At 41.8% G+C, this 57,671-nt stretch carries 50 protein-coding genes (2 of these 50 cut by a window edge); 28 read left to right on the top strand and 22 right to left on the bottom strand.

Features of this window, described 5'->3' with window-relative positions; all coding sequences use genetic code 11:
* Positions 1–168 carry the final stretch of a class I SAM-dependent methyltransferase gene (locus CLV32_RS16045; RefSeq protein ID WP_133557365.1) on the top strand. 474 nt of this gene lie to the left of the window's left edge, so 168 of the gene's 642 nt are visible here — the last part of the coding sequence; its start codon lies beyond the left edge, outside the window; its stop codon occupies positions 166–168.
* Positions 169–254: 86 nt separating this feature from the next.
* A complete protein-coding gene (locus CLV32_RS16040) occupies positions 255–656 on the top strand; it encodes a rhodanese-like domain-containing protein (RefSeq protein ID WP_133557363.1) in 402 nt (133 codons plus the stop codon).
* 32 nt (positions 657–688) lie between these two features.
* On the opposite strand, the gene CLV32_RS16035 is transcribed toward CLV32_RS16040, so the two are convergent.
* Positions 689–1,585, bottom strand: coding sequence for a helix-turn-helix domain-containing protein (locus CLV32_RS16035; protein WP_133557361.1), 897 nt, complete (start codon positions 1,583–1,585; stop codon positions 689–691).
* 62 nt (positions 1,586–1,647) lie between these two features.
* Entirely contained in the window at positions 1,648–2,580 is a 933-nt protein-coding gene (locus CLV32_RS16030) for an aldo/keto reductase (protein WP_243732335.1), read from the bottom strand.
* 307 nt (positions 2,581–2,887) lie between these two features.
* Between CLV32_RS16030 and CLV32_RS16025 the strand changes: the two genes are divergently transcribed.
* A complete protein-coding gene (locus tag CLV32_RS16025; protein ID WP_133557357.1) occupies positions 2,888–3,757 on the top strand; it encodes an ABC transporter ATP-binding protein in 870 nt (289 codons plus the stop codon).
* A 1-nt stretch (position 3,758) separates the two neighbouring features.
* Complete coding sequence (locus tag CLV32_RS16020; RefSeq protein WP_133557355.1) at positions 3,759–5,336, top strand: hypothetical protein; 1,578 nt, start codon at positions 3,759–3,761, stop codon at positions 5,334–5,336.
* 46 nt (positions 5,337–5,382) lie between these two features.
* On the opposite strand, the gene CLV32_RS16015 is transcribed toward CLV32_RS16020, so the two are convergent.
* Positions 5,383–5,808: a DUF2846 domain-containing protein gene (locus CLV32_RS16015; RefSeq protein ID WP_133557353.1), complete on the bottom strand. Its 426-nt coding sequence runs from the start codon at positions 5,806–5,808 to the stop codon at positions 5,383–5,385.
* A 190-nt stretch (positions 5,809–5,998) separates the two neighbouring features.
* Here CLV32_RS16015 and CLV32_RS16010 point away from each other — a divergent pair, with 190 nt between their 5' ends.
* Complete coding sequence (locus CLV32_RS16010; protein WP_208111030.1) at positions 5,999–8,197, top strand: B12-binding domain-containing radical SAM protein; 2,199 nt, start codon at positions 5,999–6,001, stop codon at positions 8,195–8,197.
* 5 nt (positions 8,198–8,202) lie between these two features.
* Here CLV32_RS16010 and CLV32_RS16005 read toward each other — a convergent pair whose 3' ends face one another.
* Both CLV32_RS16005 and CLV32_RS16000 read right to left on the bottom strand, forming a co-directional pair.
* Complete coding sequence (locus tag CLV32_RS16005; RefSeq protein ID WP_133557351.1) at positions 8,203–9,018, bottom strand: helix-turn-helix domain-containing protein; 816 nt, start codon at positions 9,016–9,018, stop codon at positions 8,203–8,205.
* A gap of 41 nt (positions 9,019–9,059) precedes the next feature.
* Positions 9,060–10,031: an aldo/keto reductase gene (locus tag CLV32_RS16000; protein ID WP_133557349.1), complete on the bottom strand. Its 972-nt coding sequence runs from the start codon at positions 10,029–10,031 to the stop codon at positions 9,060–9,062.
* A gap of 161 nt (positions 10,032–10,192) precedes the next feature.
* Between CLV32_RS16000 and CLV32_RS15995 the strand changes: the two genes are divergently transcribed.
* The 3 genes from CLV32_RS15995 to CLV32_RS15985 are packed head-to-tail and all read left to right on the top strand — an operon-like array spanning position 10,193 to position 14,687.
* Complete coding sequence (locus CLV32_RS15995; protein WP_133557347.1) at positions 10,193–10,747, top strand: hypothetical protein; 555 nt, start codon at positions 10,193–10,195, stop codon at positions 10,745–10,747.
* 31 nt (positions 10,748–10,778) lie between these two features.
* Complete coding sequence (locus tag CLV32_RS15990; protein ID WP_133557345.1) at positions 10,779–12,518, top strand: S41 family peptidase; 1,740 nt, start codon at positions 10,779–10,781, stop codon at positions 12,516–12,518.
* 24 nt (positions 12,519–12,542) lie between these two features.
* Entirely contained in the window at positions 12,543–14,687 is a 2,145-nt protein-coding gene (locus CLV32_RS15985; RefSeq protein ID WP_166641956.1) for an ATP-binding protein, read from the top strand.
* Here CLV32_RS15985 and CLV32_RS15980 read toward each other — a convergent pair.
* Together CLV32_RS15980 and CLV32_RS15975 are read right to left on the bottom strand one after the other, a co-directional pair.
* On the bottom strand, positions 14,684–15,460 hold the full coding sequence (locus CLV32_RS15980) for an SDR family NAD(P)-dependent oxidoreductase (RefSeq protein WP_133557341.1): 777 nt from the start codon (positions 15,458–15,460) through the stop codon (positions 14,684–14,686). The genes CLV32_RS15985 and CLV32_RS15980 overlap by 4 nt on opposite strands.
* A 1-nt stretch (position 15,461) precedes the next feature.
* Entirely contained in the window at positions 15,462–17,273 is a 1,812-nt protein-coding gene (locus CLV32_RS15975; protein WP_133557339.1) for a glycoside hydrolase family 15 protein, read from the bottom strand.
* 110 nt (positions 17,274–17,383) lie between these two features.
* Here CLV32_RS15975 and CLV32_RS15970 point away from each other — a divergent pair, with 110 nt between their 5' ends.
* Positions 17,384–17,863, top strand: a complete 480-nt coding sequence (locus CLV32_RS15970) for an ankyrin repeat domain-containing protein (RefSeq protein WP_133557337.1) — start codon at positions 17,384–17,386, stop codon at positions 17,861–17,863.
* Positions 17,864–18,344: 481 nt separating this feature from the next.
* On the opposite strand, the gene CLV32_RS15965 is transcribed toward CLV32_RS15970, so the two are convergent.
* Both CLV32_RS15965 and CLV32_RS15960 read right to left on the bottom strand, forming a co-directional pair.
* Positions 18,345–20,534: a catalase gene (locus tag CLV32_RS15965; RefSeq protein WP_133557335.1), complete on the bottom strand. Its 2,190-nt coding sequence runs from the start codon at positions 20,532–20,534 to the stop codon at positions 18,345–18,347.
* A gap of 12 nt (positions 20,535–20,546) precedes the next feature.
* Positions 20,547–21,098 carry a YciE/YciF ferroxidase family protein gene (locus CLV32_RS15960; RefSeq protein ID WP_133557333.1) on the bottom strand — a complete coding sequence of 184 codons (552 nt, stop codon included), beginning with the start codon at positions 21,096–21,098 and terminating at the stop codon, positions 20,547–20,549.
* A 169-nt stretch (positions 21,099–21,267) separates the two neighbouring features.
* On the opposite strand from CLV32_RS15960, the gene CLV32_RS15955 reads away from it, so the two are divergent.
* The 9 genes from CLV32_RS15955 (at position 21,268) to CLV32_RS15915 (ending at position 33,383) form a co-directional block, all read left to right on the top strand.
* Positions 21,268–22,263 (top strand): phosphotransferase, encoded by a 996-nt coding sequence (locus CLV32_RS15955; protein WP_133557331.1) that lies wholly within the window; start codon positions 21,268–21,270, stop codon positions 22,261–22,263.
* 118 nt (positions 22,264–22,381) lie between these two features.
* A complete protein-coding gene (locus CLV32_RS15950; protein ID WP_133557329.1) occupies positions 22,382–24,757 on the top strand; it encodes an ABC transporter permease in 2,376 nt (791 codons plus the stop codon).
* A gap of 144 nt (positions 24,758–24,901) precedes the next feature.
* Positions 24,902–26,146, top strand: a complete 1,245-nt coding sequence (locus CLV32_RS15945; RefSeq protein ID WP_133557327.1) for an efflux RND transporter periplasmic adaptor subunit — start codon at positions 24,902–24,904, stop codon at positions 26,144–26,146.
* 4 nt (positions 26,147–26,150) lie between these two features.
* Positions 26,151–27,614 carry a TolC family protein gene (locus CLV32_RS15940; protein WP_208111029.1) on the top strand — a complete coding sequence of 488 codons (1,464 nt, stop codon included), beginning with the start codon at positions 26,151–26,153 and terminating at the stop codon, positions 27,612–27,614.
* A gap of 21 nt (positions 27,615–27,635) precedes the next feature.
* Positions 27,636–28,301, top strand: a complete 666-nt coding sequence (locus CLV32_RS15935; RefSeq protein ID WP_133557325.1) for an ABC transporter ATP-binding protein — start codon at positions 27,636–27,638, stop codon at positions 28,299–28,301.
* 3 nt (positions 28,302–28,304) lie between these two features.
* The gene (locus CLV32_RS15930) at positions 28,305–29,537 is read left to right on the top strand and encodes an ABC transporter permease (RefSeq protein ID WP_133557323.1); all 1,233 of its coding nucleotides are present in this window, start codon (positions 28,305–28,307) and stop codon (positions 29,535–29,537) included.
* A 28-nt stretch (positions 29,538–29,565) separates the two neighbouring features.
* The gene (locus CLV32_RS15925; protein ID WP_133557321.1) at positions 29,566–30,750 is read left to right on the top strand and encodes an ABC transporter permease; all 1,185 of its coding nucleotides are present in this window, start codon (positions 29,566–29,568) and stop codon (positions 30,748–30,750) included.
* 13 nt (positions 30,751–30,763) lie between these two features.
* Positions 30,764–32,137, top strand: a complete 1,374-nt coding sequence (locus tag CLV32_RS15920) for a sigma-54-dependent transcriptional regulator (RefSeq protein ID WP_133557319.1) — start codon at positions 30,764–30,766, stop codon at positions 32,135–32,137.
* On the top strand, positions 32,121–33,383 hold the full coding sequence (locus CLV32_RS15915) for a sensor histidine kinase (protein ID WP_133557317.1): 1,263 nt from the start codon (positions 32,121–32,123) through the stop codon (positions 33,381–33,383). Before CLV32_RS15920 ends, CLV32_RS15915 begins: the two co-directional genes overlap by 17 nt.
* A 3-nt stretch (positions 33,384–33,386) precedes the next feature.
* Here the strand turns inward: CLV32_RS15915 and CLV32_RS15910 are convergent, their stop codons facing one another.
* On the bottom strand, positions 33,387–35,945 hold the full coding sequence (locus CLV32_RS15910) for a DUF5686 and carboxypeptidase-like regulatory domain-containing protein (protein WP_133557315.1): 2,559 nt from the start codon (positions 35,943–35,945) through the stop codon (positions 33,387–33,389).
* Between the two features lie 331 nt (positions 35,946–36,276).
* On the opposite strand from CLV32_RS15910, the gene CLV32_RS15905 reads away from it, so the two are divergent.
* From CLV32_RS15905 to CLV32_RS15890, 4 genes are all read left to right on the top strand, one after another.
* Positions 36,277–37,818, top strand: a complete 1,542-nt coding sequence (locus CLV32_RS15905; RefSeq protein ID WP_243732334.1) for a malate:quinone oxidoreductase — start codon at positions 36,277–36,279, stop codon at positions 37,816–37,818.
* Positions 37,819–37,888: 70 nt separating this feature from the next.
* On the top strand, positions 37,889–40,315 hold the full coding sequence (locus CLV32_RS15900) for an AsmA family protein (RefSeq protein WP_133557311.1): 2,427 nt from the start codon (positions 37,889–37,891) through the stop codon (positions 40,313–40,315).
* 155 nt (positions 40,316–40,470) lie between these two features.
* On the top strand, positions 40,471–40,785 hold the full coding sequence (locus tag CLV32_RS15895; protein WP_133557309.1) for an RNA recognition motif domain-containing protein: 315 nt from the start codon (positions 40,471–40,473) through the stop codon (positions 40,783–40,785).
* 94 nt (positions 40,786–40,879) lie between these two features.
* Positions 40,880–41,575, top strand: a complete 696-nt coding sequence (locus CLV32_RS15890; protein ID WP_133557307.1) for a lysoplasmalogenase — start codon at positions 40,880–40,882, stop codon at positions 41,573–41,575.
* Here the strand turns inward: CLV32_RS15890 and CLV32_RS15885 are convergent.
* A complete protein-coding gene (locus CLV32_RS15885) occupies positions 41,572–41,976 on the bottom strand; it encodes a hypothetical protein (RefSeq protein ID WP_133557305.1) in 405 nt (134 codons plus the stop codon). The genes CLV32_RS15890 and CLV32_RS15885 overlap by 4 nt on opposite strands.
* Before the next feature lie 57 nt (positions 41,977–42,033).
* Positions 42,034–44,622, bottom strand: coding sequence for a type I DNA topoisomerase (gene topA, locus CLV32_RS15880; protein WP_133557303.1), 2,589 nt, complete (start codon positions 44,620–44,622; stop codon positions 42,034–42,036).
* Positions 44,623–44,835: 213 nt separating this feature from the next.
* Here topA and CLV32_RS15875 point away from each other — a divergent pair, with 213 nt between their 5' ends.
* Positions 44,836–45,351 (top strand): glutathione peroxidase, encoded by a 516-nt coding sequence (locus CLV32_RS15875; protein ID WP_133558052.1) that lies wholly within the window; start codon positions 44,836–44,838, stop codon positions 45,349–45,351.
* A 69-nt stretch (positions 45,352–45,420) separates the two neighbouring features.
* On the opposite strand, the gene mnmA is transcribed toward CLV32_RS15875, so the two are convergent.
* Entirely contained in the window at positions 45,421–46,512 is a 1,092-nt protein-coding gene (gene mnmA, locus CLV32_RS15870; RefSeq protein WP_133557301.1) for a tRNA 2-thiouridine(34) synthase MnmA, read from the bottom strand.
* Between the two features lie 47 nt (positions 46,513–46,559).
* On the bottom strand, positions 46,560–47,114 hold the full coding sequence (locus CLV32_RS15865) for an Lrp/AsnC family transcriptional regulator (protein WP_133557299.1): 555 nt from the start codon (positions 47,112–47,114) through the stop codon (positions 46,560–46,562).
* A gap of 326 nt (positions 47,115–47,440) precedes the next feature.
* Here CLV32_RS15865 and CLV32_RS15860 point away from each other — a divergent pair, with 326 nt between their 5' ends.
* On the top strand, positions 47,441–48,307 hold the full coding sequence (locus CLV32_RS15860) for a sigma-70 family RNA polymerase sigma factor (RefSeq protein WP_133557297.1): 867 nt from the start codon (positions 47,441–47,443) through the stop codon (positions 48,305–48,307).
* On the opposite strand, the gene CLV32_RS15855 is transcribed toward CLV32_RS15860, so the two are convergent.
* Complete coding sequence (locus tag CLV32_RS15855) at positions 48,304–48,621, bottom strand: hypothetical protein (RefSeq protein WP_133557296.1); 318 nt, start codon at positions 48,619–48,621, stop codon at positions 48,304–48,306. The genes CLV32_RS15860 and CLV32_RS15855 overlap by 4 nt on opposite strands.
* Positions 48,622–48,752: 131 nt before the next feature.
* On the opposite strand from CLV32_RS15855, the gene CLV32_RS15850 reads away from it, so the two are divergent.
* On the top strand, positions 48,753–49,562 hold the full coding sequence (locus CLV32_RS15850) for a mechanosensitive ion channel family protein (protein WP_133557294.1): 810 nt from the start codon (positions 48,753–48,755) through the stop codon (positions 49,560–49,562).
* Here CLV32_RS15850 and CLV32_RS15845 read toward each other — a convergent pair.
* From CLV32_RS15845 to ribD, 5 genes are read right to left on the bottom strand one after another with little or no spacing between them, the layout of a single operon-like run.
* Complete coding sequence (locus CLV32_RS15845; protein ID WP_133557292.1) at positions 49,559–50,755, bottom strand: multidrug effflux MFS transporter; 1,197 nt, start codon at positions 50,753–50,755, stop codon at positions 49,559–49,561. The two genes, CLV32_RS15850 and CLV32_RS15845, sit on opposite strands and share 4 nt — an antisense overlap.
* Positions 50,756–50,761: 6 nt before the next feature.
* Positions 50,762–51,625 (bottom strand): nucleoside phosphorylase, encoded by an 864-nt coding sequence (locus tag CLV32_RS15840; protein WP_133557290.1) that lies wholly within the window; start codon positions 51,623–51,625, stop codon positions 50,762–50,764.
* Positions 51,626–51,670: 45 nt separating this feature from the next.
* Positions 51,671–52,285, bottom strand: coding sequence for an IMPACT family protein (locus CLV32_RS15835; protein ID WP_133557288.1), 615 nt, complete (start codon positions 52,283–52,285; stop codon positions 51,671–51,673).
* Between the two features lie 3 nt (positions 52,286–52,288).
* Positions 52,289–53,137, bottom strand: coding sequence for an EamA family transporter (locus CLV32_RS15830; RefSeq protein WP_133557286.1), 849 nt, complete (start codon positions 53,135–53,137; stop codon positions 52,289–52,291).
* Positions 53,137–54,189 carry a bifunctional diaminohydroxyphosphoribosylaminopyrimidine deaminase/5-amino-6-(5-phosphoribosylamino)uracil reductase RibD gene (gene ribD / locus CLV32_RS15825; RefSeq protein ID WP_133557284.1) on the bottom strand — a complete coding sequence of 351 codons (1,053 nt, stop codon included), beginning with the start codon at positions 54,187–54,189 and terminating at the stop codon, positions 53,137–53,139. The genes CLV32_RS15830 and ribD overlap by 1 nt, the downstream gene beginning before the upstream one ends.
* Positions 54,190–54,228: 39 nt before the next feature.
* Here ribD and prmC point away from each other — a divergent pair, with 39 nt between their 5' ends.
* Entirely contained in the window at positions 54,229–55,080 is an 852-nt protein-coding gene (gene prmC / locus CLV32_RS15820; protein ID WP_133557282.1) for a peptide chain release factor N(5)-glutamine methyltransferase, read from the top strand.
* Here prmC and xerD read toward each other — a convergent pair.
* On the bottom strand, positions 55,077–55,976 hold the full coding sequence (gene xerD / locus CLV32_RS15815; protein ID WP_133557280.1) for a site-specific tyrosine recombinase XerD: 900 nt from the start codon (positions 55,974–55,976) through the stop codon (positions 55,077–55,079). The two genes, prmC and xerD, sit on opposite strands and share 4 nt — an antisense overlap.
* Before the next feature lie 42 nt (positions 55,977–56,018).
* Between xerD and aroQ the strand changes: the two genes are divergently transcribed.
* Positions 56,019–56,444, top strand: coding sequence for a type II 3-dehydroquinate dehydratase (gene aroQ, locus CLV32_RS15810; protein ID WP_133557278.1), 426 nt, complete (start codon positions 56,019–56,021; stop codon positions 56,442–56,444).
* Here the strand turns inward: aroQ and CLV32_RS15805 are convergent.
* Entirely contained in the window at positions 56,441–57,463 is a 1,023-nt protein-coding gene (locus tag CLV32_RS15805; RefSeq protein WP_133557276.1) for a glycosyltransferase family 2 protein, read from the bottom strand. The genes aroQ and CLV32_RS15805 overlap by 4 nt on opposite strands.
* A 135-nt stretch (positions 57,464–57,598) precedes the next feature.
* On the opposite strand from CLV32_RS15805, the gene CLV32_RS15800 reads away from it, so the two are divergent.
* On the top strand, positions 57,599–57,671 hold the beginning of the coding sequence (locus CLV32_RS15800) for a WbqC family protein (protein ID WP_133557274.1). The gene runs 536 nt beyond the window's last position; the window shows 73 of its 609 coding nt (coding positions 1–73); its start codon is at positions 57,599–57,601; its stop codon lies beyond the right edge, outside the window.

Raw genomic sequence — 57,671 nt, 5'->3', positions numbered from 1 at the left:
GGACCAAAGGAATTAGCAATGTTGTTTTCAATTGATGAGTTAAAAGTTGACTTTAAAGATTTTGAAATACTGCTTTTAGAAGAACGACACATTATTTTAAATGAAGGACAATATCATAATGGAGATGCATCAGTAGTAAGATTTGTAGGAAAAAAAAGATCTGTTTAAGTCCGTCTACAATTGGCGTCATCTTTCTTATCTTTTCACTATATCCAATTAAAGCAATAACTTTATTTAAGAAATTGTGTAATGCCATGAACGAACAGATAAAATATTACGAAAACAAGCTGGCTTTTGAAATGGATGCCTCGGATCTATTCGATGCTTTGAAGAATGGTGAAAATATTATTCCGATCGATGCAAGAAAAGACTTTGGTTTCCTCGCAGAGCATATCCCTAATGCAATCAATATTCCCCATCCCGAGATGAACAAAGAAAGCACGAAACATCTCGACAAACAAACCTTATATGTAACATACTGCGATGGAATTGGCTGCAATGCTTCTACAAAAGGAGCACTCAATATGGCAAGATTGGGCTTTAAAGTTAAAGAATTGATTGGTGGCATTGAATGGTGGAAATTTGATGGATACGCAACCGAAGGTGACAAGGCTTCCAATGCGACTGAGAAAAAAGGCATTGAATGCGCCTGCTGAATAAATCTATAGGTTAAGTAAACAGATTTTATTTAATTAAATGCTTGTCTAAATTCCAGCGGCGACATATTAGTTTTCTTCCTGAACAAACTACTAAAAGATTGAGCATGTTCAAACCCGAGTTCATAAGCAATTTCGCTTACCGTCAAATCTGTGGTCGATAACTTTTCTTTTGCCTTATCAATCATTTTTCCATGAATGTGCTGTTGGGTGCTTTGACCAGTATGAATCCGAAGTAAGTCGCTCAAATAGTTTGGAGAGAGATTCATTGATTCTGCAATATGCTGAACAGTCAGCAATCCTCGTTGGACAGATCCATTTTCATTAAAATATTGATCAACTAATGCCTCAAATTTCGCCAGTAAGTGATAGTTGTTGTTTTTACGCGTAATGAACTGCCGCTCGTAAAAACGATTAGAATAGTTAAGCAGTAGCTCAATTTGTGATAAAATTATTTCCTGGGTATGTCTGTCAATATGAACACATTCCTTATCAATTTTATTTAAAATTGAAATCAGGTCATCCTCTTCTTCCGCCGAAAGGTGCAAAGCCTCGTTGACAGCGTAAGAGAAAAATCCATAATTGCCAATTGAATTTATCAAAGGATGTTTAAGCAGAAAATCGGGATGGAAGATCAGTAAATATCCAGATCCGCATTCCATAGTCTCCAGATCCAGGTATTGAACCTGATTTGGTGCCGTAAAACTTAAAACCCCTTTGTCATAGTCATAGTGCTGTTGACCGTATTTGATTTTACCTTTTGCTTCCCTTTTCAGCGCGACGCAGTAAAAACGATTTACAAATCCTTTCCAAACCTCGTCTTCAAGGAAAACACTCTCGGCCAGATTAATCACACTCACCAAAGGATGCTTTGGTGCTGGTAATGACAAAAGCCGGTGAAATTCTGAAACAGACTTAATTGAATTCATGATACGAATGTAACTATAAGTATATAATAAGGCGGTATTTTTTCATGCCGCCTTATCAGTAATTAATCAATAAGTCCCATGCTAAACTCGTCATAGGCGTCGCCTGTATCAGTCCCCAAGGGAATAATATTTTCTAATTTTGCGAGATCCGGATCGCTCAGCGCGATGGATGCAGCCGCAATATTTTGCTCCAGGTATTTTACGCGCTTGGTGCCTGGGATAGGGAGAATCCCTTTGCTGATAATCCAGGCTAATGCCAATTGAGAAGCGCTCACCTGCTTTTCTGCCGCCATAACTTCGATAGCCTTGACCAGTTCGATATTCTTATAGAAATGTTCTTCCTGAAAACGTGGAATCGCACGCCTGAAGTCATTTTCAGGCAGATCATCTATGCTGCGTATTTGGCCTGATAAAAAACCACGCCCTAATGGTGAATAAGCAACAAACCCAATCCCAAGCTCCTGTAAAGTTGCCAAGACTCCACGTTCTTCCACAGAACGTTCAAATAAAGAATATTCGCTTTGTACTGCCGTAACTGGATGGACAGCATGGGCTCTTCTGACAGTTTCTGAAGATACTTCCGATAACCCTACGTAACCAACTTTTCCTTCTTTTACCAGTTCAGCCATAGCTTCAACGGTTTCTTCAATGGGGGTAGATTTATCTAGTCTGTGCATATAGTACAGATCAATATAGTCGGTCTTAAGATTCTTTAAAGAGCGTTCTAATGCTTTTTTTACATATTCTTTTTTACCATTGATCGCCCATGTTACTTTGTTGTTATCATCAATTTCCCAGCCGAATTTAGTTGCAATAATGTAGTTCTTTCTGTTGCCTCCAATGGCTTTTGCTATCAGTTGCTCGTTTTTAAACGGACCGTACAGATCTGCCGTGTCCAAAAAGTTACCGCCTAATGCTAACGATCGATGTATCGTTGCAATTGCCTCCTGTTCGTCAGCCGGACCATACATATGCCCATCTTCGAAACCGGTCATTCCCATGCAACCTAAACCAATTATCGGGACTGTCAGTCCCGCATTTCCTAGTGCTATTTTCTTAATTTCCATTTTATTGATATTAACAAATCAAAGATCATGAAGATAGTAGAGGGGGGTGTATGCAAATCCACGATTAGTGTATGCAAAACAAGGATATTATAGGCCTTTGAAAGCGGGAATATGGCATGATCACCATGAGCTGCGTTAGGCAAGGCCGCTTTTCAATAACATCCGGATAAATAATACGCTCAAATGCTGTAACATATTTTCTGTCAAGCTCGTCATACCGCCATACAACTTAAACATGGCGCTTACAATTACGAACCTCTCAAAAAAATACAACGCGAAGACTGCGCTCAGCAACTATTCGATTGAAATTGACAAAGGCGTGTTAGGATTGCTAGGGCCAAACGGCGCAGGTAAATCTACGCTGATGAAGATTGTCGCTACCATCAGTAAGCCATCAGAAGGTACACTTCTTCTGGATGGCGTTAACATCGTCCAGAATCCAGATGCTGTTCGAAAAGTTCTTGGTTATTTGCCCCAGGATTTCGGTGTCTATCCAAACCTCAATGCCTACGAATTTTTAACCTACATAGCAGCCATGAAAGGTATTGGCGGCAAGGAATTAAAACAACGTATCGATATGTTGTTGGAAGGAGTGAACCTGAGTGCAGATGCGAAGAGGCCTATAGGAACCTACTCTGGAGGTATGAAACAGCGTATAGGGATCGCCCAAGCCTTACTTAACGATCCGAAAGTGCTAATTTTCGACGAACCAACGGTGGGGCTAGATCCCGAAGAACGCATGCGATTTAGACAACTTATCGCCGATCTCGCGCAGGACTCCATAATCATCCTTTCCTCGCATATCGTATCAGATATTGAGACCATTGCCGATCAAGTTGCCATTATGCAGGATGGGAAGCTCTTAACGCATGCGCCACAACACGATATTATTAAACAGGCGGAAGGCCGCATATTCGAAGTAATGCTAGGTAATGCTGATTTGAACTCCTTTAAAACCCAATACGAAGTTATCGATACCACACGGCTATCCGATAAGATCAGAGTACGCTATATCAGTACACCCGATCGCATTTTCAAAGCTTCAACTTCGGTAACAGCTACTCTAGAAGATGCCTATCTGTTCCTAACCCGCAAAAGCAGCTAAAATGCAGTATTTTTTTAATATCGTTAAAGCAGATTACATGCAACGAACGCGGAGCTACTCTTTCTTGATCACCCTTGGTGTTACCGTTTTTATGGCCTATTCTTTTGTACCGGCAGACACAGCTAACTACACCACCCTAAGCGCTTCAGGATATAAGGGCGTCAACAACTCAGCATGGGTAGGGTTTGTCTCGGGAATCATGACAACAGTGATGCTGAGTTTTTACGGTTTTCTGCTGGTAAACAGTGGTATAAAGAAGGACGTTGATACCGAAGTAGGACTAATCATCGCGACATCGCCAATTTCCAACTTCAAATACCTGCTCGCTAAGCTGCTTAGCAATTACCTTGTTTTACTTACTATCGCAGGTATCACTTTCCTGGTAAGCATTGGAGTATTCTTTATGCGTGGAAAAGGGTATCCATTTATCCCGACTGATTTCATATTCCCGTATCTGTTTTTTGCAGTGCCTGCACTATTTGTTGTAGCTGCATTGGCTGTAGTAGGCGAAGTATTTCTTGGTAAACGCAATATTTTGCAATTCATCATCTACTTTTTTCTTTGTGGTATTTGTATGGGCTTGATTAATAAGAAAGGCGATCACAATCTCTACGGAGTATTTGACCCCTTTGGCTTAAGTTTGATGACGAAAAGTGTGACACAGTATATCAACATGCATCATCACGAAAATATCCAGGGAATCTCATTTGGCTTTATCTTCAGTGGTCACAGGACATTTAAATATTTTGAGTGGCCAGGACTAAACTGGTCTGCCATATTTCTATTCAGCCGTTTATTTTGGGTAGGTCTGGGAATCGCACTGGTATATATATCGTCACTTTTTTTTCATCGGTTCGACTTTACCGAAACAATAACTAAAAGGAAGAAAAAAAAGGTAACGATCTCTGAGATAGGCCAGGCGACAAATAAATCAGCAGAGTTCAATTTATCGGCTTTACCGATGCTTTCGTTTGACTATGGTATTTTACCGTTTATAAAAACAGAGCTCTTACTGTTGATCAGACAAGGTAAAAGAGGGATGTGGTTGCTGAATGCCGCGATATGGGTAGCTATGTGTGCTGTTCCTCTCAACATCGCTTATGGTTATCTGCTGCCTATCCTTTTATTTCTGCAGGTAACACGTTTCTCAGAATTGGTAACCAAAGAGAAAACAAACAGGATTCATTATTTCGCTTATGCGTCATACAAGCCGGTGTTACGTATGTTACCAGCACAGATATTGGCTGCCATGATTTTGGCAATAACTTTATCTTTGCCCATCATAATCCGCTGCGCGATAAATTCAAATATCTATTCTATATTGAGCATCGTAAATGGTATATCTCTGATCGTTCTTGTTGCCGTGATGCTCGGCATATTGACTGGCGGAAAGAAACTTTTTGAGGTCTTATTTTTTCTTTTGACGTATTCTGTGTTGAACAGATTGCCAATATCGGATTACCTCGGCAGCTTCGCCCATAATACTAACATAACCTTAGTACTGAGTATATTTTCAATCAATATAGCTTTAATTGTGCTTAGCCTGCTTGCAAGAAGTTACCAAACCAGACATCTATAAGGCAACTGAGCGTCTGTGTTAACCAGACGCTCAGTTTTAATTGATTTTATTCCTTAGCCAGGCAATCGGTTTTTTGTTTACTCTTAGCCAGAGCAGGATCAGCTGAATTTTTTGTGATCTCCTGACAAGTGATTTTATTCGCATAACCAGCCTGAGTGCTTACCACACTCACATAGTTGATCTTTCCCTCAACAACGGTTACTTTTAAAGGTGTTGATTTCTTTCCGTTTGATATACCCCCACTGGAAACACTGATCGTATGTTCTCCAGGACTTAAGTCGTGTACAGAAAAAGATTTATTCTTTTGCTTACATACTAATTGCCCATCGATATAAAATGAATAATTAACAGCAGACCCGGTAAATCCCGTCGCACGGATTAAGTAAACCTGCCCACTTGTAGATTGCGAAAATGCAGAAAAAGAGCTGAATAGGCAGAATGCTAGTAGCGAGAATAATTTGATTGATTTCATTTTTTTAGATGATTAAGTTCGTTAAACATGAGTTTGCGATTCTATAATGTTAGCACCAGTATATCGCCCCTTAAAATTAGTGATATTCTCAATAACCTGCTAAAAAAATTATTTTATAACTCATTGTCGCCAATCTGCAATTAATCCACTTTATAAATTATTTTGGATATTTTTGTGTCGAAATACTACCATGTTGAAGACAGACCTGTTCCTCGTTACCCCACCGTTTACCCAGCTGAATACCCCGTATCCGGCAACTGCCTATATTAAAGGTTTTTTAAATACTAAAAACATATCGTCAACACAGGCAGATTTAGGTATAGAGGTTATCCTGGCGCTGTTTTCCAGGAAAGGACTGACTGATCTTTTTTCCTATGCCGACTTAAGCAAACAAGCGAAAAGCCAGAATGCTAAGCGGATCCTTGCTTTAAAAGATGAATACATCAAAACAATTGATGCAGTTATCACATTTTTACAAGGCAAAAGCCCAACGCTGGCTTTGCAGATTTGTCAGGGCGACTACCTGCCTGAAGCTTCACGGTTCAGTCAGCTGGAAGAACTTGACTGGGCATTCGGGTCTATGGGGACACAAGATAAGGGAAAGCATTTAGCAACACTCTATCTTGAAGATATCTCCGATTTTATCATTGAATGTGTAGACCCAAATTTTGGTTTCAGTCGCTATGCGGAACGACTAGGCAGAAGTGCCAATTCATTTGACGAACTTTACAATGCTTTAAATCAGGACTATACCTATATGGACAAACTCCTGATTGATATTCTGGAACAGAAAATTGCGGCTATTCAACCTAAATTATTTCTGATTTCTGTTCCATTCCCAGGAAATCTGTATGCTGCATTCAGGTCTGCACAATATGTCAAACAACGATATCCGGAGATCAAAACGTCTATGGGCGGTGGCTTTCCGAATACCGAATTGCGGTCACTCTCAGATAAGCGGGTATTTGAGTTCTTCGATTACATTTCTTTAGACGACGGCGAATTGCCTGTCGAGCTGATCTACAATGCTATCGTAAATAAGTCGCCCTTTAATCTTTATAAGCGAACTTTCATGTTAGAAAACGGTGAAGTAACATTTAGAAACGACGCGCTAAGAAATGATTATAAGCAGTCCGATGTCGGCACACCCGATTATAGCGATTTGATATTGGACCAGTATATTTCTGTAATCGAGATTGTAAATCCAATGCATCGTATGTGGAGCGATGGACGCTGGAATAAACTGACCATGGCGCATGGTTGCTACTGGGGAAAATGTACGTTCTGCGATATTTCTTTGGATTACATCAAGGTTTACGAACCCGTTGCTGCGAAAATGATCGTCGACAGGATGGAACATTTAATACTACAAACCGGCCAGAACGGCTTTCATTTCGTTGATGAAGCAGCACCGCCAGCACTGATGCGTGAGGTCGCCTTGGAAATTTTACGAAGACAGATCTCTGTAAGCTGGTGGACGAATGTCCGCTTCGAAAAAAGTTTTACCAGAGATTTGTGTATCCTGCTTAAATCATCTGGATGTATAGCAATTTCCGGCGGCCTTGAGGTAGCATCAGATCGGTTATTGAAGCTAATTGACAAAGGTGTTTCTGTTGAGCAAGTTGCACGAGTAACGCGGAATTTTACCGAAGCAGGCATTCTGGTACATGCTTACCTGATGTATGGCTACCCAACGCAAACCATCCAGGAAACCGTAGACAGCCTGGAAATGGTAAGACAACTGTTTGAAGCAGGTGTCCTGCAGTCGGGATTCTGGCATCAATTTGCCATGACCGCACATAGTCCCGTTGGTCTTTACCCGGAGAAATTTGGTGTAGTTAAAGACACAGATGACATTGGTACTTTCGCCAACAACGATATCAATTACACGGATAAAACGGGAATCGATCACGGTAAGTTCAGTTTCGGGTTAAAAAAGTCGCTTTATAATTTTATGCATGGTATCTGTCTGGATTACAAATTACAGGATTGGTTCGATTTCAAAATTCCAAGAGTGATGGTGCCTTCAGACTTCATTGAAAAAGCGCTAAAAGAGGAAAGTATGTTCAATACCAAACCAACAGCGAAAGTTGTTTGGTTAGGAGGGAAGCCTGAGCTTGAAACCTTTACCAAACACAAGAAAGGTCACACTTTTGAAGTGACGACGCTTACTTTTCATGATAAGAAAGAAACGTTTTCAATTCAGACCAATCAGGCAGAAGGAGCGTGGTTATTCGATATCTTGCAACGGATAGGGGTTGCCAATACTCAGGTGCATACTTTTCAGGAAATAAAAATTGATTTCGAAGCAACAATGGAGCACTTTGAATTATTCTGGTATTCTAAACCCATTAATACCCTCAGAGACTTTGGACTCTTAATTTTATAACGTTATTAGCCGGCTAGTCGCTCTGTAGGTGGATTCCCGAATCTTTTCTTAAAAGAATGCGAGAAATGAGCCAGGCTTTCAAATCCTAAGTCCAGATAAATAGTAGATGGTTTTTTATGCTTTGTCTCGATTAGGTGCTTAGCCTCAAGCAGTCTCTTTTCCTGAAGCCAGTGGCGCGGTGCCATATCAAATATTTTTTGAAAGTCCCGTTTAAATCCCGCAAGGCTTCTTCCCGTCAGTTGCGCAAATTTTTGCAGCGGCACATTATAATGAAAATTGCTAATCATAAATTTCTCCAGGTCGATTTTATGAGGCTCAGAAAAATCAAAGAGAAACTCTTGAAGGTTAGGAACTGTATGCAAAAGCAACTGTACAGCCTCCTTAACTTTCAAGATACCAATAGCTTCAGTTATCTTTTCATCAGGATGACGAACATAAGGAAGTATAGATTGGAAGAATGCCGACAAATAGTCGTTTACAGGAATTACAATATTAGGCGGACCTATATATTTTTTATCAAGTTCTATCCGCCCTTCTAATGCGATTTGCCTCAATAAATCCTCTTTCAAACAAATAATGATCGTTTGATAATCTTCGCCGTTCAAGGGCATTTTAGTAAGTTCCCCCAATTGATTTTTTCGAATCAGTAGCATACCACCTTTATCCATGGAAAACTTTTCAGTAGCCGTTTGCATGGTAAAACGTCCAGAGACCTGTAATACCAGCGTAGTGTGTTCCATAAATGCAACCTTGTCTTTCCTTACAGAAGAAAGATAGGCATTAAAGATGATGCCGGGAAGAACTACAGTAGGATTCACCATGATACAAATATATAAAAAGACGGGGCTTTACGCCCCGCCCGTTAACGCTGCAGATAAGTGCTACCGAGTATTTGACCCTGTGCAAAAGTGCTATTTAATAATTCCATTTCCTTCTCATCAAACTGAATCCCCACTGCCTGGATATTTTCCGGCAAACGGGATCTCCGACTCATGCTAACCAATGGCATAATATGCCCACCTTGTGCATTAACCCAAGCGATGGCCAATTGTGTGGGAGAATAACCTTTTTCTTTTGCAAGGCTTTTAAGCACATCAACTTTCTCTAAGTTCTTAATTAAGTTGTCCCCTTGAAAGCGAGAGAAATGTCCATGGTAGTCATCGGCAGCAAGTGGCGAATGCATTTCTCCGGTTAATAATCCTTCAGCGGTATTGGCAAAAGCCACAACACCAATGCCTAATTCTTTTGCAGTTGGAAGAAGATCTTGTTCAATTTGCCTGTCGGCCAACGAATAACCAATTTCCAGTGCCGTTACTGGGTAGATGCTATTTGCTTTTCGCAACTGGTCTGCTGTTATCTCCGAAACACCCAGATAGCGTACCTTCCCCTCAGCGATCAAATCTGCTACTGTGCCAATAATATCCTCCATAGGTACACTATCGTCTATACGGCAAGGCTGATAGAGATCAATAGTTTCGATACCAAGGCGGACTAAAGAATAGTTGATGAAATTTCGGATAGCTATTGGTCGGAGGTCAAGTCCGAGCCACTGTCCCTTATCGAAGATTGCTCCGAACTTAACACTAATAAATGCATCATCTCTTCGACCCTTAATAGCATTCCCAACAAGGAGCTCATTATGGCCAGCACCGTAGAAATCACCAGTATTCAAAAAATTGATGCCGCTATCCAGTGCAGCCCGAATGGTGGCGATACTTTCTGTTTCGTCATTTACAGGACCTCCCCATACAGATGACATGCGCATGCAACCTAATCCAAGCTTTGATACCAAAGGACCATTATGTCCGAGGTTGATTTTAATATTATTTTCCATGATCAATTCTATTTTGTTAAAAATCAAAGATGGCCTGTTTTATTGATTTAGTTTTTCGCGCACGGCTCAATTTACTTGTCTCTACGGCTCAGGGTATATTACAATATAATATCCGCCAACCCTGTATTGCTGGCACATATGTTGCCTGTTACTTAACTATTATGAGCCTGATAAAATTCGAAGAAGTACTCAATGACCTGGTAGATTATTTTTTAATTGGTGACCCTTATTTATTAATGGACTTCAAAAGAAAACATCAATTACCAGATGACCTCATTACAGAGTTCACCACAACAGACGAAGGAGACCGTGTTGTGGAAGAGGGTGTGATGATACCTTTAACCGGCATTAGCAATTACCCCTATACAGTCTATTTCAATTTAAATGGGAACAGCCCAGAGTTATTGAAAGCAGAAAATCAACTGCAATTGCAGCAAGACGGATATAAATTGCAGGTAAAATACGGGGTTATTTATCTGTACACCATTCCTTACCTGCGAAACTTCATAGCGGAACCTTTAGTAACGCTGGAGAAAAGAAGTACACGGATTTCACTACCTAATGGATGGTATAAGTTCGCTGTATTAGCCGGCGAAACTGAACAGGAAACGGGCATGGAGCCCACTTTCGAGTTTATAATAACAGCGGTCTCGGACGAACCTGACTTTACTGCCGACATTCAATATCGCTTCACAATCGACGCATCGGAATATTAATTTACTAATGATAAATAAGTAAATTGCCTGCATGAAATTCCTAGCGTCCCTATTGCTTTCTATTTTCTGCACTGCAAGCATTGCCCAGGTTAAAAAACCTGCACTTAAAATCACCTATAACAATACTGAACTTTATACCCTGGGCAAAGTCTGGGGTTTCATGAAATATTATCAGCCTGCGGTATCGCAGGGTAAATTGGATTGGGACCAGATTCTCCTCAGTACACTGATAGATCCACATAAAAAAACTGTTGGTCAGACACTGGAAATCTGGATAGCACTAGCACAAAACACTAATTATGATGCAGTAGATGTAAAGGGTTTTCCATTTGACTCGCTCGACCTCAGGAACTTCGACCTCAGCTGGATTAAAAAAAATACGCTAATCACCTCAGGACAGAAGAGAACTCTGGAGGAAATGGTTACGCGCCCGGCAGTTGGTAATTACTGGAGTTCTAGTGGCGAAAAGTTATATTATTCTTCAACAACTGAAAAATTCTACCAGCTCAATACCGCCCCCTATAGAATTCTCAATCTTTTTAGAATATGGAATGTAATCAACTACTTTTACCCCTACAAATATGAGCTAGATATTCATTGGGATCAGGTGCTTAAAAATTATATTCCCGCATTTACACTGGCAGAAAAGGAAGCCGACTACCAGAAGGTTCTGACACTGCTCTCAGCAACAATCAATGATAGCCATACAAGTATCGACCCAACCTATAATTATAATGTATTTGGGGCCTTTACCGCTCCATTTAAATTTCAGCTGGGCGGAGACGAGGTAGTTGTCACCAAGATTGTCAATGCCGAAGCATGTAAGGTTGCGGGCATAGAATTAGGCGATGTAATCAGTTTAATCAATGGTGAAAAAGTGGCAGATGTGATCGAGAAATATAAAAAATTCATACCAGCATCAAATTTTGCCATAACAAGACGTGAAGCTTATAATTTTTTGTTTAGCGGAACCGAAACAGTGGTTAATGTGGAAGGTAGGAAGCTTAATGGCGGCACATTACATACATCTTTTAAACGCGTCAAACGTATCTTTTTTCAGGAATGGGATAAAGACGGAATTCCCGATACCAAGCTGGTCTACAAAGACAAAAGCTATCCGTTAACCTACTATGATGAGCAACAAAAAAGGGCTGTTTACGAGCAGACGATCGACCAGATTGGCTATGTAGAATTCTCCATGGTGGAGCCTAAAAAGGTAGATAGCATCATGAAAAATTTTATGGATAAAAAGGGAATTGTATTTGATCTGCGCGGATATAATGACGACGGCACCTTGCTAAAGACTTTTGACTATCTGCTTCCAAAGCCAGTTTTGTTTGGGATCAAAACCCAGCCTTTATTTAATATGCCCGGAAAGTTTGCGTACCGCGATCACATCATCCATGAAACGTATAAATATATCGGAAAAGAAAACCCAGATTATTATAAAGGTAAAGTAGTGGTGCTTATTAACGAATACACCCAAAGTGCTGAGGAATTGTGGGCAATGATATTTAAACAGGTTCCAGGTGTAATCTTCGTTGGCAGCCAAACTGCGGGTGCCGACGGCACTAAAACTACTATAAATATGACCAATGGCGCCAGGATCTGGTTTTCTGGTCTGGGAATTTATTATCCTGATGGCAAAGAAACCCAACGTATTGGTATCTTGCCTGATATTATCGTAAAGCCTACGGTGGAAAGTATCCAAAAAAATAGAGATTTGCTTGCCGAAACAGCTTTTAAAGTAATTTCAGAACCGACTAATTAAGTAACAAAAATGAACTTCGCTCACATGCAAAGAATAACCTGCTTTCTGTATTTGATGTTTTTTGCATGCTTTGCGCAAGCGCAAAGTCAGGAGGGAACTCACCTGCAGGTTTACCAACTAGGTGAACGTGGCCTGTTACTCAACAAAGGATGGGTTTATCGTACTGGTGACAATGTAGCATACGCAGATTCTGGAATGTCTACAAAGACCTGGAAGTCGGTCGATCCAACGGTCAATATTCCGGATCTCCCTGAGGAGTTAAGATCGGGCATTTGCTGGCTTCGCTTAAAGTTCAGTGTGCCGAAAAATTTGCAGCGCACTGCAGGAATAACCTTGCGAAGTGCCGGAGCCATCGAAGTCTATTTAAATGGAAAACTCATTGGAAAGCGTGGCCTGATAGATCCTATAACAAAAGACGGCAAAAATTACCTCGACCGAGTCAATCCTATCGAACTGCCGCTAACGAGTTCTGGTGATCAGGTACTTGCAATCCGCTACGCAAATCAACAAAGCATGGCTTGGGTTGGCGGATATACACTTCCACCTTTTCTGTTCGCGCGCTTAACAAACACGCCACAACTGATTAGGAATATGAGTTATTTTCAAAATACTGATGCCGGAGCTAGTGTTGCTATCGGGATTCTGACCTTACTTGCATTGCTGCATCTTATCTTCCTGAAGTACAATCCCAGCCAACGAGCCAACCTGTATTTTGCCGGCTACGCACTTTTATTTGCACTATTCCTTGTAGGTACCATCATCTCTACGCATGCACAGTTTATGGATCGCCAGGTGTTTACGCTTTTTCTAAACATTCTTTTTTACATCATAAGCGTGCTATTTGCGATCAAGGCGCTTTATACGCTCTTCAATTTTAAAACACATTGGCATTTACTTGTACTTACGCCACTTTGTCTTTTTCTTGGCCTATTGGGAGCTTTCGATGAGCATACTGATGCTATTCCAATTACGCTGGTTGCACTCTTGCTCACCTGTGTTCAGCTCGCATTAACCGTTAGTGCAGTTTACCATAAAAGAAGAGGTGCATTGATTGTAGCAACGGGTTTTCTCGTGGGTCTTGTCGGAGTCTTCTGTTACGTGTATATTATTTATACTTTCAAGTCTACACCTGAGTTATCTTTTATCGTATCTACGAGTCTTGCCATGCTCGGCCCACCCTTGGGGATCTCTTTTTTCTTGGGTAGGGAATTTGCGTTGGACAGCCAGATGCTACAGTATAAATTGATCGAGGTTGAAGAGTTGTCTAAAAAGAGTCTAAAACAGGAACAGGAAAAACAAGAGCTGTTGGCCAGTCAGAATGAGATCCTGGAACAACAGGTACAGGAGCGTACACATCAATTAAGTCAGTCGTTGACCCATTTGCAACAGACGCAGGACCAATTAATCCAGGCTGAAAAAATGGCCTCACTTGGCGAGCTCACAGCAGGTATAGCACACGAGATTCAGAATCCGCTTAATTTCGTCAACAATTTTGCCGAGGTAAGTCAGGAGCTGATAGAGGAGATGGAAACGGAACTTAAAAATGGAGATGAAACAGAGGCAATGGCCATTGCCGCAGACATCAGACAAAACCTTGAAAAAATTCACCACCATGGCCAGCGTGCTGATTTTATCGTAAAGGGAATGCTTCAACATACCCAAAGCAGCACCACTAAACACCAGCCGGAAGACATTAACCTGCTGGTGGAAGAATATAGTAAGCTGGCTTATAACGGGTTTAGGGTAAAAAACAACACCTTCCTTGCTACCATTAATAAGGAGCTAACTGTGCCACTTCCGTTAATTCCTATCTCTGCACAGGAGATTGGCAGGGTCCTCCTGAATATTTTCAACAATGCGTTCTACGCCCTGTACGAAAAACAAAAAAATAGCGATGGTTTTATAGCCGTACTATCGATACACACTATGATACAACAGACATCTGTCGAAATTCGTATCTCAGACAATGGTACAGGTATCCCAACAGCACAGCTTGACAAAATTATGCAACCTTTTTTTACGACCAAACCAACAGGAGAGGGAACGGGATTAGGTCTGTCATTAAGCTACGACATCATCGTTAAAGGACATGGAGGGCAGATTCATGTTGAATCTATACCAAATCAGGGTGCAACATTTGTGATCTCACTGCCTTTGCAATCAGTTTAGGCACCCTGGCCGATGTTAATCATCAGGCCACCATCCATGGCGTATGTACTTCCGGTAACATAGTCTGATTCGGCAGAAGCAAGAAACACAGCAAGGAAACCGATTTCTTCTGGCTGTCCGGCACGGCCCCAGGGGATGTTTTTCTCCGCTTTCTTCAAAGCTTTTTTGTCGTCAATCGCTTTCTGATTCATTGGTGTCATAATCATGCCGGGAGCAATATTATTGACGTTAATGCCAAAAGGGGCAACCTCCAGTGCCAGCGTACGCATAAAATTTCTAATGCCAGCCTTTGAAGCATTATAGTCTGCATTTCCGGGTGCATTAATCTCTTCATGTACTGATGAAATATTGATGATCTTTCCAGGCTTCTTTACAGCCTTGCGATGCTGCACAAATTTCCGACTGCAAAAAAACGTGCCATAGAGATTTGTTTTTATTGTTTTGTCAAAAATAGCCGTTGTCATTTCATCTACAGGAATTCCTGATCCATTTACGCCGGAGTTATTTACCAGGATGTCAAGTCCTCCGAAATCTGCAATAACCTTATCCAGTTTCTTCTCGCTATCTTTTTCTGAACTAACGTCTATTTTAATGAGTATTGAGTCTGGGCTGAGTGTCTGCACTTCTTCAAGGGTTTCCCTGGCACCTTCCTGATCACTGTGGTAACACACGATAACCTTGGCGCCTTCACGTGCAAATGCAATGGCAATACCCTTTCCTATACCTGAGTCTGACCCCGTTATCAGGGCAATTTTATCTGCTAATTTCTTCATCTTAAATTCTATCCAATTGTTTGTCAAGTTCCAGAGCCGCACTGATGAGCGCAAGGTGCGTGAAAGCCTGCGGGAAATTACCCAAATGCTCACCACGTTTGCCGATCTGCTCGCTAAATAACCCCAGATGATTGGCGTAGCCCGTCATCTTTTCAAAATATTCCAATGCTTTATCTGTTTGTTTATGTTTTGCCAACGCTTCAATGAACCAAAAGGAGCACATATTGAAAGTTCCTTCCTCACCTTTCAAACCATCCTTCATTTTCTTGTTGTCATACCTGTACAGTAACACATCTGTACTTAATTCTTTTTCAATGCGTTCGAGTGTCGACACCCAACGTGGCTCATCAGGTGTAATAAAATGTACCAGCGGCATCAGCAGGGCAGAGGCATCTACAGTGTCCGCTCCTTTATACTGCACCCAGGCACCCAACTTTTCATTCCAGAAATCATTATAAATGTTGGTGTAAATCTGATCCCGCACTTCTTTCCATTCCACGGCGGGGTAGGGAAAGGAGCGATCAACCGCTATTTTAATTGCGCGGTCCATGGCCACCCAACACATCAGCCTGGAATGCAGAAAATGTTTTTTGCCGTTTCTAAATTCCCAGATCCAATGATCCGGTTTCTTCCAATCTCTGATGACGTGCTGAATATGCAGTTCTATCGTCTGCCACAACTCGTGGTTGATCTTGGCGTGGTTTTTATTATAAATATAGATCGTATCGATCAGTTCACCATAGATATCAAGTTGTAATTGTGCCCCTGCAGCGTTCCCGATACGTACAGGTTTAGTTTGCTCATAGCCCTCCAGGTGTTTTAATATCGTTTCTTCCATTACCTCCGCTCCGTCAATAGCGTAAACCAAATGAAGTTGCCTGGCTGTAGACCGCTCGTGGATCCAACCCAGAAATTTGGTTGCTTCCTCTGTAAAACCCAATCTGAGAAATGCATACATGGTAAAAGCGGCATCCCTGATCCAATTAAATCGATAGTCCCAGTTGCGATCACCTTTAATACTTTCGGGTAAACCAAACGTTGGTGCGGCCACCATAGAGCCATGTGTTGCAGAAGTAAGCAACTTTAGGGTGATCACAGAGCGGTTCACAAGTTCCGTCCATCTACCTGAGTAAGTCGATTTACTGATCCACATCTTCCAGAAATTAACCGTCTCCTGGTAAGTTCCTCCGGTATAGAATCCGATTTCCCGTAAGTCATCAGTATCTGCCTCCTTTAATGATTCAAGTACTATAGTACAACGTTCACCCTGTTTGATAGTTACTTCTGCGTAACCGGTTCCTTTTTTTATGTTCAGCGGAAAATCAGCCAGTAAACGCGCCATAGTATTTCCGTCGTTAATAGCTGTAAAAACAAGTTCCTGTTTATTCTTTTTCTCTAGTTTGTGAGCTACATTGGCATAATCGAAGCGTGGATCGCAATGGATCTTATAGGTAACATTCCCCCGAATTGTCTTAATATGCCTTACAATTGCACAGATGCTGTTCTCAGCAAATCCCTTTACCGGCATATAGTCGGTAATTTCGGAAATGCCATCGTCAGAGAAAAAACGCGTTAGCAACACTGCTGTGCCTGGAATATATAGTTGCTTGGTTTTACAGTTTTCCATCTGAGGAACAATCTTAAAGCTGCCTCCATTTTCCTGATCAAGTAAACCAGCGAATAATGTTGGGGAGTCAAATTCTGGAAAACACATGAAGTCTATCGATGCTTCCAGCGAAACCAATGCAACGGTCTTCATATTTCCTATAATACCATAATCTTCTATTGGAAGGTAACCTGATGTATTGGCCATAGCTAAGTAACCGAAAAATGCTGCTTAAGTTTTTCCGATTTATGAAAAGGATTCTAAACAAGCATGGCCAATCAGTGTTAACTTAGCAACTTAAATGCTAGATCTCTGTTATGGAACCTATAACTACTGCGCTGTTCAGTGCCTGCCGTACCGGCGATTTACCCCTGTTAACGGAAATTCTGGAGCAGTCGGTGGATCTCGAAGTAAATGATGAAAAAGGTTTTACACCGCTCATTATTGCTACATATAACCATCAGGTGCAGGCAGCAAAACTGCTATTGGAAGCCGGAGCGAATGTAAATGGACAAGATGCTGGTGGCAACACAGCATTGATGGGAGTTGCATTTAAAGGTTATCATGATGCCGCAGCATTATTGATCAGCTATGATGCTGACCTCGACTTGCAACACGGAAATGGCGGAACAGCCTTAATGTTTGCTGCGATGTTCGGGAGAAACGATCTTGTAAAATTGTTACTCGATAACGGAGCAAATGCGCGGATTAAAGATTCACGTGGACTTGACGTGTACGATCTGGCCATGCAGCAGGGTAATAAAGAAGCCATGAGCATGCTGGAGCAAGCTGGATAATAATCTATTTCTCTTATTGCCAATTCCGTACCCCAACCCGGGGCTGGGTTTCCATTGCCTTATTCCGCCTACCTAAAACAGAGGCTCACAGCTCCGTAATGATTCAATTGCCCTTTTACGAACTTTGATAGCTAAAACAAATTTCGATCAACTTTACAACAACACTTTGAAAAAGAAGGATATACTCTGGATAATACTACTATAATGCGCCGCTTTAATAGCTGTGTTAGCGCTGCTTTAACTCAGGGTTGACGTGGCCAGGAGCCGGGTCGAGGGGGCGTCAACCCCGGGTCAATGCCGGCTCAAAGGGGCGTCAAAATGCTTCTTAATTGCTTGCTAACTGCTTGCTAATCGCTATGTATATGAATGTTGTCCTATACGCCATCGGCCTGAAATTGCGACAAAAGAATGAGGTAATGGGCACAAAAAATGCCGGCTCCTTGTGCAGAAGCCGGCATATGTACCCGTGAATTGGCTGGCTTTACGCCGGCACTTTCCTGGGTTTTTCACGCTCCCAAAAACGGTGTTGCGCAATAGCCACTATAAATTGTTCAGACAACTTTTTAGCGTTGCCACTTACTACTATGCCTTCACTAATCACACTGTCATCGCTAAAATCAGGCGGAAGTTTCTTGCTAAAATAAGTTGCCTCCAAAACCTGCATAGCTTGTTCATCAGCCGCAATGGCTTTGCAGTGTTTAAATGCCTCATTAAGGAAATGAATTGCATCGGCTTCTGCCTCAATCGTTGCTACACTATTAGTGCCTCCGGGAACATAGACTGCATCAAACAGTACTGATGCCGCCGTCAGAAAACTTTGGTCCACATGAATTTGCTTGTCGTTCTCACTTACAATATAGCCCAACCTCGGCGCTATCACTTCAACTACTCCACCTTGCGCAACAATAGCATCTTTTACAGTATTTAACGATTTCTCATTTACCCCATCTGCCGCTAAAATAGCCACCTTCCGGGTCTTAATACTATCTTTAACCGTATTGGCCATACTTAAAGCTTCAGATTTAAGTAGCGAACTTTCTACCTGTACAGAGCGGTACGCCTCGGGATCTGCATCCGCAGGGATACTCTGGTTAGTAAACTGCTCAGGATGCTGTGGAACATGCATGCCCAAGCCATATGCTACCGCTGTGGCGATACCATCATCAATTTGTGCCAGAATACCCAGCATCCGCTCTCTGATTGCTAAGGTCTTTACTTTACCCAACTCAAATGTTAGTGCGTCGATGATGTGATTTTTCTCAGGATCGGACTGACTGTTAAAGAATAGTCTGGCCTGACTAAAGTGATCGAAGAAACTGTCACTTCTTTCACGAACTTTTCTTGCGTCTATACGTTCAGAATAAGACACAAAGCCCCCGTCAGCAGCCTTCGCCTGCGCCGGTTCGTTATTCGCTATGGTATTCGGGTTATAGCTACTTTTCCCGCGATTAATCGTCTGACGCATATGGCCGTCACGTTGGTTATTTGTTACTGGAACCACAGGTCGGTTAATGGGAATTTCATGAAAATTCGGGCCTCCTAAACGCAATAACTGTGTATCGGTATAAGAGAACAACCTTCCTTGAAGTAATGGATCATTGGTGAAATCAATGCCTGGCACTACATGCCCCACGTGGAATGCCACCTGTTCGGTTTCAGCAAAGAAATTATCCGGATTCCTATTCAGGGTCATTTTGCCAACACGTTGCACCGGAACAAGTTCTTCAGGAACAAGCTTAGTAGGGTCAAGCAGATCGAATTCAAATTTATGTTCGTCTTCTTCAGGAATCACCTGTATCCCTAATTCCCATTCTGGAAAAGCACCGCTTTCGATAGCATCCCACAAATCCCTGCGATGGAAATCCGGATCTTTACCTGAGATATTTTGCGCTTCATCCCAGGCAACAGAATGCACACCCAGAAGTGGTTTCCAGTGGAACTTAACAAATGAAGCCTTACCGGCGGAATTAATCAGTCTAAATGTATGAACGCCGAAACCCTCCATCATTCGGTAGCTCCGGGGTATGGCCCGATCGCTCATTACCCACATAATCATGTGCGCTGACTCGGGCATCAACGAAATAAAATCCCAGAAGGTATCATGAGCAGATGCTGCCTGAGGCATTTCGTTATCTGGCTCTGGTTTAACCGCATGGATAAGATCCGGGAATTTAATCGCATCCTGAATAAAAAATACTGGTATATTATTGCCTACAAGGTCAAAATTTCCTGCCTGAGTATAAAATTTGACTGCAAAACCCCTCGCATCGCGGGCAAGATCGGTAGAACCTCTGGAGCCGGCTACAGTTGAGAAACGAACAAAAACAGGCGTTTCTGCCGCCACGTCATTCAGGAAATCTGCACGTGTAATTTCCGACAGCGATTCATACACCTTAAATACACCATGTGCTGCCGATCCGCGTGCATGAACAATTCGCTCTGGGATACGTTCATGGTCAAAATGTGTGATTTTTTCCCGAAGCAGAAAATCTTCAAGAAGGGTAGCACCTCTCGGACCTGCTTTTAGCGAATTTTGATCATCATTAATTCTAAGACCGTGGTTATTGGTCAAATGTGTACCAGCAGGGTCGACGGTATTTTTAGAAAGGTCATCTACTTTTGCGTTTGATAATGGTGTTACCGCTGTAGCGGGAGTCTTTTTTGTTGCCATATCTTTAAATGCTTATGCTTCTTCCGCAGCGTTATAGTTAACTTCATTTTCGGCAATATCTGTTAACAACAAATCTGCTTCTTTCTCTTCAGCGAGTGTTTCTGCAAGGAGATCTGCTACATCGTTCAATCCAAGTGTAATGGCTAGTTGGTTTAGACCGCCATAGGTAGAAATCTCGTAATGCTCTACTTTCTGTGAGGCCAGGATAATACCCACGTCCCGCGTTGCTGTTCCTGCTTCGGTGCTTTCGACAATGCTTTCACCTTCTTTGGAGATGCCTTCCATGGCGTCACATTTTTTTGCCTGTGGCTTCTCACCAAGTAGCTCAAATACCTGTTCCAATCTGGAGACCTGTGTTTTCGTTACCTCCAGATGATCCGCGATTGCTGCCTTCAGCTTTTCAGAACTTGCAGCCTTTTCCATCTTAGGCAATGTTTTTACCAGATGATTTTCTGCCCAGTAAATGTCTTTAATGCCATCCAGAAACAGTTCCATTAAGGCAGGTTCTGTTTTTGGCGAAGCCTTAGTTGTAAACTTAGGTTCGCCTGATGATTCTTTTTTCATAGGTTTAAGTATTTATGTTTCTCTTACGTTGGTAGACGCAGGGTTGCAGGGTCAACGCCTGAGCGCGATAATTGTTTAAGAAAAGATCGGTGCATAAGATATATTGCGGCAGACCTCCAGCAAGCGCCAAAACATTCCCCAAAGTGGTTTGGAACTATTATATTTGTTGATGCCGATTTTTCCTACGCAGTACTCTTTGTTAGCCGCATATGCTATTGGGCAGCACATCGAGCAGTTTTATGACCTGAAACAACTGACTTGCCGTTTGCTGATCCACAATGTTAGCGACACCTACCTCATTGAAGGGGTAACTGAGAAATATATCTTCAAAATTTATCGCGATGCACATCGCAGTCTTACTGAGATTCAGGCAGAGGCTGAGCTATTAATCCGCCTCGCCGATGCGGGTGCACAGGTTTCGTATCCGATAGCCGATATTCACGGTGGCTACATCCAATATTTTAATGCCGCAGAAGGCATGCGCCATGGTCTGCTTTTTAGTTATGCCAGGGGAGAAGTTGTTATGCCCCTTAATAATCAACACCTGAAACTTCTGGGCAGAGCCGTTGCGGAAGTCCATAACCTCACGGCAGGCATGGAACTATCCGGTAACAGTCGTGTTTTTGATGTTGAACATATCTTGCTTAAGCCTTTGGCACGCATTAAACCAGCATTTGTAGGACTAGAATCTGAATACCGCTATCTTGAAGCGCAAGTTAATAGCGTAGCTGCAAAAATGGTTGCGTTGGATACCAAAGGTTGGGGATATGGCTATTGTCATTATGATCTTCTTCCCAAAAATTTCCATTTCGAGGGTGTCGAAAGGATTACGCTATTTGATTTTGATTTCGCTGGTAAAGGCTTTTTTGTGAATGATCTTGCATCATTCTACGTGCACTATTTTATGGATGTTTATCTGAAACGGGCTACGCAGGAGCAAGCAGACATCGATTTTGCGGTATTTGTTGAAAGTTATCGTAATCTGCGAACCGTTAGTGACGCAGAATTACAGGCAATTCCCTATTTTGGTTTTGCCTTCTGGATATTCTATCTTGGTTTTCAGTATGACAACTTTGAAGATTGGTCCAATAGCTTTTTTGGACCCAGATTTTTAAAAGATCGCGTGGGTCTTATCCGGCAGTGGGTAGATTGGTATGTCCGCTAGTGAACAATTTTGTCCGTATCTGAACATACTCATTTCAAAAAACACCATTTTTGAGCCCTAATACTGCGTTCTTGAGCTGGCATGTAGATTGGCTAAAGGAGTTAAACTACATAAGTATATGTTTCAGCATCATTTATTACTCGCATACAGGAATTTCAAACGCTATAAAAGTTCATTCTTTATTAATTTGATCGGTTTATCAGCAGGTTTGTGCTGTACTATAATCATTTATCTTTGGGTAAACGACGAGCTGCAGATGGACAGATTTCATCAATACGATAGTCGCCTGTACCAGATCATGGAAAATGAGAAACTCGCTGATGGTATAGTAACAGCTGAATCGACATCGGGATTACTCGCTACAACTCTGGCTTCAGAAATGCCTGAGGTTGAGTATGGCCTTACGGCATCGCCTACATATTGGCTTGCACAGTCGAAAGCTTCCGTTAAAGATGGTACCGGTATCGGCGCAGCAGGAAAATTTGCTTCTGCGGATTTTTTCAAGGTGTTTTCCTATCCTTTGCTTTCTGGAAATACAAATGAGGTACTTAAAGGCCGCAACGGTATAGTAATCTCCGAGTCCCTTGCAAAAAAACTTTTTCACAGTACTGAAGTGTTAGGCAAAGAGATGGTTTGGCGTAATCCTGAATTACAAAATATAAACCATTGTCTGGTTACGGGGGTATTTAAGGATATTCCCGCAAATTCATCTGATCACTTTGATTTTTTGGTTACACCTGAATATATTCTTGGACCAAATGCCAATTATGCTAAATGGGGTAACAGAGGACCAAGCGCCTATATTGTTTTAAAGGAAGGTACGGATCCTAAAGTCTTTGAATCTAAGATAAAAGATTTTCTTAAAAACAAGGGCGAACAATACCGGACATTATTTATGCGCCCATTTCATGACGGTTACCTATATGGTAAATATGAAAATGGAAAACAGACAGGAGGCAGAATTGACTACGTGGCGCTCTTTTCATTGATCGCAGTCTTCATATTATTGATCGCCTGCATCAATTTCATGAACCTTTCTACTGCAAAAGCCTCCAGACGGATGAAAGAGGTTGGTATCAAGAAAGTAATGGGTGTGCGAAGAGGATCGTTAATTGTTCAGTATCTCAGCGAGTCGACGGTATTGGCAATATTGGCCTTATTTGTAGCCATGCTTTTTGCCGAATTATTTCTTCCGGCATTTAACAGGCTGACTGATAAAGATCTGGCAGTCCATTTTGACTGGCGATTGATACTCGGTTTAAGCACAATCACTTTATTTACCGGATTGGTTGCCGGGAGTTACCCTGCATTTTACATCTCTGGTTTTAATCCCGCCGCTGCCCTAAAAGGCAAAATCAGCAACTCAATCACCGAGGTATGGACAAGAAAAGGGCTGGTAGTGTTCCAGTTTACGCTTTCTATTGTGCTGATCGTTTCTGTCTTTGTAATTTACAAACAGATAGAATTTGTACAGACCAAAAACCTTGGCTTTAAGCGGGATCACGTAATCAATATTGATGTTCAGGGAAAAATAAACGGCAATTCTGCACCATTTATTGATGAGCTTAAAAAGATCCCGGGGGTCGTTCATGTATCGGGCATGGACCGAAGTTTTCTGGGCGAATTTGGATCTACCGTAGGGGCGTTCAATTGGGAGGGCAGAGATCCTAAGGAAGTTATCAAGTTCCAGCACGCTGGTATCAACGATGACCTGGTAGAAACTTTAGGTATGCAAATGGTTGCCGGAAGGAGCTTTTCAGCCCGTTTTGGTGCTGACAGCACTAAAATCATGATCAATGAAAGTGGGATCAGGGCTATGCGTTTGAAAAATCCCGTTGGAAAGATATTTAATCTTTGGGGTCAGGATTATCAAATCGTGGGCATCGTAAAAGATTTTAACTTCGAGTCAATACAACAGAGCGTAAAACCATTGTTTTTTTATTACGCCCCTAAAAAGTCGACAAGAATCCTGGTGCGTATTGCTGCAGGGGAAGAAAAAGCAACTATCGGATTGATCAGAAATTTCTACACGCAGTATAATCCGGGATTTTCGTTCGAATACCGTTTCCTTGACCAGGATTTTCAGGCACAGTATACTGCTGAAAATCGCGTAGCTGTACTCTCTAAATATTTTGCAGGGTTGGCAATTGTTATTTCCTGTCTCGGCCTGTTTGGCCTGGCTGCCTTTACTGCAGAGCGCAAGCAAAAGGAAATTGGCATCAGAAAGGTATTGGGCGCTACAGAAATGAATATTATCTATGTACTTTCTAAAGAGTTTATTATGCCAGTAGTACTGTCTGTAGTGATTGCATTGCCGCTCAGTTACCTGATGGCAAGATATTGGTTAGACGGGTACGCGTACAGAATTTCTCTTCAAGCCTGGTATTTCGCCGCTGCAGCATTGTTATCATTATGTATTTCATGGCTCACGGTAGGATTGCAAGCTTTTCAGGCAGCAAGGGTCAACCCGATAGTATCACTGAAATCCGAGTAAATCAAAATCCTATAAAAGATGCCCGTTAACGAACCAGACGTTCGATATCGGGCATTTTCATTTTCATGCAATTTCATATATAACTGAAGTTCAGTGATATAATCGTGGCATTTTGCTTGTAAAAGCCTGTCTAAAAATATTTAGATGGACAGGACAATTGTCGAAGAGGTCAGCGCCAGGCGCAAAAGAAAATATAGTGTGGTTATTACGCTCTTGATAGCAGGGCTTATCCTGGGCATCCTGATATTCCGATATTATTTAACACCGTCGATCAACAAATCGGCTTACACAACGGCTACTGCAGAAATTGGGGAAATCTCCAATACAATTAATGCTACCGGTGAGGTGCTTCCAGAATTTGAAGAAGTGCTGAGCAGTCCGATTAGCGGTGCAATTACTACGGTATTGTTAAACGCTGGCACCAAAATAAAACCTGGTCAGTCTATCCTTACGCTGGATAAATCTGCAGCGGAGACCGATCACCATAAACTTGTCTACCAGATAGAATCTAAGGAAAATGAAATCAGGAAGCTAAAGCTGGACCTGCAGAAAAGCTTTTACGATATCAACTCCAGCAACAGTATCAAACAACTCCGCATCAGCAGTCTGGTTGATGCGGTATCCAATGCAAAACGTCTTTTCAAGGCAGGTGGTGGTACACGTGAAGGAATCGAGCAGGCAGAGCTTAACCTGAAAGTTGCTGAATTGGAGAAAAAGCAACTCGAAAACGAGATCAAGAGTAAACAGCAAACCATGCTGATTGAAATCAGAGAAGCCGAGATTGCACTGGCAATACAACGTAACGATGAGGCAGCGGCAAAGCGCAAGCTTAACCTGGCAAACATTATCGCCACGCATGATGGCGTGATCACCTGGGTGAATAAGAATATTGGCGCCAGCGTTCATGAAGGGGAGGTACTGGCACGTATCGCCGATCTTTCTGGCTTTAAAGTTGCCGGAAGCATCACTGATAATATGCAGGATCAGGTACATCAGAATATGCCGGTCTTAATACGTTTTAATGAAGTGTTATTAAAAGGGCACATCGTCAATATTTCTCCCGCAATAAGCAATAGCATCGTATCCTTTGATATTCGGCTTGACGAATCTAATGCGCAGCTGCGACCAAATCAAAAAGTAGATGTATTCCTGATAACCGCTACGCGAACAAAGGTGGTCAGAGTGGCAAACGGATCTGCATTTAAAGGGGCTACATCCGATCAGATATTCGTGATTGAAGGCAACAAGGCCGTAAGGCGAACAGTAAAAACCGGCATGCGGAATTTTGATTACGTGGAGATTTTGTCGGGCATCAAATCGGGAGATAAAGTCATTACTTCAGACATGTCTGCCTACAGCAATGCGACAACAATAGACCTTACTAACTAAGCAGATGATGAAAGGTATATATATCCTGTTTGTGATGACGCTAATTATCACCAATGGTTTCTGTGCAGTACCCGCCGACACAATTCGTTTGGCCTTACCACAACTGGTTGAATTGGCAAAAACCAATTCCATAGCTTCCAAACAGGCGGCTACAGTGCGCGAAACGAAATACTGGGAGTGGAAGACCTTTAAGTCCAATTACGCGCCTCAGCTGGGTTTGAGTGGAATCCTTCCCGGTTACAGCAAAAGCTATTCGCAGGTGCTTCAACCAAATGGCACCATTTTATTTCAGCCGATCCATAATGACAACTCCTCACTGAACCTGGATTTCACACAAAGCATTACTGCAACCGGGGGAACAATTTACGGTACCACACAGCTCCAAAGGTTTACAGATTTTGACAGGAATACAACTTTATATAATGGTGTGCCTTACGGAATTGGCTATAAGCAGCCACTGCTTCAGTTCAATAGTTTAAAGTGGGACAAGAAGATCGAACCGCTTAAGTTTAACGAGAGTAAACAGGCGTTTATCGAGGCTCAGGAGCAGATCGCAATTAACGTCACCAATTACTTTTTTGACCTATTGCTGGCACAGGTTAACCTGCAGATTGCAGAGACCAATCTGCGTAATACAGAACAGATCCTGAAAATTGCGGACACGAAGTTTGAGTTGGGGAAGATCTCAAAAAACGAGATCCTGCAACTACAGCTTGAACAGCTAACAGCACAGAAATCTGTAGGTACTGCAAAACGGGATGTCGAGATCTCCACGCTCAACCTACGCAGTTATGCCGGTATTGAAGGGGAGAACAGAATTGTTCTGGATATGCCGGGCACGGTCAACGACCTTGCCATCTCTACAGATCAGGTTTTAAAAGAGGCCCTGGAAAACCGGTCGGATGCAATTGCTTTTGCGAGAAGACTTGCTGAAGCCCGCAGGGCGGTGGCCAAGGCAAAGGGAGAGAATGGACTCAACGCAACGCTGACAGCCAACCTGGGCTTCTCAAATGCTGCTGGCAATATTCCGGATATCTACCGATCACCAAAAAACCAACAGAGTGTACAACTCCAACTTTCCATTCCTGTACTGGACTGGGGCAGGAGCAAATCGCGTACTAAGACAGCACAGGCAAACGAACAGTTCACGATTTACGCGGTAGAGCAAGACAAACAGACCTTTAAGCAGGAAATCGTTACGCAGGTGACTTTATATGCCATGATGAAGGAACAGATGGTGCTGACTGCCGCAGCTGATAAAATAGCCTCTGAAAAGTACCAGATTGCCCGGGAAAGGTATGTGTTGGGCGATCTGAGTATAACAGATCTCAGCATTGCATTTCAAGATAACGATAGAGCTAAAAGAGATTATGTTTCATCATTAAAAGACTTCTGGGGAGCATATTACCAGCTGAGGTACTTATCACTCTACGATTTTGAAAAGAAAGAAAAGATAAACTATAAATAAATTAATCACTAACTATACATTATGATACATTTAAAAAACATTGAAAAGGTGTACAGAACGTCGACCGTAGAGACGTTGGCTATTAACGGAATCAGCCTGGACATTGCCAAAGGAGAATTTCTCTCCATCATGGGGCCGTCAGGTTGTGGCAAGAGTACTTTGTTAAATATCATCGGACTTCTGGATGAGCCTTCAAAAGGTAGTATCCGAATCGGAGATCAGGATATCACCGGATTTAAAGATCAGCGTCTTGCAAAATTCAGAAATGAGAAACTGGGATTCATATTTCAGAGTTATCACCTAATCAATGATTTACAGGTTTTGGATAATGTGGAACTTCCATTGCTTTACAGAAATGTTTCAGACAAGGAACGTCGTCAGCTTGCTGCAGAGGCGTTAGAAAAAGTCGGCTTAAGCAACCGCATGAAACACTTTCCTACACAATTATCCGGCGGACAACGGCAGCGGGTAGCCATCGCCAGGGCTATCGTTGGCCGTCCGGAAATTATCCTTGCCGATGAACCTACAGGAAACCTGGATAGCGCTATGGGAAATGAAATCATGGATATTCTGATTAACCTGAATAAGAATGATGGAACAACGATCGTGATGGTTACGCACGACGAGCATATGGCAGGAAAAACCCATCGTCTGGTGCGGTTATTTGATGGATCTCAAGTTCAATAGGCTATGTTAAAGAATTATTTCAAAATCGCTATAGCGGTACTTAAACGCAGAAAGTTCTTCACGTTTATCAGTTTATTCGGCATTAGTTTTACACTTACCATATTGATGGTAGCTTCCGCATTTCTGGATAAGATGATCAATACCAACTATCCGGATTACAAAAGGGACAGGTCGCTGTACATCACTACGGTTACCCTAAAAAGCAGCAAGGAAGGCTGGATGAACAGGAGTGGGCTCTCTTTCCATCTGATCAACAGGTATATATCCACCTTAAAAATCCCTGAAAAAATAGCCTTTTTTAGCTCAGGTCAGATCATCAATTCCTTTGTACACAATCAAAAGATCAGCATTGAGTTTAAGTTTACGGATGCTAACTTCTGGGATGTGCTGGATTATAGGTTTCTGGAAGGCAAACCATACACTGCCGCCCAGATCAATGCTGCTGAGCATGTGGCTGTGATTTCTGAAAAGCTTAAGGCAGCATATTTTGGAGCGGATACTGAGGCTGTTGGAAAATATATTGAAGCCGACAACATAAAGTACCGTGTATCGGGCGTATTTAAGAACGTATCCAGCTTATCACATCATTTTTCAGGTGATATGTATCTCCCTTATACCGTAGCAAAGTCTGACTACAAAAAAGTAGAATTGATGGGTCCTTTCCGTGTTATTTTACTGGCTAAATCTGCCAGCGATGTGCCTAAAATGCGGGCTGAATATGATCAGATGGTGCGGAAAGTGCCAACTGGCCATAAGGAATTTGACGTGCATACCGTACCAGCAGATTCGGGATTAGAAAATTACACCCGTGAATTCAGTGGTGGTGAACAATCTGCTGTAGGTAAACTGATTATAATTCTCTCTATTCTTGTGCTCGTGTTTTTGCTGCTGCCGACCATCAATCTGATTAACATCAATATCACGAGGATTATGGAGCGTTCTTCAGAAATTGGCGTACGTAAGGCCTTTGGTGCATCGTCAAAAACCTTAGTTGTACAGTTCCTGGTAGAGAATATCATCCTGACCGGGATTGGCGGCATCCTCGGAGTGATTTTTTCCCTTTTAGTCCTGTATGGTCTGAACCATTCCGAATTTATGTCGGGCGTAGACCTATCCTTCAATTTTGTTGTCCTGTCCTGCAGTATTATTGCCTGTCTGTTCTTCGGACTCCTCTCAGGGGTTTATCCGGCATACAAGATGTCGAAAATGAATATTGTAAAGGCCTTAAAAGCATAACCGGATTAATCATTTAAAAATAAAAAATATGTTTAAGCATTTATTTAAGTTGATCTGGAACAAAAAAAGCCAGAACTTTTTACTCCTTATAGAGATTCTCGTCTCTTTTATGGTTGTCTTTTTACTCTCATCGTCTGTTGTTTATTATATGATCAATTATCAGAAGCCTATGGGGATGGACTATAAGCCTGTATGGATGATCCAGTATAACAATGAGCTACCAACTAAAAATACGGATTCTATCGTCATGTTCTACGATGCTGTAAAGCAACATATCGCTTCCTTCCCAGAGGTAGCGGAAGTAAGTTTCTCGGGAAATAACATTCCGTTTTCCAGCAGTTTTTCCTCAACAGATATTTCAAATAAGGGCGTTAAGTACGAGCGTATCAGCAATTTTAGGGTAGAAGATGATTTTATCAAAGTGTGGAGCATGAACCTGAAAGAAGGCAGATGGTTTAATGCAGGAGACCGGATCTATAAAGACAGGCCAATTGTCATTAATGAGAGTCTGAAAAAGAAAATGTTTGGTGATGCACCAGCTACCGGTCAATTGATTAGCAACAAGGAGGAAGAATCCAAATGGCGGGTTATAGGTGTGGTAGAAGATGTCAAAGACGAAAGTGATTTCAGCCCTGTTATGGATGGAATGTACCTCAGAATAGACACTGGTACTTTTAAGTGGTTAAGCACCATAACACTCAAGGTTAACAGCAATGCAGATGCAGCTTTTGAAAGCAGACTTTCGAAATATCTAAGTAATACATTTAAAAATTCTAGCATAGAAATTGCACACCTGGAGGACATGCGCAAAGAGAAAAACCGGTCTAAGGCTATGCCGGTAGTCATCTTTATGATTGTTGCCGGTTTCCTAATCATCAATGTGGCGCTCGGGATATTTGGCGTGCTCTGGTACAATATCAATAAGCGAAAAAGTGAAATCGGACTGAGACGAGCTATTGGTGCCACGGGCAATACTGTTTCCATTCAACTTGTATCAGAATCACTGCTGCTGGCCACATTATCATTAATTCTTGGCGTTTTCTTTGCGGTCCAATTCCCGTTACTACATGTATTCGATATGCCCTCAAATGTATATTTCATTGCAATAGGTATCGCAATTATCTTTATTTACCTCCTGGTGTTTATATGTTCACTATATCCGGGTAAACAAGCCGCAGGGATACATCCGGCTATCGCATTGCATGAAGAATAACTATCTTTACCCTATGATATTAATTGTTGACGATGACCTTGCTGTACGTACCTCACTGCAACTTTTGCTGGAGCAAAATGGGTATCAGGTATGTACAGCAGGTAATCAAACAGATGCGCTGGATTTACTTGGCAGCAAGAAACCGGACCTCATTCTGCTTGACCTCAATTTTTCTATCGGCACTACCGGCGAGGAAGGGATGTTACTGTTAAGCGAAATAAAAGCGCTACAGCCACTTATTCCCGTTATCCTGATTACCGGCTGGGCGAGCATTGCCTTGGCGGTAGCCGGCATGAAATTGGGTGCCAGTGATTTTATCAATAAGCCCTGGAGTAACGAACACGTTTTGCAGACCGTGCATACATTGCTTAACCTTCAGGTAAAGCCTACAGAAAACAGAACGCGCAAGCAACTGGATAAATTATACCATTTTGAAAAGATCATCGGTGAGGATCCGGCGGTGCTTGCTATCCTGGAAACGATCGGCCGGGTGGCAACAACAGATGCCGCTGTGCTCATTACGGGTGAAAGCGGTACTGGAAAGGAACTGATTGCGGAGGCCATCCACGAAAACAGCATGCGCGCTAAGCGGCCTTTTATCAAGGTTAATCTTGGTGGCATCTCGTCATCGTTGTTTGAAAGCGAAATGTTCGGACACGTGCGGGGGGCATTTACGGATGCGCGTTTTGACCGTACCGGCCGCTTTGAGCTAGCCAATAAAGGCACAATTTTTCTGGACGAGATTGGCGATTTAGAAGCAGGGAGCCAAGTAAAGCTTTTGCGTGTATTGCAAGACAGAACTTACGAGGTGCTGGGCAGCAGCAGAACAAAAACAGTAGACACCAGAGTGGTTTGCGCCACAAACAAAAACCTGAACGACATGGTTGCCAATGGTTTGTTCAGGGAAGATCTGCTCTATAGAATCAACCTGATCCACATTCACCTCAGCCCGTTGCGGGCAAGAAAAGGAGATATCCCGCTACTTGTAAATGCGTTCCTCAGCAACTTAAAGGAAATCTACGGAAGACCTAGGTTAACAATCAGTGCATCAGCAATGAAATGGCTCCAGGAACTACAACTTCCCGGAAATATCAGACAACTCAAAAATCTGGTTGAACGTGCCATACTCGTTAGCGCTGGAAATGAACTGGGGATTGACGATTTTAAGGCACAGCTGGCGCAAACGCCAACTAAGCATAAAAACATAACTGTACCTGGCGTGGGCACCATGACACTTGAAGAAGTAGAAAGGGAGATGGTTAGACAGGCGATGAATTTCCATAAAAATCACATCACGAAAGCAGCTACCTCATTGGGCATAACCAGAAATGCACTTTACCGCCGCCTGGAGAAACATCAAATTCCTTACAATGAAGCTGAAGACTAAATATATCCTGCTCATCGGCATCCTGCATCTGACCTGCCTGGTGCTTAGTTTTTTTATATTTGAACAGAACAGAATCTTGTTTATAGGCTCTGAAGTCTTCATTTTAATCTCACTTGTGATCAGCGTTGGGTTATACCGGCAACTGCTCGAGCCACTCAAATACCTTAAAGAGGGGATTCATGCCATACAGGATCGCGATTTCAGCGTTAAATTTATCCCTACCGGCAGAAGTGAAATGGATGAGTTGATCGGGGTTTACAATAAGATGATTGATGAACTCAGAACAGAACGGACCAAGCAGGAAGAGCAGCATTTCTTTTTGGAAAAATTGATCCAGACCTCACCAACAGGGATTATCATTATGGATTACGACCAGAAGATCCAAAGCATCAATCCCACTGCTACCTCGATCCTCAACATGGATCAGGAGTCGGTGCTTTCTGTTGTATCAGAACTCAAAACAGGCAGCTCCAGAATGCTGAAGATCGGTGGCTTAAGCATTTTTAAAATTCATAAATCTAACTTTATAGATCGTGGCTTTGCCAGGATCTTCGTAATGCTTGAAGAAGTGACCGAGGAAATATTCGAAGCAGAAAAAAAAGCATACGGTAAGGTGATCCGGATGATGGCGCATGAGGTAAATAATACCATTGGGCCTGTCAATTCTATTCTCGGCCTTGCATTAACCACTGAGCAACTCTGGGAAACAAACAAGCATAACCTTTTGAAGGATGCCTTTGAAATTGCCACAGCGCGTAATCAAAACCTGAATCTTTTTATGCGCAATTTTGCGGATTTGGTGAAGCTCGAACCTGCAAATCGCCAGCAAATAGATCTGAACAAATTAGTGCAATCTGTAGCCGAATTCATGACAATGCCGGCGAATGAAAGGGCAATTCTATTTTCACTATCGTTACCAGATAAACCTTACCTCATTTCTGCCGATGCACAACAACTTGAGCAAGCAATGATCAACATCGTAAAGAATGCGCTGGAAGCAATAGGGCATGATGGGGTGGTACATTTCATCCTTGATCCTGTAAAGCATCGTTTATGTATTAGTGATAACGGAGCGGGCTTGACAGAAGAACTGAATGCGCAGCTATTCAATCCATTTTTTACTACTAAGAAGGATGGACAGGGGATAGGCCTGACACTGGTCCGGGAAATTCTTCTGAATCATGGATTTGATTTTTCTCTGACCACAACAGGCGATGGACTAACCACCTTCGAGATCCGGCTTTAATAGCTAAAGTTCTATCTTCAGCTTAATCCTGACACCATATTTAGGGGCATTAGGATGATCCAGGTAATTAAATCTGCGTACACCATCGAGTCTTAGGATTTTGAAGATGTTTCCAATCCCAACACTACCTTCCATATACGGCAGTTTATCGAAAGTATACGTAGTTGGCACACCTGCTGAATTCTTGTTAAATTGCATCAACTGCGGGTCGTTAGCCGGATTGTTCTCTGCTCTAACACCTCCATAAATAGCCTTAAATGAAACATATTCACGGAGTTTCAAGCTCTTTAGTAAAGGAATCTTGTTTAAAAAGAAACCACTAAAAGTATGATCTGCATAAACAGCTGCATAATGATCACTCACAAACTCCAAAAAGTTCATCATGTTGAAAGCATAGATCTGGTAAGCATAGGTTTGGTTTGCTTTATGAATTGCCAGTAAAGGATATGGCACTTTACCACCGCCAACATATCCCGCTTCAAACTTAACATCGGCAATACCCAACTGACTGAGGTAAAAACGCTTGTCGACACTCGCCATTATGTTTTGATAATTATACTGGCCACCAAGTAATCCTTTAATACCCACAGCATACCTTAGGTTATAAATAGGATATTTATTGTTTACTATAACACGCGATCTTTTGCCTTGATAAAATTTCTCATTAGGAGCATACCGCATTGAAACATTAAACTCGCTCGTCGTGATCTGATCAATTATATTAGTCTGGTTATTTACGATATTATAATAAGATAATGCTCCAGCCGGGCTTTGCGACCATTTCCTGAAGCCCAGGTCAAAACCAAAGTGGTTCTGGAACTCCTGAACATACTGAATTCTGTAAAAATCGTTATAGAGGTATCTGTTGTTTTCGCCACGTTTAAAGGAAGAGATGAAATCATCTTCTGAATTAGATCGCAGTTCCTGTCCGGGAATATAGAGGTCCCTCTGGAAACTGGCCCTGATAAAACTCTGTGGAAACGTATAGATAGACTTGTTATTAAAGGCGTAAGCCCCACTCATGTATCCTTTCCATTTCTGATCCTTAAATCCATAGGCCGCATAGCCATCAAAATAATACCGCGTGCTAAAATCCGTTGTTGTGCGACCGCCCAGTCTAAGTTTTAGTCCCTCGATAGGGCTGAAGCTGTAAAATGTATAGGTAGGACCCACTTCAAACTTTCCAAAATTGATATAGCCGGCAAATATCACTCCCGCTACCGTCATAGCAGTCTTAAAAGACTTGCTCTTACCTAAGGAATCAATATTTTTGTAAATAGCCAGCGTTGATGCAGGCACAGTATCAGGTCGGTTTTGAGCCCAATACTGCTCATTATTACTGCCTTTTTGTAGCTGCGTAACCTGATTTTCTCCTTTGTAGATACTGTCTGGTTCTGCTTTATTCAATTGATAATCGGATATAATCAAAGTTCGTTGTCCTGTTAAACCTCTTCCTTTATTTTTTGTAAGCCCGAAATCAACTACCAGGTCACTCTTACCCAAATGGTATTTTAACGTACTGTCCTGAATAAAGCTTTGCTTAAGCTCCGCAGCACGAACAAAATTGAGATTTGCAGACCTGCTGGTTTTTAAGAATACCGACTGGACTGCATAATGTTTATCGTTAGTCACGTACATCCGTCCTTCAAAAACAAGATCCTGTGGATTTCGTGGAATAAAGGAAAGTTCAATTAGCTCCGGACTTTGGGTTTTGATAGTATCCGTGATAAAATACTTGTAAAATGTAGGTGCACTATTTGCAATCGGACTTAGAAACTGTGTTGTTGCGATCAGAATATTATTGTCATAGATATTGATATCCGCATACATCCGTTCCAGATAAACAGAGATCCCGTCATTATCAATCACATTCGGGTCATAGTTAACATGCTTATCAGCATAGATAATCTTTTTATTTTTTTCTGGACTTTTTCGATAGTAGTTGTTGGACAGCTTCTCCTGCAGATAAACTGGAAGCTGATTTTTTCCACCGATTTTATCTGAGTCCTGCTGACTGAACAAAAACTGATAGTTTTTGAAGAGTTTCTTTTTCATAAACTCATCCGACAGATTACTGTAGGAGAGTTGAAGTCGTTCATACTGTTTAAAGGCTACCTGGTTAAAATTTTCAATTCTATTTTCCGGACGGTGGGCAATCACATTACGTATCAGTTCTACAGCAGGATTTTCCTTATTACGGTAGGGGCCAGCCTTTGCTGCCACGATTTTTACTTCAGTTAGTTTTTCGGCTATTTCTTCAAGTATCACATTCATGGTTTGGGTTTGCCCGGACTGTATCACAGTAGTATGAGTTCTGTACCCCACGTATTTATATACGAGCGCAGACTGTGCTTTGTCCGACGAAATGCTATACCTGCCAGAAGCATCTGTTTTTGTTGAAACCGTAGTCCCTTGAAAGGTAACAGTAACATAAGGAAGTGGTTCCCGGAGACGGCCGTCGCGTACAACCCCCGATACAACTGTTGATTGTGCGTATAATTGGACCGTTAAGAAAAATAAAATTCCAGTTCCGATCCAAAAGGATCTGTTAAATAAATGCATCAAAGAAATTAAGGTGTTACTGTAACGATTAACAAGCCAATCCTGTTTTTAGTGATGAAACATAATTCTAAGGATTTAGTTTGTAATTACATATATATTGATTTTGCAAGGATACTGCAAATATTCTTTTGTTCAATTCATTTTTTTCAGATCTAACGACTTTTAACATATTTTAAGAGTTCAGATTTATCCCAACATAAAAAATACCCGTAACGAGATTGTTAACTTCCCAAAACAGCTAAGTCCTTGTTAACAAAGGGTAAAATTCTGAGACTAAAAGCATCAATTTTCGGCCAGGATGCTATTTAGGAGCAATAAAAATTGTAATTTCGTGGCAAAATTGATAGGAAAAGTGGCTCGTACAAATAAAAAATCTGAAAGAACTGTAGATGTGGTGTTGATAGGTGCTGGAATCATGAGCGCCACCTTAGGCGTTTTGCTAAAAGAACTGGAACCCGGGATTACAGTAGATATTTTTGAAAGATTGGATGTCGCAGCGGCTGAAAGCTCTGATGCCTGGAATAATGCCGGCACAGGACACTCTGCATTCTGCGAATTAAACTATACTCCTCAGAAAGCTGATGGCTCTGTGGATACTGCAAAAGCAGTTTCTATTGCTGAGTCTTTTGAAGTATCCAAGCAGTTCTGGTCATATCTTGTGCGTGCAAAACTTGTAGGTGCGCCTGAGGAATTTATCAAAAGCATCCCGCACATGAGTTTTGTTTGGGGCAAGGACAACGTAAGTTATCTAAAAACACGCTATAATGAGCTGCAGAAATGCGAGCTTTTCAAAGGCATGGTCTATTCTGAAGATCAGCAACAACTGGCAGAGTGGATGCCTTTGGTGATGAAAGACAGGGATGCCAGTGAAGTTGTTGCAGCAACACGTATGACCCTTGGTACCGACGTCAATTTCGGTGCACTCACCCGCCAGATGTTCAATACGCTGCAGGAAAAATCAAATGTGGAGATGCACTTCAACCATGAGGTTAAAAAATTAAAACAGAAAGATGGCCTGTGGGAAGTAAGGGTTAAAGATGAAAATACTGGTGAGCGCAGGACGGTGAAAGCAAAATTCGTATTTATCGGCGCCGGCGGCGGTTCATTGCCACTGCTTGAAAAAGCAGGTATCCCTGAGGGAGATGGTTTTGGTGGCTTCCCGGTTAGCGGACAATGGCTGAAATGTACAAATCCGGAAATCATAGCAAATCACAATGCCAAAGTATATGGCAAGGCATCAGTTGGCGCACCGCCGATGTCAGTACCACATTTGGACACGCGTATGATTGACGGTAAAAAAGCACTCCTTTTTGGTCCTTATGCCGGTTTCTCTACCAGGTTCCTGAAAAATGGATCCTTGCTTGATTTACCGCTATCCATCAAAGTAAACAACATTCGCCCGATGATTTCTGCGGGGCTGGATAATATACCACTTACTAAATATCTGATCAATCAGGTGAGACAGTCGCCGGAAGACCGTCTTGATGCTTTGAAGGAATATTTGCCTTCGGCTAAAATGGAAGACTGGGAACTGGAAACTGCCGGACAGCGTGTTCAGGTAATTAAAAAAGACGCAGAACATGGTGGAATCCTTGAATTCGGGACTGAGGTTGTTACTGCAGCCGACGGCTCCATCGCAGCCCTGCTAGGCGCTTCGCCGGGAGCCTCTACGGCAGTTTCAATCATGATTACATTGATGGAGCGCTGCTTTGGAACTTACATTGCTTCTGAGGCATGGCAGAAAAAATTGAAGCAGATGATCCCTTCTTATGGGTTCTGCCTTAGCAAAGACGCTTCGCTAACAGAAACCATCAGAACACAGACCACACATGCATTAAAACTTCAGGCAGAGCCGGAGGTTGTTATATCTTAATTAGCGAGCGGAACGCGGCATCTTTTAAAACAAAATCACTACCTTAAGGGTTTGGTACTAAATTTAAAAGATGCCCCGCTGGTCAAAAATTACGCTCCGCATACTCGGAGGTCTACTCACAGTTATCCTTATTGCTTATATCGGAGTTGCTTATTATGTAAACACACATAAAAAAGCATTGCTGGAATCTGTTACCAGGGAGCTGAATAAAAATATGACCGGTTCTCTGACGATCGGTAATATGGAGCCAACTTTTTTACAAGGCTTCCCAGGCGTGTCGTTATCGTTGAATAATGTTGTGATACGCGACAAACAGTGGGCTCAGCATAAACATACTCTTCTTGAGGCAAAAGATTTTAATATTTCTGTAAACACTTTAGGTCTGCTCCGGGGCACGATTACGATTAATAAGATTAACATTACCAATGCATCTATTTATCTATACACAGATAGCACGGGTTATAGCAATACCAGCTTATTTAAAAAGAAACAGAAAGACACTACAAACAACTCCGAAAGCAACTCACCTGCCGAGATTAGAAAGTTCAACCTCAATGATGTCACTTTTATCATGGACAACCAAAAAGGACATAAGCTCTTTTCTTTTACCGTAGATAGACTTCAGGGCGACATTGATTACAGTGGAGACGACTGGCGGGCGAGGGTTGCATTGAAAGGATTTGCGAAGAGCCTGGCTTTTAACACCCGCAGGGGAAGTTTCATCAAAGACAAGTCTTTAGACGGAAACTTTGACGCCACCTATGCCGATAAAACAGGAATTGTAAAACTTGTGCCAAAAACATTGAAAATAGGGGATGACCCATTCGTTATCGGCGCTGAATTCAATATCGGCGTAGATCCGACTGTCTTTGCGATTCATATTAATGTTAAGCAGATTTTGTGGCGTAGTGCCTCAGCTTTACTGGCACCAAACATCAAATCCAGACTTGATCAGTTTAATCTGGATAAACCCATAGACGTAAAATGTGACCTGATTGGTAATATGGGTGCCGGTGGCGACCCGAATATCAATGTTACAGCGCAAATTAAAAATAACGCGCTCCATGTACCAGGTGCTAAAATCTCAGATTGTAATTTCACAGGCGTATATACCAACAACTATGTAAATGGCCGGGGTTTTAGCGATGCGAACTCTGCAGTAAAATTGTATCAGTTTAAGGGTACTTATGAAGAAATACCTTTTGCCATCGATACTGCTGCGATTAGTAATTTCGACAAGCCTGTGGCGACAGGCGTCTTCAGGGCGGCATTTCCAATTACTAAGTTAAATAATGTACTTGGTGCAGACCTGCTTACTTTCAGCAAGGGCACAGCAGATGTAAAATTGGCTTATACCGCAGACCTCGTGAACTTCAGACTTAACAAACCTATTGTTACCGGTTACGTGAACATCAAAAATGCAAGTGCTAACTATGTTCCGCGAAATCTGAAGTTTACCAACACGGCAATCTCGTTAAACTTTACCGGCCCAGATTTATTCATCAGCAACATCAGGCTTCAGAGTGGTAAAAGCATCGTCTTTATGGAAGGGAATGTGAGAAACTTCCTGAACCTCTATTACAACGCACCTGAAAAAATCGTATTAAGCTGGCAGATCAAGAGTCCGCAATTGTATCTGGGCGAGTTCCTTGGCTTCCTGGGAACAAGGAAGTCTACCGCACCAAAAAAACGAAGCAGCCACTCTACACTATCCAGCGATCTGAATGAGGTATTTGATAAAAGTAAGGTTGACCTGCACCTCAGGGTAGATAAAATCTATTATAACAAATTTCTCGCTACAAATGCAGTCGCAGAGCTCCTGCTTTCCGAAGATGGGATTGCGATCAAGGATATCAGTGTTAAACATGCCGGAGGTGCGCTAAAAGTTAACGGTAACCTTTTCCAGGAAGGGAGCTCAACGCGCTTTCTGTTGAATTCCAGTGTAACCAATGCCAACATCAAAAGTTTCTTTTATGGATTCGATAATTTTGGGTTGAAGTCGCTTACCTCAGACAACCTCAGAGGAAACCTGTATGCTGCTGTAAAATTATCTGGCCGTATTTCGAATGCAGGTGCAGTTTTGCCAGGCTCATTACGAGGCTCAGTTGCATTTGACCTGAAAAATGGCGCCCTGTTAAATTTCGATCCTATCGCCAATGTTGGCAAGTTCGCATTTCCGTTACGCGACATGAAGAATATCACATTCAGTAACTTGAAGGGCACGTTTGATATCCAGGGTGAGCAGATTCAGATCAGGCCAATGAAAATCAGTTCCAGCGTACTTAACATGGATGTCGCCGGCGTTTACGCATTAGGAAAAGGAACAAATATTGCATTAGACGTTCCTTTGCGAAATCCTAAAAAAGACGCTGAGCTGCAAACGGCCGCAGAAAAAGAAGATAAAAGGATGAGGGGAATTGTACTTCACCTGTTGGCGACTGATGGAGACGATGGCAAAATCAAGATCAAACTGAACAAAAACCGCGATAAATCTTAATAATCATAAATCTTGCAAAACTTTTTTTAAGCGGGTGTGTTGCTTATTTAGTATAGTATTAACAGCCATTTAGCTGATTTATATGTTATAACTTACAATGACATTGCAATTCACAGCATTAAATTAGTTATCTTTGTGCAAATTTTGAGACATTAATGAAGATATTTATTACAGGCCTTCCATTAGAAGTAGGGGAAGATGAATTAACTGCCGTATTCGGTGATTTCGGTCCCGTTAAATCGCTTAGGATCATTAAAGACCGTGAAACAGGCCAGAGCCGTGGTTTCGGTTTTGTTGAAATGCCTAATGACGATGAAGCGAGAGAAGCTATCAAACGTATGAACGGTGGTGATTACAATGGTAACCGTATTAAAGTTGCTGAGGCACAGGAAAAACCAGGTGGTAACGCTGGTGGTGGTCCTGCTGGTGGCGGTTTTAAACGCAACAACAATAGAGAAAGAAGTTTTTAATTAGAACTTCCAATATAAGTTTACAAAAAGTCAGCTGTGCTTTCATGCGCAACTGACTTTTTGTATTTTATTGATTTTGGTTATTTGACCCAATATGTTTAAAAAATATCTGGTTTTCAATATCGTATTTCTGGTCATCGTTATCTCGCAGTTGAGCTCTATTTATTTCGGCTACAGTATCCTGCATATGATCAGTAAAGTGCTGATTACGCTTTCTCTGATGATCATCTTAGTTTTAAAAACAAAATTAAAAGGGCGGTTCCATAAGCGGATCTTTACAGGGTTGATCTTTGCCATGATGGGAGATATTTTCCTTTTATTTGACACCAACACATCCTATTTCATGGCCGGATTGACTAGTTTCCTAATTGGACACCTGTGCTACATCAGTGCTTTCTATCTTGATTTCAGGTCTGCTCCGGAGCTCGATAAAAGAGGAGCGAGGATGGCGATTATAACGGGAGTGGTGTTAAGCTGCGCTTCCTATTTCTGGCTCAGGCCAACACTCGGTCCATTGCGCCTTCCTGTACTCGTTTATATCTTCGTAATTACTTTGATGATGATGATGGCGGCATTCAGAAATAAACGGGTAAATAGCTTGAGCTTCAATTTAATTTTAACAGGAGCATTTTGCTTTATGGCATCAGATGCGTTGCTTGCCGGAAGCCGGTTTGGACATGCGTTCCCCTCTGTAGGCATACTGGTTATGTTCAGTTATATGATCGCACAGTATCTGATTATTCTTGGCGCCACAGAAAGAAAGTTACTAGCGCACGATGCGGTAAATTAACGGATCATCACACCTGGTTTATTAACCAGTGGAATCCGGATCAGATTTTCGTCGACGATACTTTCTGGCAGAAAAATAAACTTTTTATCATAGATAGTCCCGTTGATATAATAGCTCAGCCAATATTCATTAGTCAGACCAAAAACCTCAGGATCAATTGCTTCAACACCTGAAAATGACTGCGCCTTAATATCCCCTAAAAAGTGCCTTAAAACCGAAGTCTTTACCGGTTTTCCATCTTTTTCTCCGTAACCTTTAGAGCTCACCAGCACATTGGTGATGTCAACGTTTTTGAGGTTAACCAGATAGACAGTCCAGCTTTTAACTTCGGGTGTTTCACCCATAAGCACAACAGACATGGCTACATCCTCAACAATATTTTCAGGAAGGTCTTTTTTCATCAGATCAATATTTTCACGATAACGGTGCTACCACAGGTTTTATGATAGCACCATCATTTATTTCTTTTTCGCTACAGCTTTTTTTGTCGCTGGCTTTTTAGCAGCGGGCTTAGCTCCGGCAGCAGCTTTTTTACGTGTCGCTTTAGCCTTTACTTCAAAAGCATTAGGAACCTGCTCCACGATTAATTTTTTCACTTCTTCCAAAGAAATCTCAGCAAGCTCTTCAGGTGTATACTTATCGTTAGTCGCAGGGTTTTTACGCAGTTTCAGCATCTCTTTACCGAATCTGATGAAAGGTCCCCAACGTCCATTTTCTATAGCTATTTTATCTTCCGTCCATTGCTGGATAAAACGGTTTGCTTCTTTTTCAACCTTCTTTCCAATTAATTCAGTAATATCTTTAACTGTCAGGAAATCAAAGTTATAAGCTTTAGGTACATTGATAAACAGGTCATTCCATTTGATAAAAGGACCAAATCTACCTGTTCCTTTAGTTACCGGAAGCCCGTCGTGTGTGGCGATAGGAGCATCAGCAGTGATTTTTTCGTTGATGATCTCTATAGCGCGCTCTTTATCTATCGTTAAAGGATCTTCGTTTTTGGGAACAGATATATAAGCATCTCCCCATTTTACATATGGGCCAAATCTTCCTACACCAACAGAAACTTCCTTACCTTCATAATCTTCGAGCTGAAATGGAAGTCTGAATTGTTCCAGTGCCTGCTCCAGGGTAATAGTTCCTACGCTTTGCGATTTGGCGATACTTGCATACTTCGGCTTCTCTTCGTCGTCTACCTGCCCGATTTGAACCAGTGGACCAAATTTACCCACTTTAGCATATACATTCTTGCCACTGGCAGGATCTATACCAAGTAAGCGCTCGCCATTTGCACGATCGGCAGTCTCCAGGGTAGTTTCAACTTCTTTATGGAAGGGCGTATAAAAAGAATGCAACATTTTTGTCCATTCCTTAAGTCCCTGTGCAATCTCATCAAATTCCTTTTCCACGTTTGCAGTGAAATGAAAATCTACGATATCTTTAAAGTGTTCTACAAGGAAGTCATTTACGACTTCACCAATATCTGTAGGAAAAAGTTTTCCTTTCTCGGCACCGGTGATTTCTGTTTTCGTTAAGCTCGTCAGCACTCCGTTTACAAGCGAAATTGTATTGAATGCGCGCTGTTTTCCGTCTCTTTCTTCTTTCACAACATACCCTCTGTTCTGAATCGTAGAGATGGTAGGCGCATAAGTAGAAGGACGTCCAATACCCAGCTCTTCGAGCTTTTTAACAAGGCTGGCCTCGGTATATCTAGCCGGCGGTCTGGAAAACCGTTCGGTAGCATTCATTTCTTTAAGCTGTAATACCTGATTTTGAGCAAGTGGTGGCAACATATTGTTACCATTAGCGTCCTCTGCATCATCATCATCGCTGGATTCCAGGTATACCTTTAAAAATCCATCAAACTTAAGCACTTCACCTTCGGCGAGTAAATTCTCTTTACGGGTCGAAATGTCGATCTGTGCTGTAGTACGCTCAAAAAGTGCTTCGCTCATCTGAGACGCGATCGCTCTCTTCCAAATCAGCTCATAGAGCCGCTGTTCTGAGTTATCTCCCGTTACGGTATGTTGGTCAAAGTAAGTAGGTCTGATGGCCTCATGCGCTTCCTGAGCACCCGCAGTTTTAGTTTTATATGTTCTTGGCTGGTGGTATTTGTCGCCGTAAGCCGATCTGATCTCACTGGCAGCAGCCTGAATTGCAGTTTCTGATAAATTTACCGAGTCAGTTCTCATATAGGTAATTTTACCACTTTCATAGAGTCTCTGAGCAATCTGCATGGTACGGGAAACTGAGTAGCCCAATTTACGTGATGCTTCCTGCTGAAGGGTAGATGTAGTAAATGGAGCCGCGGGGTTTCGTTTCGCTGGTTTAGTTTCCAGGCTGGCAATTTTAAAATCTGCCTGCATGCAATCCTTGAGGAATTGTTCAGCGTCGGCTTCTTTTTCGAATCGGTGGGGGAGTTCTGCCCTTACGATTTCACGGGCCTGCCCTGTACTAAACTGAGCGGTAATTTTAAATGCAGCAGTAGCGTTGAATTTATTGACTTCTCTTTCTCTGTCTACGATTAGCCGCACGGCAACCGATTGTACACGACCTGCCGACAGAGATGGTTTAATTTTTTTCCAGAGCACTGGTGATAACTCGAAACCTACCAGTCGATCGAGCACACGACGTGCCTGTTGTGCAAAAACGAGATTATAGTCTATTGTTCTTGGGGTATCTATAGCTTTAAGAATCGCGGGCTTGGTAATTTCATGAAAAACAATTCGCTTGGTGGTTGCTTCCTTAAGACCGAGTGTTTCATATAAATGCCATGAAATCGCTTCCCCTTCGCGGTCCTCATCGGAAGCGAGCCATACCATTTCGGCACCCTTTGCTAGTTTCTTTAATTCTGCGACTACCTGTTTCTTGTCGACAGGAACCTCGTAGGTCTGGGAAAAATTGTTGTTAATATCTATCCCCATGTCCCCTTTAACAAGATCACGGATGTGGCCATAGCTGGATTTGACAAGGAAATCTTTACCCAGATATCCTTCTATTGTTTTAGCTTTTGCCGGAGACTCGACTATCAGTAAATTTTTCGCCATTCAGAACGTTTTTCTGCAAATAAAGCTATAAATAAGCCTAAATTCCAAATTCAATGTAGATTTAATCTTAAAAAGTGTTTTTGAGACCAGTATTTGACAATGCTGAACAGCGGATATAAGCGGCTTCAAACCGCAGACACAGATAATTACTTTGAAATTATAGCTAATGATCCAATTTCTATTTAACTTCGTTTATACCTAAAATTCAAAATGATGAATACATTATTAATTTTCCTTAGTTTATTATTTGCTCAGCCAAAAAGCGTTTACGATTTCAAAATGAAAACAATTGATGGCAAAGAGATTAAATTGTCGCAGTTCAAAGGCAAAAAGCTTTTAATTGTGAATACAGCTTCTAAATGTGGTTTCACACCGCAGTATGAAGATCTGGAAAAACTACACAAACAGTATGGTAAAGAAATCGTGCTAATCGGCTTTCCAGCAGGAAACTTCGGTGGACAGGAATTGGCAACGAATTCTGAAATTCAGGACTTCTGTAAAAAGAATTTCGGTGTTACCTTTTTATTAAGTCAGAAAGTGAGCGTAAAAGGTGCAGACATCGACCCCTTATTTGAATACCTGACTACAGCAGAAAATCCAGATTTCAAAGGTGATATCAACTGGAATTTCGAGAAATTCCTGATCAATGAAAAGGGACAACTTGTACACCGTTTCAGATCTAAAACCACACCTATGAGTGCAGAGATCACTAAAAACTTCGCTAAATAGATCTAGCTTTTAAGACAAAAAAAGAGGGACCATTAATGATCCCTCTTTTTTTATGATTAATTTATTGGATTAGCAGAGAAATCCACCACCCAACAGATCATTACCTTCATAAAATACTGCCGATTGACCCGGGGCAATTGCAGATACAGCATGGTCAAATACTACGCGCATCCGGTCTTTTTCCTGAACGATGGTACTTAGCATACCCGCATCTTTATAGCGGATTTTTGTAATCACATCATCCATAGGCTCCAGAATACTACCATATTTTACCAGGTTAATGTTTCTGACCATCGCTTCGCGGCGTTCAAGTTCTTCAGCTTTACCCAATACCACTGTATTACTTTCAGGAAGGATTTGCGTCACAAACATAGGTTCGCCGAAGGCGATCCCTAAACCTTTACGCTGGCCAATTGTGTAAAAAGGATAGCCTTTATGCTGTCCAACGATCATTCCATTGCTTAAAATGAAATTTCCGCCTGCTACACGTTCTTCCAGATCTTCTACTTTATGTTTAAGAAAAGACCGGTAGTCATTCTCGGGAACAAAACAGATCTCATAGCTTTCACTTTTCTTGGCTAATTCTTCCTGTCCCATATCAAGGGCCATTTGACGGATATCAGTTTTAGAAAAAGAGCCCAATGGAAACTGCGTTCTTGAAAGATTTTCCTGAGAAACACCCCAAAGTACATAAGACTGATCTTTATTCTCGTCTTTTCCCTTAGAAATCACATACCTGCCATTATCATGTTGCCTTACATTAGCGTAGTGACCGGTCGCAATAAATTCGCAGTCCAGTTTATTCGCCCGTTTCAGCAGTGCTTCCCATTTAATGTGGGTATTACAAAGTACACATGGATTCGGCGTTCTGCCGGCCAGATACTCATCAACAAAATTATCTATTACATAATCACCAAACTCTTCGCGAATATCAAGAATGTAATGTGGAAAGCCATAATTAACAGCAAGTGTGCGCGCATCATTGATGCTATCCAGACTGCAGCATCCGGTTTCCTTACTGTTACTGCCCGATGTAGCGTAATCCCAGGTCTTCATGGTCAACCCAATTACTTCATATCCCTGTTCATGCAACATCACTGCTGCTACCGAACTATCTACACCGCCACTCATGGCAACCAAAATTCTACCTCTTTTACTCATTACTGTTTAATCTGACACAAAAGTAAAAGTTTTAATCCGCATATTAGTCAGTTAGCCGTCAAGGGCTTGTAAAAACGCGTATAAGCAGGACCAAAATTGTTGGTATCCTGACCTATGCCATCGATGTCGTCCAGGCTCACTGGCCTGCTAAATTCAACTTTATCCAGTATAATCAACTGTGCGGTCCGCTTAATTAGCGGGCACTTTTCGAAGTCATGCTCAATCAGTTGCCGAAGTTCGCCTACGTACTTGAAGTTTCCTTTCAAAACGAAGTCCCATGACCCGGACATGCGGCAGCATTCGTAGATTGAGGGGAGATCTTGTATCATCGTTTTAAAACTGGATATAGCGCCAGCATCATTATTTTTTAATCTCACCAATATTTGTACGTCGAAACTTTTCTGAAACTTTGTCCGATCCAGTTTAATATGATACCGATCTATACCACAAAGCCTTTCCAGCTTTTTGAGCCGGTCATATATACCAGATATAGGCCTTCTCAGGATCCCGGCGATTTCCTTTTGCGTTTTACTTCCATCTTCCTGGAGGATATTGAGAATGTCAATATCTGTCTGATCTAATTTTTCTTGTTTTTTGGACATAGTGGATTCTGATTGGGTGATCAAAATGTTATTCCGCTATCCTGACTTATGGCAAATCAAATATAATTTATTCGTTTTTGAAAAACAAGCCTTTAAACTATTATTACTGGCGGTGATTATCTAAAAGAACTTAAAATTTGACTTCACATATGAAATATGCGATTTAGACAAATCAAATTTTCAGAATAAATTTCAGAATTTTGGTTAAACACAGTAGAATTTTTTTTTATTATAATAAAAAACCAGAATATTTCCAAAATTGGAATTTATTATTGTTTTGGTATATTATTAGTTTCATTTTTACGAGGTAACCGACCCTTAGAACTATGAGACATTTGAAGATTGGGCTAACCATAACCGGCAGGGATTCTGCCTCACTGGATAAATATCTAAATGATATCAGTAAAATACCTTTGCTGAGTAATGAAGAAGAAATCGCCATTAGCAAGAAGATTAAGGATGGAGATCAGGCCGCCTACCAACATCTTGTAAATGCGAATCTACGTTTTGTAGTTTCGGTAGCGAAACAGTATCAACATAGGGGACTGAGTCTTGGCGATCTGATCAATGAGGGGAATATCGGACTAATCAAGGCTGCAGGACGTTTTGACGATACTTACGGTTTCAAGTTTATATCTTTTGCGGTATGGTGGGTCAGACAGACGATTATGCAGGCCCTGGCAGAACAAACGCGGGTAGTCAGGTTACCCTTAAATCAGGTTGCCGCAATCAGCAGGATAAATAAAGCAATAGCGAAACTAGAACAGCGCTTTGAACGGACGCCTACTGTGGCTGAAATTTCCGCCTTTCTGGGGATGGCTCCGGAATTTATTGATGATTATTTAAGTCATGCCGGGCTACCAGTTTCAATAGATAGCCCTATGGCAGATTCATCAAATTTCACATTGTCTGATCAACTGGAAGGCAATCTTAGTAGGCCAGACGAAGGTTTAATGCAAAATTCGGCCTTGCAGGATATGGATCACCTGATCAAAACGCTCCCTAAACGTCAGGCACATATTATCCGCTTATATTATGGAATAGGCACAAATGAACCCAAGCAATTACATGATATTGCAGATATTTACGGTCTGAGTAAAGAGCGCGTACGCCAGATTAAAGATCAGGCACTAAAAGAATTGAAGAGGCGGGGTGCTACCTACTTCGTTAAGCTTGGGAGGATCCGGAATTAAACAAATTCCGGCACTTCATTGGGGTCATTTCCCTGAATCTGATTTTTTCTGACTTCAGAAATTCTTTTAGGTTTGATTTGCTCAACCTTATTAATACCAGATGCACCATTAAAAATTAATACGCTGCCCAGCGCCAGTTCCTGGATAGCAAGAATGGGTGACTTTGTCAGGTTAAATGCGCCTTTTTGAAATATATAAGCTCCCACAAGAATGGAAAGTATTCTTTTGCCAGTATCTAATTGTAAATCAGTATTACTATTTAACAGTTTTTTGCCGGCGGTAATCGTTAGTTTATGTTTTAAAGTTCGAAACATGCTGCTCAATTATTTATTCATAGTTCTTTGATTTCAACAAGGTGGGCGGCGCTTTGTTTCGGTTTTTTCAAAATTCATAAACTTTAAACCCGCGCAATCCGTTATAATTGCATCAAAGCTTTTTCCTTATTATGAAACTTAATTCCGCGCAAGTCGATAAATTTTACGACAAAGTATATAACTGGCTAATTATTGCAGTTCCTAATATCATCGTTGCAATTCTCATTCTCGCTATTGGCCTCTGGGTCATAAAACTGGTATCCAAATGGTTACATTCAGGATTAAACAAACATGAGATTGATCCATCGTTAAAACCATTTTTCATCAGTCTTACAATAATAGGGCTTCGCATACTTTTGGTTATCGCCATTATGCCAATCATAGGGATAGAGATGACCGTATTCTCGGTCCTCGTGGGTGGTCTTGGTGTTGCCGCAGGTTTAGCATTATCGGGAACACTCCAAAATTTCGCCAGTGGCGTACTCATCCTCATCCTGAAACCGTTTCGTGTTGGTGATAATATCATCGCCCAGGGGCAGGAGGGAACAGTTACTTCTATCGAAATCTTCTATACAATTGTTACTACGTTCGACAATAGAACGGTCGTTATCCCAAATAGCAAACTGTCTAACGAAGTAATCATCAACATTAGCATGCAAGGTAGCCGAAGGCTAGACATTGAATTAAAATTCAGCTATGGAGTTGATTTCGAGGAAGTCAAAAAGATAATTACAGAAACCATCACCGAATCTAAAAATCTGCTAAAGACTCCTGAACGCAGGATCGGGATAGCCACGCTCGAGGAGAGTGGATATAAGGTATCCATAGCCGTATGGCTTAAAGCGCACGGGTATCGCGATGCCCAGCTAGCTTTTCAGGAAAAGCTGATGTCGAAATTGAAGTCGGGAACCATTAAACTACCTGGAATGGATGCTTCTTAGTTTTGCTCCTCAATAATTTTTGACCTGTTTAATGTTAGAATAAGTAATGCTAAAATGGATGTAACGGCCATAACCGCGGCCATTGGGACTGACGATTTGGTATGAAATAAGCTCAATACCGATGATGCCAAAGCTCCCAGGCCCATTTGTGTGGCCCCCATTAGTGCAGACGCACTTCCAGCGTTTTTCTTGAAAGGCTGGAGTGATAAGGCAGCAGTATTTGGATTGGTAAGCCCAAGACAGGATAAGAAGATAAATAGAAGCACAATCGTTTGCCATAAATTAAAGATATTCAATGTTGCTCCGGCAACAAAAATCAGCGTTACGACAACCTGACAGCTGATCGCGACAAGCACAATCTGTTTACTCTGGTATTTCTTGAGAAGTACGCTATTTAGCTGACTGGCACCAATCAGGCCAATAGAAAGAAGTGCGAAGATCCACCCGTACCCTTCGGTACTCACATTAAAAACTTCCATAAATACCAGGGGTGAGCCCGCCACATAAGCAAAAAGTCCTGAAAATGCCAAAGCGCCGGTAAGGGCATAGGTATAAAACTGTGGTTCTATTAATACCTGTTTAAAACCTGATAAAATAGGGAGTGGCTTTAAAGATAGCGTTGTATCGGGTTGAAAACTCTCAGGCAAAAACCAAATTGTAGAGATCAGGTTAAGCACGCCGAGACCGAGGAGCACAACAAATACCGCATGCCAGCCAAAAAGGATGGTTACATAACTTCCGGCGGTAGGTGCAAGCATTGGAGAGACGCCCACAACAAGCATCAGCAATGCAAAAACCTTAGCACTGTCTTTTACAGGAAAGAGATCTCTTACCATAGCGACAGATGCCACGGCAGCTGCACAACTGCCGATTGCCTGGATGCCGCGAAGGACAATGAGCTGGTTTAACGTAGTTACATAAAGACAACCAATAGAAGCCAGAATGTAAAGCACCAGTCCAAAAATTAGCGGCTTCTTTCTGCCAAACCGATCCAGCAAGGGGCCATAGAGCAATTGTCCAAAGGAAATTCCGATAAAGAAGCTTGAAAGAGAGATGGCCACGCTTTCTGTTGTAGTGTGCAGGTCTTTGGCAATTACCGGAAAACCCGGCAAATACATATCAATAGAAAAAGGGCCGAGCGCTGTCAATGATCCCAAAATGAGGATCAGAAAAAAATACCGTTTGTTGGTCATATAATGTTATAGTCTTTCTAATACCAACTCAATGGCTTTATTTACGATCGCATGGGGATCGTTGCTGAATTCAAATTTGACTCTGCTGGCCAATATTGCATTTACCGATAGTGCGTTATGTCCGAGCACACTGGCGAGTGCATAAATTCCAGCCGTTTCCATTTCTAAATTGGTAATGCGCAGCCCATCATATTTAAAACTATTCAGCTTACCAATCAGGTCAGGGACTTTTCCTTCAGCTCTAACTACACGGCCCTGAGGGGCATAAAAACCTGGTGCTGTAACGGTTATTCCGCGCTGAAGACCTTTACCAATAGTTTCCAATAATTTGGAGCTACCCGATGTAAAATAAGGATCGATGCCCGGCAGGTCGGCAAAATGCTGGTTCACCGCATCAAGGATATTTTGATCCTCCGGAGAAAGCCGTTGTTTATAATATTTCATCAGGGTATCAAGTCCTAAACCGTGACTGGATACCAAAATTGTACCCATATCGATATCCGGTTGTATGGCGCCGGAAGTACCGATCCTGATGATATCCAGAGAAGTAAGCTCAGATTTTATCTCACGGGTTTTAAAATCGATGTTAACCAAGGCATCAAGCTCGTTGAAAACAATATCTATATTATCCGTACCAATCCCTGTAGACAATACAGTGATTCTTTTGTCGCCCAGATATCCGGTATGGGTAATAAACTCACGTTTTCCTTTTTTAAGTTCTACACGATCAAATAGCTTGCTTATTTCCGAAACACGATCAGGGTCACCAACAGTAATCACCGTTTGTGCCACATCTTCAGGCAATAGATTTAAATGGTAGATACTTCCGTCTGGATTAATAACCAGATCTGATTCTGAAAGTTTATGCATAGGACATTCCTTAAGCAGCAAAGGTACACTAATAGCGGTATCTTTTTAAATTGTACTCAGATATTCTGCCTTCACGCCATCCAGTTTCTCAAACCTGCCCAGGATTGCGATAAGTCTGGATTTACGGATTTCCAGGTTCATCATGCAGCTTTGGTCAAAATGTTGGTCCGTAGGCTGCAATTGTTCTTCCTTAATAATGCGCATTACATCGTTCATCTGGGTATAAGGGAAAGATAACTGATACAGATCATTTATAGTTTTACTGATGATTTCTGATGCTGCAATTGCTTCTGTTGTGGCAGTTTTATAGGCGTTAATCAAACCAGGAACGCCAAGTAATGTACCGCCAAAATACCTGACAACAATCACTAACACATTTGTTAAATCTGCAGAGAGCAATGTATTCAGTATCGGGCGGCCAGCAGTTCCCGAAGGCTCACCGTCATCATTTATTTTAAAAAGTGACCGATCAGGACTTAATCTAACTGCCCAACAGAAATGTCTGGCTTTGGGATGTTTAGTTCGAAGATCTTCAATCAATTCTTTAACCGCTGAAAGTGATTGGACAGGGTATGCAACGCCAATAAATTTAGAGCCCTTATCTCTAAAAATACCCTCCGCGGGTTTGCTTATCGTTAAATAGGTGTCGTCAAAAAGCATGTATTAGGAAACTGTAATTAAAACAACGGCCAGCACAGCTACTATAAGCCCAATCAAGTTGAACTTAGTTAGCCTTTCTTTGAAAGCGAACACGCCGATAAGGCACCCCAAAGTAATCACACCGATATTCATTGATGCAAACACGGTAGAGGGGTTTGACGCGAATGCCTGGTGCGCTTTGAGATAAAAAAAGATATTACCAAAATTGAAACAACCTAAAATGAATCCGCATAATATATTGACTAATTGCAGCTTCTCTTTTTTTGCAACTACCAGATAAACTGTAGCAATTAATGAGATAACGGCTGAACAACAAAATACAACGACCAAGGATGTAGTATACGGAACACCTGATATCACAGCAATTTTTTTGAAAAGGATATCTACACAGCCGAATCCAAGAAATACCAATACAGGATAAACATAAGTAGCGCTTGGCTGACTTGTAGTCTTTTTTACGGATAGGATCAGCAAGATCGAAATAAAACCCAGTGCGATGCCTGCAAGCTTTACTGCGTTGAACTGCTCCTGAAAAACGAAATAGGCAGCTAATAGCGGAATGATCAGCGACAGACGCTGAGCAATATCCGTCCTGGCAATTCCTGTTGTACGGATCGACCTGGCCAGGATCCAGAACACCACTGGCAGTAAAATACCTAAGCTTACATAAATTGAGTAGTCGGTGATCTTCAAGTCGCCCATTTGGGGCTTAAAAAATATAACAGCCAGGAGGATTGCAAAAATGTAATTCCAAGTCACGGCCTGCACTATGCTAATGTGATATCTCCTTGCGAGTTTTAAAAGTATTGATACAGTAACACTACAAGATATACTCAGTAAAATATAGATCATCAGGATTTTATATTTTTGTAAATAAGCAAACGATCAGCATCAACATTCATTACCTCTTCAATGAATCCGTGGATTTCCGGAGCAGGAATTCCTGTCATCCAGCTGTGCGAAGAATGAAAAACTCTGGCTTCATCCCAGAGACCTGCATTGATAAATAAGGAAAGCATAAAGGCGCCGCCTTCAATAATTACAGATTGAATATCCATCAGGTATAGTTGATATGCAATTTTCTGGGGCAGGTAAAATTGCATATCCTCCATCTGTATATAATGGATGTTGTCAATTACTTCAGTCTTTATTTCATTGAAGATAACAGTTTTTGCATCGCTGTTAAAAATAGCTGCGCTGACCGGAATATCGAGATTTTTATCTATTACCAATCGCACTGGATTTTTGCCGGTCCATTCTCTGGTATTCAGTTGTGGATTATCGGCAAGTACAGTGCCTTTGCCCACAAGTATTGCGTCTTCTTCGGTTCGCCACTTGTGCGTAAGTTTTTTCGCCATCCCAGAGCTAATCCATTCCTTATTTCGCTTAAGCGGTGCAAAAAAACCGTTCGCCGTTTGCGCCCATTTTAAGATGAAGTAAGGACGTTGCTGCTGCACGCGGGTAAAGAAACGGCGGTTTAATAATGTACAAGAATCTTCAAGAACACCTTGTACAACCGATATGCCTGCATTTTTCAATTTCTCTATACCCTTACCATCGACTTCTGAAAAAGGATCCTTATTGCCGATTACGACTTTCTTTACACGGTGGCGGATCAGCAGATCTGCGCAGGGTGGGGTCTTGCCGAAGTGGGCACATGGCTCCAGTGAAACGTAAACAGTTGCTCTTTTAAAAAGATCTTCTGCCTGGTCACCATACTGATCTATAACTGCTTTCACAGCATTCACCTCCGCATGTGCCTCGCCGATTTTTCTATGAAAGCCTTCGCCGATAATTCTTCCATCAGCCACTATTACACAACCAACCATCGGGTTGGGGCTCACATTTCCCATTCCCATTTCCGCAAGTTCCAGGCAGCGGCGCATGTAAGTCTCATCAAGCATGGCAGCAAAAGTAAGCTATATTTGTTACTTTTACAGAATATGAAATTCCATTCTGTAAAAGCTCAATTTGTTGCGCGACTTTCTGATATTTATGGCGCCGAAGAAGCGCTGGCGCTATTTTACATCGCTTTTGAACAGCTTACAGGTCATCGCAGAAGTCAGTTTTTAGTCATACAGGATCAGGATGCCGATGCGAAAATGATCAACGATTTGGATGCTGTCTTGGCGGGATTGGAACAGCAACAGCCTATACAGCACTTACTGGGTACAGCACATTTTTACGGACACAACTTCCTAGTAAACCCTTCAGTGCTTATCCCTCGTCCAGAAACAGAAGAGCTTGTAGATTGGATTATCACCACTTGTAAAGCATTACATGCTATTGATGCCAACATGCTCGATATCGGAACAGGCAGCGGTTGCATTGCTATCACATTAAAAATACATCTCACTAATAGTGACGTTACTGCGCTAGACACCTCAAGTGACGCATTATCAGTAGCTAAACAGAATGCCATAAATAATCATGCAGAGATAACCACGATACATGCCGATATTCTGCACTTTGAATCAGATCGACAATATGACATAATCGTCAGTAATCCTCCATATGTCCGAGAACTGGAGAAAGCAGACATGCAGCATCAGGTACTTGCTCACGAGCCACACCTCGCATTGTTTGTCAGCAATGAAGACCCACTCATTTTTTATAAAGCTATCGCCGATTTTGCATTATCATCGCTACGCGAAAAGGGGTTATTGTTTTTCGAGATCAACGAATACTTAGGTGCAGACACAAGGGCTATGCTACATAAAAAAGGGTTTGGCAGGGTAGAGCTTCGTAAGGATATGCAAGGTAAGGACAGAATGATTCTTGCTGCAAGAAGTTAACTTCTTGGATGGTATTGCTTAACCATACCTTGCAGGTATTCATTATCCAGGTGGGTATAAACTTCTGTCGTCGTTATACTTACATGACCCAACATCGCCTGTACTGCACGCAGATCCGCACCACCTTCGATGAGGTGCGTAGCAAACGAATGCCTGAACGTATGTGGGCTTATACTTTTTGTAATTCCTGCTTGTGAAGCCAGTGCTTTAACCATGGTGAAAACAGAAATTCTTGAAATCTGACTACCTTTCTGATTCAGAAATATGAAATCCTCATTTCCAACTTTGATAGTCAACTTGTTTCTGACTTCATTTACATAAATACTGATGTGTTTGAGGGCCTCTGTGCCTATAGGCACAATCCGTTCTTTATTCCCTTTACCAAGCACTTTAATGTATTCTTCGTTGACATGCAGATTAGACAATCGCAGGCTGATCATTTCAGTAACCCGTAATCCACAACCATATAATACTTCAAGCATTGCCCTGCTACGGATGCCCTCAGCTTTAGACAAGTCTATTGCGGCAGTAATCTGATTGATCTCGTGCAGATGCAGTACATCAGGAAGTTTCCTGGATAATTTTGGTGGCTCCAAGTCTTCGGTGGGGTCTGCTGTAATCAGTTCCTCGATCAACAAAAATCCAAAATATGATTTGATACCCGATATAACCCGTGCCTGTGTACCGGGAAGCATACCCAACTCGTTTAACCAGGAGATAAATTGTACAAGCTCCTGATGGGTAATGTCTTTTGCACTTTTGGAAAGCTCCAATTGTTCATAAAACTGAGTAAGTTTGGACACATCATTTAAGTACGCATCTACTGAATTTTGCGAGAAGCCGCGTTCCAGTTTCAAGTAAACACCAAACTCCTTAAGATATATATGATTTAGCACAAATATTTTCTAATCTTAGTATTAACCTTTATGTTTGAAACCATGAAGATACAAATTATTAATGGTCCAAATTTAAACCTGCTTGGCGTCAGAGAACCTTCTGTTTATGGGAGCGAGGGTTTTGATGCTGTTCTTGAAGGACTTAAGCGCCGTTATCCCGCGCTTCACATTAACTATTTTCAAAGCAATGTTGAAGGCGAACTAATTAATAAACTACATGAAGTTGGTTTTAGCTTTGACGGCATTATATTGAACGGTGGCGGTTATACACATACTTCTGTAGCCATTGCTGATGCTATCGCAGCTATAAATACTCCCGTAGTGGAAGTACATATTTCCAATATTTACGCTCGCGAAGCGTTCAGACATGTATCGCTGACCGGTAAAAATTGCATCGGCGTGTTAACAGGTTTCGGAATGGATGGCTACAGACTGGCAATAGAACATCTATTAAGCCGCACCAGCTAAAACAGCTGACTAAATTTTCGATATCCAATAACAAAAAATGCCCACACTACGCTGGAGTGGTAAACACCTGTAAGCTCATTAAAAGGCATTTGCTTATCCTTTCGTTTCCTCGATGTTTTGGTAAGGTTCCTGAAAAATTCAAAATGAGCTTTGCTCACTGCCCAGGCGAATTTAGGTTTTCCTGTTAACAGGAAGTGGATCCACGCTACAAAGTCAATCCATATCCTGCAGAATAGAAGGCTCAGCAACTCATTTTCGGGCAGGTTTTTTTGAAGAATATAGAGGTTGTTTCTGAAATTCAAGAAAGTTTTGTGTGGGTTTTCTGTATTTAATGTGGCACCGCCAACATGGTATACCTCTGCCTCATGGCAATACATAATTTTATAACCAAGATTTTTCAACCTCCAGCAGATATCAATTTCCTCCATGTGAGCGAAGAAATCGGCATCGAGCCCACTTACTTCAAACCAGCATTTCCTTTTGATAAATAATGCTGCCCCACTCGCCCAGAATATTTCGCAGTTATCATCATATTGCCCGTGATCAGTTTCTATAACATTGAATATGCGCCCCCTACAAAATGGAAAGCCAAACCTATCCAGGAAACCTCCTGCAGCACCCGCATATTCGAATTGCTGCTGGTCCTGGTACCATTTAATCTTTGGCTGCGCTGCAGCGATCAGGTCGTCAGACTCCATAAGGTCAATTACCGGCTGAATCCAGTTTTCGGGAACAGAGACATCAGAGTTCAGCAACACGAAGTAGTCGGCATCCACCTGAAGAAGCACTTCATTATAACCGCCGGCGAACCCCAGGTTAAGCCGGTTTTCTATAACTTCAATGGTAGGAAACTCGCGCTTAACAAATTCAACAGAATCATCTGTCGAGCCGTTGTCACCTACAACAATCTTAAGATTAGGGTATTTGCTCTGGATAACCTGTGGCAGGAAAGTTTTTAATAATTCGCGTCCGTTCCAGTTTAAAATTACTACAGCTACGCTGGGATGATTGTTGTTCATTACCGATACTCAGGTCTTTTTGTGTTTGCTGCTTCTCTTTTCAAGCAAAATTTAATGGATGCTCAAGGAATAAACCGATAAAAAAAGAATTTATCCTTAATTTGGCCGATTAAGACTGCAAACATAAATTAACAAATGCAAAGTCCCGCACTATTTCCACTTTTTTATCTGCCTCCCGTAAGTTATTTCTCGGCCCTGAGCCAGCACG

Origin of the sequence: Pedobacter duraquae (assembly GCF_004362245.1) — a bacterium.
In the GTDB taxonomy this organism is placed as follows: domain Bacteria; phylum Bacteroidota; class Bacteroidia; order Sphingobacteriales; family Sphingobacteriaceae; genus Pedobacter; species Pedobacter duraquae.
This window is presented reverse-complemented; position numbering and strand designations above follow the sequence as displayed.

Bases quoted from the DNA above. Each gene is read 5' to 3' on its own strand.
- CLV32_RS16040 (WP_133557363.1), top strand. From the start codon at position 255: ATGAACGAACAGATAAAATATTACGAAAACAAGCTGGCTTTTGAAATG.
- CLV32_RS16035 (WP_133557361.1), bottom strand. From the start codon at position 1,585: ATGAATTCAATTAAGTCTGTTTCAGAATTTCACCGGCTTTTGTCATTA.
- CLV32_RS16030 (WP_243732335.1), bottom strand. From the start codon at position 2,580: ATGACCGGTTTCGAAGATGGGCATATGTATGGTCCGGCTGACGAACAG.
- CLV32_RS16025 (WP_133557357.1), top strand. From the start codon at position 2,888: ATGGCGCTTACAATTACGAACCTCTCAAAAAAATACAACGCGAAGACT.
- CLV32_RS16020 (WP_133557355.1), top strand. From the start codon at position 3,759: ATGCAGTATTTTTTTAATATCGTTAAAGCAGATTACATGCAACGAACG.
- CLV32_RS16015 (WP_133557353.1), bottom strand. From the start codon at position 5,808: ATGAAATCAATCAAATTATTCTCGCTACTAGCATTCTGCCTATTCAGC.
- CLV32_RS16010 (WP_208111030.1), top strand. From the start codon at position 5,999: ATGTTGAAGACAGACCTGTTCCTCGTTACCCCACCGTTTACCCAGCTG.
- CLV32_RS16005 (WP_133557351.1), bottom strand. From the start codon at position 9,018: ATGGTGAATCCTACTGTAGTTCTTCCCGGCATCATCTTTAATGCCTAT.
- CLV32_RS16000 (WP_133557349.1), bottom strand. From the start codon at position 10,031: ATGGAAAATAATATTAAAATCAACCTCGGACATAATGGTCCTTTGGTA.
- CLV32_RS15995 (WP_133557347.1), top strand. From the start codon at position 10,193: ATGAGCCTGATAAAATTCGAAGAAGTACTCAATGACCTGGTAGATTAT.
- CLV32_RS15990 (WP_133557345.1), top strand. From the start codon at position 10,779: ATGAAATTCCTAGCGTCCCTATTGCTTTCTATTTTCTGCACTGCAAGC.
- CLV32_RS15985 (WP_166641956.1), top strand. From the start codon at position 12,543: ATGCAAAGAATAACCTGCTTTCTGTATTTGATGTTTTTTGCATGCTTT.
- CLV32_RS15980 (WP_133557341.1), bottom strand. From the start codon at position 15,460: ATGAAGAAATTAGCAGATAAAATTGCCCTGATAACGGGGTCAGACTCA.
- CLV32_RS15975 (WP_133557339.1), bottom strand. From the start codon at position 17,273: ATGGCCAATACATCAGGTTACCTTCCAATAGAAGATTATGGTATTATA.
- CLV32_RS15970 (WP_133557337.1), top strand. From the start codon at position 17,384: ATGGAACCTATAACTACTGCGCTGTTCAGTGCCTGCCGTACCGGCGAT.
- CLV32_RS15965 (WP_133557335.1), bottom strand. From the start codon at position 20,534: ATGGCAACAAAAAAGACTCCCGCTACAGCGGTAACACCATTATCAAAC.
- CLV32_RS15960 (WP_133557333.1), bottom strand. From the start codon at position 21,098: ATGAAAAAAGAATCATCAGGCGAACCTAAGTTTACAACTAAGGCTTCG.
- CLV32_RS15955 (WP_133557331.1), top strand. From the start codon at position 21,268: ATGCCGATTTTTCCTACGCAGTACTCTTTGTTAGCCGCATATGCTATT.
- CLV32_RS15950 (WP_133557329.1), top strand. From the start codon at position 22,382: ATGTTTCAGCATCATTTATTACTCGCATACAGGAATTTCAAACGCTAT.
- CLV32_RS15945 (WP_133557327.1), top strand. From the start codon at position 24,902: ATGGACAGGACAATTGTCGAAGAGGTCAGCGCCAGGCGCAAAAGAAAA.
- CLV32_RS15940 (WP_208111029.1), top strand. From the start codon at position 26,151: ATGATGAAAGGTATATATATCCTGTTTGTGATGACGCTAATTATCACC.
- CLV32_RS15935 (WP_133557325.1), top strand. From the start codon at position 27,636: ATGATACATTTAAAAAACATTGAAAAGGTGTACAGAACGTCGACCGTA.
- CLV32_RS15930 (WP_133557323.1), top strand. From the start codon at position 28,305: ATGTTAAAGAATTATTTCAAAATCGCTATAGCGGTACTTAAACGCAGA.
- CLV32_RS15925 (WP_133557321.1), top strand. From the start codon at position 29,566: ATGTTTAAGCATTTATTTAAGTTGATCTGGAACAAAAAAAGCCAGAAC.
- CLV32_RS15920 (WP_133557319.1), top strand. From the start codon at position 30,764: ATGATATTAATTGTTGACGATGACCTTGCTGTACGTACCTCACTGCAA.
- CLV32_RS15915 (WP_133557317.1), top strand. From the start codon at position 32,121: ATGAAGCTGAAGACTAAATATATCCTGCTCATCGGCATCCTGCATCTG.
- CLV32_RS15910 (WP_133557315.1), bottom strand. From the start codon at position 35,945: ATGCATTTATTTAACAGATCCTTTTGGATCGGAACTGGAATTTTATTT.
- CLV32_RS15900 (WP_133557311.1), top strand. From the start codon at position 37,889: ATGCCCCGCTGGTCAAAAATTACGCTCCGCATACTCGGAGGTCTACTC.
- CLV32_RS15895 (WP_133557309.1), top strand. From the start codon at position 40,471: ATGAAGATATTTATTACAGGCCTTCCATTAGAAGTAGGGGAAGATGAA.
- CLV32_RS15890 (WP_133557307.1), top strand. From the start codon at position 40,880: ATGTTTAAAAAATATCTGGTTTTCAATATCGTATTTCTGGTCATCGTT.
- CLV32_RS15885 (WP_133557305.1), bottom strand. From the start codon at position 41,976: ATGAAAAAAGACCTTCCTGAAAATATTGTTGAGGATGTAGCCATGTCT.
- topA (WP_133557303.1), bottom strand. From the start codon at position 44,622: ATGGCGAAAAATTTACTGATAGTCGAGTCTCCGGCAAAAGCTAAAACA.
- CLV32_RS15875 (WP_133558052.1), top strand. From the start codon at position 44,836: ATGAATACATTATTAATTTTCCTTAGTTTATTATTTGCTCAGCCAAAA.
- mnmA (WP_133557301.1), bottom strand. From the start codon at position 46,512: ATGAGTAAAAGAGGTAGAATTTTGGTTGCCATGAGTGGCGGTGTAGAT.
- CLV32_RS15865 (WP_133557299.1), bottom strand. From the start codon at position 47,114: ATGTCCAAAAAACAAGAAAAATTAGATCAGACAGATATTGACATTCTC.
- CLV32_RS15860 (WP_133557297.1), top strand. From the start codon at position 47,441: ATGAGACATTTGAAGATTGGGCTAACCATAACCGGCAGGGATTCTGCC.
- CLV32_RS15855 (WP_133557296.1), bottom strand. From the start codon at position 48,621: ATGTTTCGAACTTTAAAACATAAACTAACGATTACCGCCGGCAAAAAA.
- CLV32_RS15850 (WP_133557294.1), top strand. From the start codon at position 48,753: ATGAAACTTAATTCCGCGCAAGTCGATAAATTTTACGACAAAGTATAT.
- CLV32_RS15845 (WP_133557292.1), bottom strand. From the start codon at position 50,755: ATGACCAACAAACGGTATTTTTTTCTGATCCTCATTTTGGGATCATTG.
- CLV32_RS15840 (WP_133557290.1), bottom strand. From the start codon at position 51,625: ATGCATAAACTTTCAGAATCAGATCTGGTTATTAATCCAGACGGAAGT.
- CLV32_RS15835 (WP_133557288.1), bottom strand. From the start codon at position 52,285: ATGCTTTTTGACGACACCTATTTAACGATAAGCAAACCCGCGGAGGGT.
- CLV32_RS15830 (WP_133557286.1), bottom strand. From the start codon at position 53,137: ATGATCTATATTTTACTGAGTATATCTTGTAGTGTTACTGTATCAATA.
- ribD (WP_133557284.1), bottom strand. From the start codon at position 54,189: ATGCTTGATGAGACTTACATGCGCCGCTGCCTGGAACTTGCGGAAATG.
- prmC (WP_133557282.1), top strand. From the start codon at position 54,229: ATGAAATTCCATTCTGTAAAAGCTCAATTTGTTGCGCGACTTTCTGAT.
- aroQ (WP_133557278.1), top strand. From the start codon at position 56,019: ATGAAGATACAAATTATTAATGGTCCAAATTTAAACCTGCTTGGCGTC.
- CLV32_RS15805 (WP_133557276.1), bottom strand. From the start codon at position 57,463: ATGAACAACAATCATCCCAGCGTAGCTGTAGTAATTTTAAACTGGAAC.